This is a genomic window from Sphingomonas albertensis, assembly GCF_014358075.1.
Classification (GTDB): Bacteria; Pseudomonadota; Alphaproteobacteria; order Sphingomonadales; family Sphingomonadaceae; genus Sphingomonas; species Sphingomonas albertensis.
This window is the reverse complement of the sequence record NZ_JACONT010000030.1, coordinates 1-55111: the sequence shown is the minus strand read 5'-3', so window position 1 is coordinate 55111 and position 55111 is coordinate 1. Positions and strand designations below refer to the sequence as shown.

Here is a 55111-nt window from a genome sequence, read left to right as displayed (position 1 = left end):
GCCGCTGATGTGTCTGCCGATCCCCAACCAGCCGACCCACCCCCAACCCCTCCCTTTCAGGGAGGGGAGCAGGTTGTGATCCGCCTGACCTCTACCGATCCGGACGACCTCACCCTGCGCCAGGCGCGCGCGCTGGCGAGTGCCGACCGGGTCTATCACCGCCCCGACGTTCCCGCCGCGATCCTCGACCGTGCGCGCGCCGATGCCGCGCGGTTGTGCGAGCCGATGCCGAGCGATCCCGGCACCGGCCTGTCGGTCGATGTCGAGATGGCCCTGTGAGCGAGATGGTCCTGTGAGCGGGTTCGGCTTTCGCGTCACCGACGGCAAGGCCGCGCGGATCGACGTGAAGGAAGCGCTCGGCTGCACCGCGGACCTCGTCTGGGTGCATCTGTCGACGACCGCCGAGCACGCGCAGACGTGGCTCCGCGACGAGGCCAAGCTGCTCGACTATGTGGTCGACGCGCTGACTGCGACCGAAACGCGACCGCGCTGCGAAGCGGTCGGCGACGGTGCGTTCGTCAACTTGCGGGGGCGTTCGCACGAGGAACTCGACACCTCCGACATGCTCGCCTCGGTGCGGATCTGGGCGGTGAAGGGCTGGGTATTCTCGGTCACGCGGAAGCCGTTGATCGCGGTCGCCGAGGTCGAAAAGATGGTCGAACGCGGCGAGGTGCGCGATCCGGGGGACCTGATCGCCGCATTCGCGACCGCGATCACCGCCGATCTCGACCCTGACGTCGCGTCGCTTGGCGACCAGCTCGACGATTGCGAGGAACAGCTCGACGCCAACCGCGTGTTCGAACTGCGGCGCGCGGTCAGCAAGGTGCGGGTGGCGGCGATCGGCTACAAACGCTTCCTCAGCCCGCAACGTGCGGCGTTGGAGAAACTGGCGGCGTTACCCGGCGACTGGCTGGCGGATGACGACCGGCTGCATCTGGCGGCAGCGGCGGACCGTGCCGCGCGGATGGCGGAGGAACTCGAATCGATCCGCGAACGCGCCGCGCTGATCCACGAGACGCTGACCGACCTGCGCGCCGAACAGATCGACAACCGCTCGCTGATCATCTCGGTGGCGGCGCTGGTGTTCCTGCCGCTGACGTTTCTCACCGGGCTGTACGGCATGAACGTGAAGGGGCTGCCCTATGCCGAGGAGCCCTGGGCGTTCGACGCGATTGCCGGCGCCTGTGCGGTGATCGCGGCGGGCGTCGTGCTGTACTTTGCCGGACGCCACTGGTTCCGGCGGTAAAGGTCAGGCGGCGCTGGCGGTCCGCCAAGCCTGCGCGATCTCGTCGAGCATGTCCGCGGAATCGCTGAACGGCTTCGGATCATGGCCGAGCGAGGCGTTGATGACGGTTTTCCGCGCGCCGCCGTACAGGCGGGCGAGCGTCTCCGAGACCTGGCCGCCTTTTTCGAAGTCCAGACCGGCTTCGAGTGCGAACAGGATCGCGGTGGCGCGCGTGATCCGGTCGCTCTTCACGGAGAATTTGCGGTTCTCGCAGGCCCAGGCGGCGGCGCGCAGGGCAGCGACGAGTTCCTTGTAGAGCAGTTGGACGAGGGCAGGGCCATCCGCGGTGGCGGTACGGCCGACCGCGTCAATCTGGCGATAGGTCGCGAACGGATCGCGTGCGAGGGTACTGGCGTAGGTCACGAGCTCTTGTTCCAGGCTGCGATCTGGTTGGTGAGAAACGCCTGGGTCGATTTGTACGCGGACACGCGCGAGTTCATGCTCGCATATTGCTGCGTCAGGCGCGTGGTGAGCTGGGCGGACTGGTCGGTGACCTTGTCCTGCTGCTTGGCGAGGTCGGCTTCGGCGGCCGTATACCGCGCGGTCGACGCGCCGAGGCCGGTCAACGTGTTCGTCGCGCTGTTGGTGAGCGCGCTGAGCGTGCCGGACAGGCCGAGGACGTTGGTGGAGGACGGCGCGAACATCGATTCGATCGTGTCGGGATAGGCGGCGAGCTGCCGGTCGAGCAGCGTGGTATCGACGCGCAGCGTACCATCGGTGTTGGTCGCGACGCCGATCTCGGACAGGCTGCGCGGAATGCCCGCGGTCGCGCCGCCGACCAGCGGCTTCGACACCAGCGCCTTCAGCGAGCGGAGCAAGGCCGTCGCGGCCGGGTCGGCGCGGAGGTTGCCGGTGATCGGATCGGTCTGTTCGGTGATCGTCTTCAGCACCTCGTTGAAGGTCGTGACGACATCGTTGACCGCCTGGGTCAGCGCGTCGGTCGGCGTGCTGCTGGCGAGCGTGACGGGGACCGTGGACACCGCGTTGAGCTGCAGTTTGACGCCATCGACAAGGTCGCTGACCGTGTTGCTCGGTCGCTCGACTTCGATGCCGTCTACGGTGAGCAGCGCGTTCTGCGCAGTCGACACGAGGCTGGTCTGCGTCGCATCGCCGCCGATGTCGACCGCGCCGCTGGCACCGTCACCCTTCAAGGTGAACGCCTGTGCGGTGCCGGTGCCGCCCTTGACCGACAGATAGGCGCCGCCACTGGCGTCGGTGACGACGGAGGCGGTGACCCCGCTCTTCGACGCGTTGATGCCGGCGGCGATCGCGTCGATGCTGCCATCGCCGATATCGATCGCAATGCCTGCCCCGCCACCGATCGTCAGGGTCAGCGCGCCGGTCTCGAGCGAGGCGGCACGATCTGCGGCAAGGACCGCAGTCGTGGTGCGCGCGACCTGGGCGGTCGCCAGGCGCGTGACGGTGACGCTGGCCGACAGGTTCGACAGTTTTGCACCCGACAGCGCGGTCGCGGACAGGATGGTGCTGTTGGAACTGCTGGGCTGCGACTGCAGGCTGCCGCTCTTCACCAGATTGGCGAGCGCCGTGGAGAAGCCGGTCATCGTGCTCTTGAGCGTACTGACGCCCGAGATCTGCGCGGTGAGGGTGTCGGATTTCGCCTTCAGCGCGGCCGTGCGTGCCGCGAACTGCGCTTCGACCAGCGACGTGACCAAGGTGCCGGTGTCGACGCCCGAGCCCGCGTTCAGCCCGTTGAGCAGCGCTTGCGTTGCGGTGTTGACCGCACTTTGCGGGGTGGCCGCGGGTGTCGGCGTGGCCGTCGTGCTCGTCGTCGATGTTACCATGGCGAAATCCCTGCACGTGCGCGCTCGTCAGTAAGAACGGCCGGGCGGCCGCGATGTTTAGGCCTGTTTGATGCCATTTTCGTCGAATCGAGCGTCCTTCGGCACGGTGACGAACGGCTGGATCGGGGCCGCCGCGCCACCTGCGGCAACGTTCAGCCCGAAGACGAAGGCCAGCACCGTCGCGATCGCCATGTACAGGTCGTCGCGGACTTCCTGCCCCTCCTTGCTGGTGTAATAGACCGCGCGGGCGAGCATCGGATATTCGAGTACGGGCACGCGACCCTCAGCAGCCAGTTCGCGGATCGCCAGTGCGGTCGCGCCGCGCCCCTTGGCGACCACCACCGGCACCTGGTCCTTGCCGCGATCGTAGCGCAGCGCGACGGCGAAGTGCGTCGGGTTGGTCAGCACGACATGCGCCTCCGCGACCGATTTGCGCAGGCCGCCGCTCGCCATCGCGCGCATCTTGGCGCGCATCTGGCCCTTCGCCTCACCATTGCCCTCGGTCGACTTGTGCTCGTCCTTCACCTCCTGTTTCGACATCCGCATCTTGCCGAGCCGGCGGATGATCTGGATCGGCAGATCGATGCCCGCGATCGCGCACAGCCCGAACGCCATTGCGATCAGGATCGCCTTGAACGTGCCGCCGAGCGTCGACAGCGCCTGGTTCAGATCGGCGGACGAGGCGAGGCCCATCGTCGTGTGCGCGGCGTTCCACAGCATCCAGCCGCCGATCGTGCCGAGCAGGATGACCTTCAGCAGCGACTTGCCGAGCTCGATCCAGCCGTTCGATCCGAAGATGCGCTTCAACCCGGCGGCGGGATCGACGCGGCTGTATTTGGGCGCCATCAGCTTGCCGTTGAAGCCGAGCGCGCCGAGCCCGGCCTGACTCAGGATCGCGGCGGCGATGGTGACGACGAACAGGCTGATCAGCGACGGCGCGAGCTTGCCGCCGGCTTCCATCAGCGGTCGCCACGGCGAGAAATCCTCGACATCGGCGTGGGTGAATTGGAAGCTCGATGCCATCACCTGCTTGCAGGCGGTGATGAGGTGCGGGCCGGCGTAGATCAGCCAGCCGACACCCGCGACCATGCTCAGCGCGGTGGCGAAGTCGCGCGAGCGGAGGATGTCGCCTTTGTCGACCGCATCCTTCTTGCGCTTGGCGGTTGGGGATTCGGTTTTTTCACCGCTGTCCTCAGACATCAGCCGAGCACCAGGTTTTCGGTGGCGGACAGGCCTTCGCGGACGATGACGAGCATGTAGTCGCCCATCGTTGGGAACGCGATCGCCAGCGTGACGACGCCGACCGCGAGGCTGGCGGGGAGGCCGACCGCGAACAGGTTGAGCGCGGGCGCGGCGCGGCTCAGCATGCCGACGACGATGTTGAGGCACAGCAGCAGGAACCCGACCGGGAGTGCGAGCAGCAGGCCGGCGAGAAACGCATAGCCGCCGAAGAACGCGATCGCCTTCAGCCGCTCGATCCCGATCCACGCGGCGCCGGGCGGGAGCACGTCGTAGCTCCGGACGATCAGGTCGATCAGGATCAGGTGGCCGTCGACCGACAGGAACAGCAGCGTCAGCATGATCGAGAAGAACTGGCCGAGCGCGGGGCTCGATTTGCCGTTCTGCGGGTCGATCGAGGAGGCGAAGCCGAGCCCCATCGCGCCGCCGATGACTTCCGCCGCGATCATCGGCGCGGCGAACGAAATCTGCAGCACGAAGCCTAGCGCGAGGCCGACCAGCGCTTCGGCGGCGGCGGATAGGATGGTGGAGACGGCGAAAATCTGTTGCGGCGGGACGATCGGGTGCGCCGCGAGCACGAGGAACCCGATCGCGCCCGACAGTGTGACGCGCACGGTGACCGGGACCGAGACGTTGCCGAACACCGGCGCGGCGATGAACGTCGCACCGATCCGGATCATCACGAAGATCAGCGCCCAGAGCTGGGGCTCGATGCTGAGCCCAAAACCCAACATCTCAGTTGCCGTTCGTGCCGAGTAGGGACCGAGCGAAGTCGAGGGCCCGTATCGAGGTACCTGCCCCTCGATACGCCTTCTCGACGAGCTCGAAGTCTACTCGGGACGAACGGAAATTTTGGCTCATTTAACAAGATCCGGGATGCGCTCGAAGATCCCGATCGTGAAATCGCTCAACAAGCCCAGGATCAGGCTGCCGAAGATCAGGATCGACACCGCGACCACCACCAGCTTCGGCACGAACGACAGCGTCTGTTCGTTGATCGACGTCGCCGCCTGGATCATCCCGAGGATCAGCCCCGCGAGCAGCGCCGGGATCAGGATCGGCGCGCTGGCGAGCGCCAGCACCCACATCGTCTGGTTGGCGACGGTCAGGAAATATTGCGCGTCCATGCTCTCAGGTCGCGAACGAGTTGGCGAGGCTGCCCATCGTCAGCGCCCAGCCGTCGACCAGTACGAACAGCAGCAGCTTGAATGGCAGAGAGATGATCGTCGGGCTGAGCATCGCCATGCCGAGCGACATCAGCACGGTCGCGACGACCAGGTCGATGACGATGAACGGCAGGAAGATCAGGAAGCCGATCTGGAATGCGGTCTTCAGTTCGCTCGTGACGAACGCGGGGAGCAGCACCGAGAAGGGGATGTCGAGCGACGAGGCATAGGGGCCCGACTTCGCGATCTGCGCGAACATCGTGACGTCCTTCACGCGGGTCTGCTTCACCATGAACGCGTGCAGCGGGACGCCAGCGGTGGTGATCATCTGCGTGCCGGCGAGCTGCCCGGCGGCATAGGGCTGGATCGCGGTCGTGTTGATCTGGCTGATCGTCGGCGCCATGATGAAGAAGGACAGGAACAGCGACAGGCCGAGCAGCACCTGGTTCGGCGGCGTCTGCTGCAGCCCGAGCGCCTGGCGCAGGATCGCGAGCACGATGATGATCCGCGTGAAGCTGGTCATCATCAGCAGGATCCCCGGCAGGATCGTCAGCAGCCCCATGATGATGAGGACTTGCAGCGACAGCGACAGCGAGCCGCTCTGGCCGGTGTTGCCCGCAGCCTGGCCGCCAAGCTGTCCGAGCGCGCGATCGACCGCGTCGCCGACGGCCGGGTTGGTCGGGGCGGGGACGGCTTGTGCGAAGGCCGGCATCGCGAGGAAGAGGGCAAGCAAGAGGGCTAGGCCGATCCACACCAAGCTGTTTCCTCGCGAACGCGGGGATCCAGGGTTATGGAGGGCAACGGTCTTGGCTCCTGGATTCCCGCGTTCGCGGGAAAACGGGGAGCGCTTCGGCGCGGAAAACAGGGCAGGGCCCGAGCCTTTGCGCGTCACCTTTGGGCGAGCGACCGCGCTCATGCGTCGACCTTGTCGATCAGGTGCACGCCGCCACGGCCGACCGACACGAGCAGCCGGCGACCCTCGAAATCGATCACCGCGAGGCGCAGGCCCGGCGAGATCATCATCGTTTCCTTGACGCCGATCAGCCGCGTCGAGGGCTTGCCTGGGATCCGGCTCTCGAACTTGCGCCACAGATACAGGCAGCCGAACATCAGGCCGCACACCAGTGGCAGCAGGATGACGAGCTTGAGGATATAGGTCCAGAGCATCGTCGATCAGCCGCGCTTGTCGGGCGACACGAGCTCGGTCATCCGCACGCCGAAGCGCTCGCCGACCGTCACCACTTCGCCGCGTCCGATCAAGGTGCCGTTGACGAACACGTCGAGCAACTCGTTGGCCTGGCGATCGAGTTCGATCACGCTGGATTCACCCAGCGCGAGCAGCTCGCGCAGCGTCAGGCTGGTCGAGCCGATCTCGACGGTCAACTTGACGTCGACATCCTGGAGCAGCCGGAAATTGGCGGCGACGGCAGCATCTACGGGGAAGCCTCCGGTCATGTCGTTCATGCTGCAAATCCTTCGTCGAAACTGGTAATCGAGGTGAGCTGGATGGCGGCGAAGCCATTGGACGTGCCGACCGTGCCGCAGCCGAGCCGGTTGTTGCCGACCATCACCGGCACGTCGCCCGAGATGGTGATCGGGATCACGTCGCCCGGCTTCAGGTCCATCAGCATGGTCAGCTTGACGACCGGCTCGGCGAGCACCGAGCGGATCGGGAAACGGACGTTCATCGCCGCGCGCGTCAGCTCGGTGCGCCACGCCGGATCGGGCTCGGCCGACTTGCCGACGACCTTGGCGGTCAGCGACGGCGCATGCGGCTTCAGCGCGGACACGGGGTAGACGAGATCGAGGAACACTGGCTTTGCCGCCCCTGCGGCGATCCCGAAGCGCGTGACGATCATCGCATCCTCGCCGTCGAGATCGGCGATCATCGCGGGGTTCACCTCGACGCGCGTCGGCAGGAAGTCGAACCGCGCCATCGGCTCCCACGCGGTCTTCAGCGGCGCGGCGATCATCTGGCCTATCCGCGCGACCATCGCCTCGGCGGCGGGTGAGAATTCGGTCGGCAACGTGTGCGGCGCGGCGCCGGTGCCGCCGAAGAACATGTCGAGCATCTCGAGCACGAACTTGCCGTCCATGATGCAAAGCGCCTGCGCCATCCCCGGCGTCATGATCAACGGCAGCCACGCGGTCAGCGCATCGCTGCGTTCCGCGCGGTAATCGGTGAAGCGCTGGACCACCAAAGGCTCGGCCCAGCAGCGGACCTCCTGGCGCAGCAACGGCTCGAACACGCCGCGCAAACCGCGTGCGAACCGCGCCGACAGATGCTGCAGCGAATGCAGGTCGCCGAACGGATTGAGCTTGGCCCCGCCGAGCACGCCCTGATGCAGCACGCCGTCCTTGGGCGCGCCGGAGCGATCCCGGTCGCGTCGCTCGCGCGTCTTTGCTGAGGCCTCGTTAACCATGCCTCACTGAACAACGAAACTGGTAAAGTAAACGTTACCGATGCCGCCGAAGCCTTCCTTCTGCTTGAGCGTATCGTTGATCGCTTTGGCCAGTCTGACCTGCAACTGACGCTTGCCGTCGCTGCTCATCACCTGCTCTTCGGTGGTGTCGCCGAGCGCCATCAGGATCGCCGAGCGGACCGCGATGTCGTTGGTCTTGAGGTTGGTGATGACGGTGTCGTCGTACGGCGTGGCGACCGCGATCCCGACCTGGACGAAGTGCGGCGAGTCCTGGAGATTCGAGGTGAATTCCTTCTCCATCGGGTAATAGGTCGACGCGTATTTGTCGCCGCCCTCTCCTGCGGGGGGCTTCATGCCGTGGTTTTCGGGCGCGGCTTCATCGCCGCCGCCATGACCGCCGCCTTCATCGCCGCCCTCGCCGGCATGCTTCTGCTCGCTCTTGGGGACGAGCTTGGGCTTGCCGTCGTCGACCGCCGCGTGACCGCCTCCGAGCAACCCGGCGTTACTGGCATAGACGCCCGCGCCGACGCCGCCACCGACCAGGACCAGCAGCGCACCGCCGCCGATCAGGATCGTCTTCATCTTGCCCTTTTTCTTGGGCGCTGCGTCCGCAGTATCTTTCTTGTCGGCCATATCGGGGTCCTTCGGTTCAAGCGATTCGGGTGTCTTCGGTGAGCGGTGCGTCCACCGCCGGCGAAGCCGTGGTGCGAGTCGGGGCTTGCGGCGTCGCTGGCGGGCGGTGCTGGCTGTTGTTCGCCGCGCCGTCGCCTGGCGTGCCCTGGCCAAGCGATCCCTGGCCAAGCGATCCTTGGCCGAGCGATCCCTGGGCAAGCTTCAGCCCACGCGCTTCGGCCAGTTCGACCAGCCGTGGCTGGGCATCCTGCAACAGGGTGCGGGTTGCGCTCTGCTCGGCATGGAAATGGACGCGGACGGTGTCGCCGTCCTTTCTCATCGATACGTCGATCGCACCGAGCGCGTCGGGGATCAGGCGGATCCGCGTGTCGCCGGCGTCGGCGGCATCGCGGAGGATCTCGATCCGTTCGATCATCGCGTGCGGCCAGCGATCCTGGCGCATGTCGAGCGGCGCCTGCTGCGTCTCGGCCGTTCGGATCGCCGGTGCCGATACGGGCGCGCTGGTTACCAGCGAGGATATGGTCGGGTCCGCCTTGTCGCGATCGTCGCGCGCCCTGGTCGCGGCCTGGATCGCAGCGCCGAACACCTGGCTTGCCGACGCGACAATACCCGGCTGCGGCTGGATCGCGTCGGGTAGGGCCATGGCGAGTGCGACGGGCGCGGTGGCGTCGGTCGAGCCCCAGCGCGTCATGGCGTTGTTCGCGTCGATGCCGGTCGATACGGGCGATGCGTCGGTGATCTCGGGCAACGCCGGAGTATCGACTCTTCCTGTGGATGCCGGGCCCGTGAGGGAAGGCAAGACCGATGTCGGTACAATGGGCGCCCCCGGTTCCGCGGGTGGGGCGACGATCGGTGGAAGGGTCGCGAGGGCGATTGGCAGGCTTTGCGCGGAACTGGAAGCAAGCGTCGCGTTGCTTGTGACGGCCGACGAAGGGCGTCTATCGGCAGCGGCTGCCGGAGGCGGTATGGGTGCGGGTGCGGTCGTCTCTTCCGTCTGCGGTGCTGCGGCCTGCGCTTGCTGGCCAGCCTTGCCCGTCTTGCGGGAGGGCGTGGCGTCGGCGAACTTGCTGACAGACGATGGAAGTCCTGGCGATAGTGGAGCCGTCGCAGTGCCGTCATCCGTACGCGCCGTCTCGGCGACATCGACGGCGATCGCGACGACCGGCAAGGGGAGAACCGCCGGTTGCGGCGCGAGCATCATGTCTGCGGCGATGGTTGGGCTTGCCGGCATCGGGGCCTCGGCGGGCTGCTCCGTGACTTCGTCCGCGGCCGGGCCATCCTTGGGGCGGGGATCGCGGCGTATCCCAGCGAACGCCGTCGGTCGGGCGATACGTACGACCGGGGCGGGGATCGCGACCGGCTCGGCTTTGCCGTCGGGCGGCGCGGTTTCGACCATTTTGGGCGTCAGGGTGCTTGCCGGAAGCAGTGACGGCTTCGCAATCGCCAGTGTCTGCGCGGGGTGTGGTGCGAGCATGGGCTGCCATTCCACCGCTTGGTCAGTGGCGGGCGTCACGATCGGCAAGACGTTGCCGGTTACGGCGGCGTCCTGCAGGATGACGGCATCGGGAGCGATGCCCGGAAGGGGGACGAGCGCCGTCGGCGCCGACGGTGCAGGCGGCAGGCCGGGAAACGCACCCTCGTCGGGCGCATCGTTTGCCTGTGCAAAGGAATCGGCGAAATCGACCACCGTGCGCCCGTTCTGCACGGCCGGCGATCGTGTCTGCGCGGGGAGAACGGGAGAAAGGACGGCGGTCTGGATCATGCAGAATACTCGTTCGGGCGATCGGCACGCGGCCGCATTGCCCTCCCTCAGCAAGGATCGTGCCGAACCTTCCGGAACGCCGGCGCTTCCTCCATCGCGCGGATCGCCTTGAGCACGGCGTCGGCGTCGGCGCGCGCGAGCAGCTTCTCGACCGCGCTTTGATCGCGCTTGGCGGCGTGGGTTGCCTCGGCGGCGCGTTCGACGCGATTTTCGGCCGCCTGCACGCGTTCGACCGCGGCATTGGCGGATTGTTGCAGGCGGTCGCGGTAATGTGCCGACGCGCCCAGCGAGACCGCGGCGCGCGTTTCGTGGATCGGCGCGACGGCTTCGGCGAGCAGTGCGATGCGGCCGGAAAGCGCCTGTTCGCTGGCGAACTTGTCGTGCGCGCGGGCTTCGTCGGCGCGGGTCAGCCCGAGCTGAAGCGTGCGGACGCGGTGGATGCGCGCCAGCGTCTTGCTACGGGCCTCCGCCATCTCAGCCGCCGAACACGCCGGTCAGTTCGGCGACCGCATCGTTCAACGAGACGGTCTCGTCGGCGTCCTGGCGGATATATTCCATGACCGCCGGGTGGCAGGCGATGGCGGCGTCGATCGCCGGATCGGCACCGTGGCGATAGGCGCCCATCAGCACGAGGTCGCGGTTTTCCTCGTACGTGGCGAGGTGGCGGCGGAGCGTCCGCGCGGCCTTGGCATGGGGGGCGTCGACGATGTCGGTCATCACGCGGCTGACCGACGGGCCGATGTCGATCGCGGGGTAGACGCCGCGCTCGGCGAGATGGCGGTTGAGGACGATGTGGCCGTCGAGGATCGAGCGCGCCGAGTCCACCACCGGATCGTTGCCGTCGTCGCCGTCCGCCAGCACCGTGTAGATCGCGGTGATCGAGCCGCCGGTGTGGACGTCGACGCCGGCGCGTTCGATCAGGTTCGGCAGCATCGCGATGGCGGACGGCGGATAGCCGCGCGCGGACGCGGGTTCGCCGAGCGCCAGGCCGATCTCGCGACCGGCATGCGCGACGCGGGTCAGCGAATCCATGATCAGGAGGACCTTCTTGCCCTCGTCGCGGAAGGACTCGGCGATCGCGTGCGCCCGGAGTGCGCCGCGGATGCGGAGGACGGGGGAGTGGTTGGCGGGGACGGCGACGACGACCGAGCGTTTGCGCGCTTCGCCGGCAACCTTGGTTTCGAGGAAGTCGGCGACTTCGCGGCTGCGCTCGCCGATCAGGCCGATGACGATCACGTCGGCCTGGGCCGCGCGGACGATCATGCCGAGCAGCACCGACTTGCCGACGCCCGACCCGGCCATGATGCCGACGCGCTGGCCCTGGCCGATCGTCAGCAGGCCGTTGATCGCGCGCACGCCGACGTCGAGCGGTTCGAGCACGCGGCCACGGTCGAGCGGCGACTGGAGCTTGCCGGCCAGCGGCCAGCGCCCGGCACCACGGATCGGACCGAGCCCGTCGATCGGCTTGCCGGCGCCGTCGACCACGCGACCGAGCAGCGCGGCACCGACTTCGGCCTCGCCCGGAGGGCCGATCGGCTTGACCGGCGCGCGCGGTAGGAGCGCGGCGGGGCCACCGAGGTTCATCATCAACGTGCGGCCGTTGCGGAAGCCGATTACCTCGGCCTCGACGCTCGCCGCGCCTTCGCCGACCTGGCAGACGGTGCCGACCGGAAGGGTCAGGCCGACCGCTTCCATGAGGAGGCCGTCGAACGAGGCGAGACGGCCCGAGACCTTTGGCTTGGCGACGAAATCGGCGTTGGAGAGGGTTTCGAGATAGTCGGCGGTAAAGCGGTTCAGCATTTGGGCACCGGCACCCGGTCGATCGCCTGCGCAAGTTGATCGAGCCAGAGTTCGGGGCCGTCCTCGACGATGGTCGATGCGCTTTCGAGTACGAAGCTGCCGCGCGCGACGCCCGGATCGCCCGCGGCGAAGATCGTTTTCGGCAAGCGGCCTTCGAGCAATGCGACATCGTCGGGATGAACGCGCAGCAGCGCGGATTCGGCGGAGTCCGACAGGAGTTCGGCGGCGGTCTCGATCCGGCCGGCAAGGACGTCGGGCGCGATCCCGACTTCGCCAACCAGTTTCGAAACCAGGAACAGCACGGTCTGGCGGAGTTGGGCGGCGATCCGTTCGCGGTCGATCCGGTCGCCGCCCAGCGCGGTGGCGAGATCGCCGAGCAACGCGGTGTCGCGCGCTCCAGCGTCCCGCGCGGCAGCAGCCGCAGCGGCGAGGCCCTCGGCATAACCGGCGGCATGCGCGTCGGCGAGCGGATCGATGAACGAGGATTCGCTCACCGGATCGAGCGGATCCCAGCCCGCGGTCGGGTTCACGTCCTTGTCCGCCGGGCTGAAGTGTTTCGGCGCACTCGGCTCCGTGATGGGTTGCGAGGTGAAGCTCGGCGACGAAAAGTTGCTTGTCGGACGCGGTGCGGCACGCTCGCGGATATCCGCCGCGGCGAAGCCGGACGGCGGCGCGAACGCACTCGCCAGGATGTGCGCCGTCGTCGTGTGGCGCGACGCGAAGCCCGCGGTGAAGCCGTTAGACATAATCGTCTTCGCCCCCGCCCATCTGGATCGTGCCGTCCTTCGCCAGCCCGCGCGCGATCGCGATCATCGCCTTTTGCGCTTCGAGCACTTCGGCGAGCTTCATCGGCCCGCGTGCCTCCATCTCGTCGCGGATGCCGTCGGCGGCGCGCGCCGACATGCAGCCGAGGAAACGGTTGCGGATCGTCTCGTCGACGCCCTTCAGCGACTTGGTCAGGATCTCGCTGTCGACGTTGCGGATCAGCGTGCCCAGATTCTTGTCGTCGAGTTCGAGCAGGTTGTCGAAGACGAACATCGCCTCCTCGATCGCTTTTGCGACATCGCGGTCGATCTTGAACAGCTTCGGCATCACCCGCTGTTCGGTCGCTTTGCGCGCACCGGACAGAATCTTCGCCGCCTCGCGTGTGCCACCCAGCGTGACGCCAGCGCCGGTCGACCCTGTGCTGGTGCGGTTGGCGAGCAGCGTGCGCAGCGTATCGACGGCTTCGGGCGTGATCGGCCCGAGCCGCGCGATGCGGTGGAGGATGTCGGGCTGGACCGCGTCGGGCAGCAGTTCGAGGACCTGGCCGCCGACCGACGCATCGAGATTGGCGATCAGTACGGCGGCGATCTGCGGATGCTCCTTCTCGATCATCGCCGCGATCTCGGGCGCGTCGAGCCAGTCGAGCAGTTCGAGTTCGCATGCCGCCTCGGCCGGCGTGATCCGCGCGAGTACGCTCTCGGCCTTTTCACGACCCAAAGCGCGGTTCATCACCGCCTCGATCTTGGGGCGCGGGTCGAAGCCGATCGCGGTCCGCTCGCGGGCGCGGTCGACGAAATCGTCCAGCACGTCCTCGACTTCTTGCTCCGACACGTCGGCGACCTTGAACATCGCCGCACCGAGCTGGCGTACCTCTTCGGGTTCGAGCTTCTGGAGGATGGCCGCGGCCTCCTCCTCGCCGACCAGCATCATCAGCACCGCGGCGCGCTCGACGCCGGTGTAGGTGCGAAGTGCGACCTCGCTCACTTCGCGTCCGCCTTGATCATGTCGCGCACCGCCAGTGCCGCGCGCGTCGGATTGTCGCGCGTGAAGCCGCGGACCGCGCCGATCCGGTCGTCATAGCCGCGCGTGTTCTCGAGCTGGTCGAGGCTGACGGGGGGCGCGACCCCAATCCCGGCGGGCGCGCCGTCGCCATCGACCTCGCCGATCGGCTGGCCGAAGGCGGGACGCGTGGTGGCGTCCTCGCGCTTCTTCATCAGCGCCTTGGCGATCGGGCGGACGCCGAGCAGCAGCACCAGCAGCGCGATCACGATCGCGGTGCCGTTGCGGGCGAGCACCGGCAGCCAGGCATTGTCGTACCAGGCAGGACCGGTAGCGGCATCGGTGGCGCCGGCGAACTTGCGGCTGATGACCGTCACGTTGTCGTTGCGCGCCTGGTCGAAGCCGACCGCGCTCTTCACGAGATCGCTGATCTGGTTGATTTCCATCGCGGTGCGGCGACCCTTTTCGGGATCGCGCAGGAGCACGGCGACCGAGAGGCGCTTGACCCCACCCGGCGTCGCGCGCGTTACCGACACTTCGCGGCCGAGGTCGTAGGCGCGCTGATACTGGTCGGACTGCTTCATCGCATCGGGCGCAGCGCCACCGGCGACCGGCTGCGCGGGGGCGCCTGGATTGCCCGTCGCGGGCTGTGGCGTCGACAGCGTGCTCGCGGCCGGCGGCGTATTGCTCAGCGCACCAGGAATGCCGCCTGGAGCAGCGCCCGCGCCGTCCCTCTGATTGCCGGTCCAGTTACCCGTCTCGGCACGCAGGACGCCCTGCTTCTCATAGCTTTCGCGCGTCGCCTGGCTCTCGTCGAGATTGACGTCGGCCTGGACCTCGGCGGTAAAATTGCCTGCACCGACCAGTGGCGTAAGCAGCGCGATCAGCTGCGTGCGATACTTGTCCTCGATACGGCGCTGGATATCGATCCGCGCGTCGCTCGCGGCGCCCGCGCCGTCGTTGCCGCCGGCCTTGGTGAGCAGCGCGCCCATCTGGTCGACGATCGTCACGGCCTCGGGCTTCATGCCCGGCACCGATGATGCGACGAGATTGATGATTGAGCTTACCTGCGCATCGCTGAGCGAACGCCCGCCTTGAAGTTTGAGGATCACCGACGCCGACGGCGCAGCGTTGTCGCGGACGAACACCGACGCTTCCGGCATGGCGAGATGAACGCGCGCCTCGGCGACCGCATCGATCTCCTCGATCGACTTCGCCATCTCGGACTCGCGTGCCTGGCGGAGGCGTTCGCCTTCGACCGCGCGCGAAACGCCCATCGGCAACTGATCGAGGATCGCGTAACCGCCGGGCGCCGCCTTCGGCAGGCCCTGGCCCGCCAGCAGCATTTTGGCGCGGCTGTAATCGTCTTCGCCGACGGTCAGCGCGCCGGTGCCTTCGTCGATATGGCTCTTGATGTTCGCTGTGGTTAGCGCGGACGTCACCGCGGCCTTGTCCGAATCCGGCAGGCCGCTGAACAGCGTCTTCTGCGGCGGCGTCGACAGGCTCATCCACGCAAGCGCGGCGGCGGCGATCAGGCCGACCATCAGCGCCATCGGCAGCGAGCGGCGAACGGCGGGCTGCGCGAACACGCCCTTGATCTGCTGGAGGGGATTGGCGAACCGTTCGGTTGCACCAGACGAAGCGGGGATGAGTGCGGTGCTCATGTTAGACCGGCATGCTCATGATATCCTTGTAGGCGGACAGCAGCTTGTTGCGGACCTGCAACGTGGCTTCGAACCCGACTGACGCCTGCTGGCGGGCGAGCATCACTTTCGCGATGTCGACCGTCTCGCCGCGCTCATAGCTTTCGCTGAGCTTGGCAGCCTGGGTCTGGCCGTCGTTCACGCTCTTCAGCGCGGTTTCCATCGTGTCGGCAAAGCTGGTCGGCTTGACCGTCTCTGTCGGCGCGACGTTCCCGGCGGCACCAGCGCGCGAAAGCGCCTGGTTGCGTTCGAGGATCTGCGAGCGCAGTGCCATGACTCGGTCGACGCTCATCGCGCCGCCTCCGATTCCGGACACGCCGCTCATGCCGAGGCGGCCCAGTTATGGACGCTGCCGATATCGTCGCCCTGCTCGCGTGCCTTGGCGAGGCGATAGCGCAGCGTGCGTTCGGAAATGCCGAGGCGCTTGGCGGTCTCGATGCGGCTGCCGTTGCAGGCCTTCAGCGTCTCGCGGATCGCCGCGAATTCGCTCATCTGGACGATGTTGCCCAAGGTCTCGGGCTCGGCCGGCGTTGCGACTGGTGCGATCGGCGTCACCGAAGCGGTGCGCTGAAAGGTCATCGTCACCGGGCGGTCGAACACGATGTGGTTCGCCTCGATCGTATCGCCGCCGCAGAACAGCAGCGCGCGCTGGATCACGTTCTCCAGCTCGCGGACGTTGCCGGGCCAATCGTGCAGCATCAGCTGTTCGATCGCCGCATGGCTCGGCCAGGGAATGACGTTGCGGTTGCCGGCGTGACGCAGGATCAGCGTCGCGGCGAGCGCGGGGATATCCTGCGGGCGCTCGGCCAGCGACTTGGTCGCGAGCGGGAACACCGCGAGGCGGTAATAGAGATCGGCGCGGAAACGGCCGGCGGCGACTTCGGCGTGGAGATCGCGGTTGGCGCAGGCGATGACGCGGACGTCGATCGGCTGCGGCACCGACGCGCCGAGCGGCACGACCTCGCGCTCCTGCAACACGCGGAGGAGCTTCGCCTGCAGTTGCAGTGGCATCTCGGCGATTTCGTCCAGCAAAATCGTGCCGCCGTTTGCCGCGCGGAAGAACCCGTCGCCGCCCGACGATGCACCGGTGAACGCACCTTTCTGGTGCCCGAACAGCAGCGCCTCGAGCATCGACTCTGGGAGCGCGGCGCAGTTGATCGCGATGAACGGCTTGTCTTTCCGCGCGGAGCCATTGTGGATGGCACGCGCGAGCACTTCCTTGCCGGTGCCGGTCGGACCGTTGATCAGCACGGTGATGTCGGCGGCGGCGACGCGCTCCGCGAGGGCGAGCAGCGCGAGTGATTCCGGGTCCGCGGCGGTCGGCATTTCCGGGCCGCCGATCAGCGCACGGGCGAAGCCGTTGCCGACCGCAGTGTCCTCGGCCGCGAAGCTGATCCGCGCCGGCGCACCGTCACGCGACGGGGTCACTTCGCGACCTTCGCAGCCGATCACGACGGTGCGGGCAGGGGCGATGATGCCCTCGCCGTCAGCGACCAGAAACAGGTCGTTCGCACCCGGCTGGGCGGTCTCGAACGAGCCTACGCCGAACCCCTGCGCACGAAGCGACGAGACGAGCGCATATTTCCGCGAAGTTACTGCGGCTGACGGAAAAATCGAACGCATGGTGTTCCCCCTGGACGATTCGAGAAGTGCACCCAGGTTGGTAAACTTGTGGTTAAACGCTGCCGTTCGCCGGCAAATTTTGTCCGGGCGCGTCCGCGCGGACACACGCGGTGCGCTTGCCCGTGCACGACCGCGCGACGCCCCTGTGCAAGGCCGCGTGCGAGCCCGTACGCGAGGGGCAATTTTTTCTCTTAAGTCGGCGCGGAGGCGGCCGTTACTCATCTCGACGGCACGGGGTTTTCGCCATGGGGGCGGCGCGGATCGTCGGAACATTTACGGAGATTTCGCTATGACTGTCATTGGTACCAACGTCTCGGCCATGCGCGCGGCCAACGCTTCAAACGCAGCCAGCAACGCTCTCGCGACCTCGATGGAGCGCCTGTCGACCGGTAAGAGCATCAACTCGGCCAAGGACAACGCAGCAGGGCTTGCCATCGCATCGTCGATGACTTCGCAGATTCGTGGCATGAACCAGGGCATTCGCAACGCCAACGACGGCATCTCGATGGCCCAGACAGCAGAAGGCGCACTCGAAGAGGTGACGAACAACCTTCAGCGCATGCGCGAACTTGAAGTTCAGAAGGGCAACGGCACGTATTCTGTCAGCGACCAAGCCAACATTAAGCTAGAGCAGGATTCGTTGGCCAAGCAGATCACGAACGTCCTCACCAACACTGAATTTAACGGCGTGAAACTGTTTTCAGGTACTGCGCCGGTCGCCCCAGCAACTACTACGACAGCGAAGAAAATCGATATCCAGGCTGGCGCGAATGCGAGCGACGTCATCGAGTTGGATCTCGGAACTAGCCTTGCCGAAGCTGCGACGGGCACAGGATCCAGTCTTACTGGCGGCGTCGGCAGCGTTGTAATTGCAACGACTGTTGCAGGCCCCCCCGCGACGACCACGATCGCAGCGGGTGGCGACCTCAGCGATTATGATGATGCAATCTCGCTCGTATCCAACCGTCGTGCATCGCTCGGCGCGGCGCAGAACCAGCTTCAGTCGGCGGTCAACAACCTGACCTCGAACTCGACCAACCTGTCGGACGCCAAGAGCCGTATCGAGGACACCGATTTCTCCGCCGAAACGACCGCGCTCGCCAAGGCGCAGATCCTGAGCCAGGCATCGACCGCGATGCTCAGCCAGGCGAACCAGAGCCAGCAGAGCGTCCTGAAGCTGCTTCAGTAATCCGGACCGGCACCGGCACCGCCCCCCCAAAGGGTGTCGGTGCCGATCGGACCCGCCTTGCTTCCCAGAAGCTGAGGGCGGAGAAAACCTCGGTGGCGCAAGCTACCGGGGTTTTTGCGTGTCTGGCTGCAGGTCCATTGCGCCAACCTCGGCAACCAAGCGCGTTATCAAAACGAAAACGAGGATATGATCAGGATGCCGGTCTGCATTTCCTCTTTATAGCGCACGTTGGTTTCGCCTGGAGGCAGGGGTAAGTCAGCGACGATGCCGTCGCCGAGCACGCGCGTGTTCGGATCCACTACCGCACCGATGCCGAGATTGAAGCTCTCGTCCCCCGTGCCGCGGCGGAAGCCCACCATCACGCCGATGCCGACCGATTCGATGATGTCCTTCGTTCCCGGCTGGAGCGCAATGAACGGGCCGACGCCCCAGGTCTCCTGCTCGGGCGGGTTACCAGGCGTGAAGAAGTAATGCGATTCGAGCATGATCCGGGCTCGGCCGTTATCCTCGTCGTTGACGCGAACGATCCCGTTGACGATCGACGCGTCGCTCACTCGGTCGCGATCGCCGTTGGCGAGCGTGAACGAGATTCCGACGCCGAATTTCAGGCCGGCGAAGTCGTTGGTTGTTCCAGGAGTTCGGTCATCGTCGTCATCCTTCGAGCCGGTGGTCAGCTTTTCGTCAGCAGGTTCCGACCTTGCCGGATCGCTACGCGTGGATGTGCGGGATCGGTCTTGGGAATCGGCAGTGCCGGATCGCGCCATCGCCATAGCTGGCGCGAGGGCTAGGATCGCAGCGCCTGCTAAAGCATAGTTCCTGTACGACATGGATGCCCCCCCCGAATGGTTCGGTGAGCATGATGTTACCTGCACAGGCGGACGTATACAGAAGGTGGCTCCGTATCGGAGCCAACACTTCCTTCCGCGGCTCAGGCGAACTCAGATTTGCCGGGCGAGGACCTTCTTCAACTTTGCGTGCGCCGACGCCTTGATCTGGCAGACGCGGGCCGAACCGACGCCGAAGACTTCGCCGATCTCTTCGAGATTGAGTTCCTCGACGTAATAGAGCTGGATAACTTGCGCCTCGCGTTCGGGGAGTGCGGTGATCGCCTTGATCAAGGCCTCGCGCATGTCGCTGTCGGCGAGCTGCTCGAACGCGTCGGGCGTGTCGTCGGCGAACCAGGGCAGGTCGTCCGCATACATCTCGTCGATCGAGTCGAAGCGGAGCGAGTCGGCGGTGACGTAGTCGGTGCGGAGTTTTTCGATCGTCACGCCGATATGCTCTGCGATCATGTCTTCTCCGGGAGCCTTGCCCGTGCGGGCGGTGAGCGTCGAGATCGCCTCGGCATATTGACGTCGACGCCGCATTGCGCCGCGCGTCGACGTGGCCTGGCGGCGGAGTTCGTCGATCATGCTGCCGCGCAGGCGGGTGATGAGGTAGGTCTTGAACGGCATGCCGCGTTCGTCGAAATTCGCGGCGGCCTCGACCAGCGCGACCAGGCCGACCTGGATCAGATCCTCGACCTCGACGCTGCTGCTCATGCTGCCATGGACGTGCCACGCGATCCGGCGGACCAGCGGCAGGTGCTGTTTGACGAGCTGGTCCGCGTCGCCGCCGGGGCGTTGGTGCGGGCGGTAGGTGAGCGGCTGGCCTGAGAAGGGCTGCGCATCGGCGAACGCGCCGCGCATCGGGAGCGCGGTCATGCCGCCAGCGCCTGCTGCGAGGCACCGATGACCGCAACGACTTCGACGGCCTTTTCTTCAGGCACCTCGAAGAACGACATCACCGGCGTATCGGGCAGGCATGTCCGCACCAGCTTGCGGATGGCGATGCGGATGGTCGGCTGGACGACCAGCGCGAACGGTTTGGCCTCGGCGATCAGCGGTTCGGCGGCGCGTTGCAGCGCCTCGACGATGCGGCGGCCGAGATCGGGTTCGATGACGTGGCGGCGCGATTGATCGGCGCGCATCGCCTGGCCGAGCAGACCTTCCAATTGACCCTCCAACGTCATGACGCGCAGCGGTTCGCGCACGCCGCACAGTTTCTGGATGATGAGCGCGCCGAGCTCGGGACGGATCGTCTCGATGATCTCCTCGGCGTCCTGCGTGCGCTGCGCCGCGACCGCGATCGCGCCGGCGATGCGACGGAATTCCTTGAGCGGGACGTTCTCCGCGAGCAGGCCCTTGAGGACTTGCGTCAAGGTCGTGATCGGCAGCGGCGCGAGCGCGGCGACCAGTTGCGCGGCGCGCTCCTTGAGGCCGTCGAGCAGCGCCTGCACTTCGTCCTGGCCGAGCAGCTCGGACGCGTTCTGGCCGAGCAGGTGATTGAGGTGCGTCGCCATCACGGTGCCGGGATCGACCACGAGATAGCCCGCACCGGTCGCGGCATCGGCGTCGCCCGCATCGACCCAGGTCGCGTCGAGCCCGAAGGTAGGATCTTTGACCTTCTTGCCGAACAGATCGCCGAACGCCTGGCCGGTGTCGAGCGCGAGCATCTCGTCGGGCGACACGGTGTCTTCGCCGACGACGACGCCGTTGACGAGGATGCGGTAGACGTACGGCGCGAGGTTGATGTCGTCGCGAACGCGAACCTGCGGCACGACGAAGCCGAGTTCCTTCGAAAGCTGGCGGCGGACCCCGGTGATCCGGCTCATCAGCGGCGACCCGCGACGCTCGTCGGCGAGCGGCACCAGGCCGTAGCCGATGTCGAGATTGACCTGCATGCCGTCGGTGACTTCCTCCCAGCCGATCTTCGACTGGTCGATCGTCTCGACGGGGACGACGACGACGGGGGCGGGGCGCAGTTCGATCTGGCGCAGCTTCCACGCGGCGAACCCGGCGATCGCTGCCGCTGGGAGTATCACCATGTGCGGCATGCCGGGTAGGATGCCGAGCAGCGCGAGGATTACGGCGACCGGCGTCCAGGTGCGGGGCGACCCGAACTGGCCGCCGATCTGGCCGGCGAGATCCTTGTCGGAGGTGACGCGCGTGACGATCGAGGCGGCGGCGATCGACAGCATCAGCGACGGCAGCTGCGCGACGAGTGCGTCGCCGATCGCGAGCAGGATGTAGTTGTGCGCGGCATCCGCGATCGTCATGCCGTGGCTGACGGGGCCGAGGATCAGGCCGCCGATGATGTTGGCGGCGAGGATCAGCATCGCCGCGACCGCATCGCCCTTCACGAACTTCGACGAGCCGTCCATCGAGCCGTAGAAATCGGCTTCGGTCGAGACTTCGACGCGGCGCGCCTTGGCTTCGTCGGGGGTGATGAGGCCCGCGTTCAGGTCGGCGTCGATCGCCATCTGCTTGCCGGGCAGCGCGTCGAGCGTGAAGCGCGCGCTGACTTCGGAGACGCGGCCGGCGCCCTTGGTGACGACGATCATGTTGATGATCATCAGGATCGCGAAGACGAAGATGCCGACGACGTAATCGCCGCCGATCAGGAACGTGCCGAACGCCTCGATGACGTGGCCCGCCGCGCTCTCGCCCTCGTGGCCGTGGACCAGCACGATGCGGGTCGAGGCGACGTTGAGGCCGAGACGAAACAGCGTGGCGAACAGCAGGACGGTTGGGAATGCGGAGAAATCGAGCGGCTTTTGTGCGTTCAAGGCGACCATCAGCACCGCGAGGCTGATCGCGATGTTCGCCACGAAGAAGATATCGAGCATGAACGCCGGGATCGGCACGACCATGACGAGCACGAGCAGCAGGATCGCGAGCGGCAGTACGGACGCGCGCGCGTTGGAGAGGATGCGGTTCATCGCTTAGCCGCCCAACCGTGCGAGCATCATGTAGGCGAGGCGGGCGGTGTCGGGCGTCGGGCGCAGGATGCTGGCGGCGGTCTGCGTCGTCCGACCGGTGAACTTGCCCATCGCAGTCGTGGCCCAGGCGAGCGCGTCGTCTGCGCTTTCGTTGCTGCCGGTGATGACCGTGCTGCCGTCCATGTCGAGCGCCTGCGACGCGAAGTTGGTGGGCGTTGCGGTGGCGCTTGCCCCTGCGGCGGCGCCACCAAGCTTGTCAGCGAACCGGTCGTAGATCGCCGAGAGCGTGCGCGGCTGGTTGTTCGAATCGTAAAAGACGTTGTGGTTCGCGCGTGCGGCGGCGGGGAACAGCGCGGCGCCGCTCGCCTGCGGGTTGGCCTGCATCGTCTTGAGGAACTTGGTCGCGCCGCCGAGACCCATGAAATGCGCCATATACAGGTCGGTGCCCGACGCCGGGCGGTTCAGCGTGCCTTCGAGCGAAGCTTTGTTGTCGGAGGCGTATTCGGCCGCCATCAGCGAGGCGGCGTTGGGATCGTTGCGCAGCGCGAGGATCGCCGCCTTGGTGCCGGCGTCGCCGACCGAGAGTCGGCCGCTCGACGACTGGCCGATGCTGTTCGCGGCCCACGCCATGCCGTGCTCGGCGCCGTGCTTCTTGACGACGGAGAGCCAGCTCTGTTCGATGAACTGATAGAGGCCCGATGCGCTCGACGTGCCGGCCTTGGCATTGGCGTTCAGCCCGCTCTCAAGCTTCGCCTGGCCAAGCAGATAGTCGAAATCCACGCCCGTCTTGCTGCTCGCAAGCGCGATCGCGGACTGGATCCGGCCGGTAGTGATAGGATTGACGGTCATGCCCGTGTGCGGTGCCCCTGGTTCAGGGGATACTCAGCAAGGGGCGTGCCAGTTTTAGTATTTGACCGCTACGATCGTTCGATCGGCGACGGTCTCCCCTCCCTGGAAGGGAGGGGCGCAGAAGTCAGGCGTACGCCGCCCTAAGTCCCGGCCGGTACCCGGCAACGGCGCCGTCGCCGGTCAGGGTTTGCAGGCGGCGGCGGACATTTGCCGCCATCAAATTGGTGTAGATCCGGCAGGTCTCGTTGAGCCGGTTGGCCTCGTCGGCCAGCTCGCGGATCTCGGTGCCCGCCGGCCCGGTGCCGAGCGTCGCGATCTGTTCGATCCCGGCGAGCTTGTCCGCCGTCGCGCGCTCCAGGCTGGCGACGTCGTTCGATTTCAGCGCGGCGATCTCTGCGTGGAGCGCGTCGATCACGCGGATCAGGGCATCACGCCTTGTCATTCGAAGTCCAGTCCAGGCGGAACGCCATCAGCCGATCGGCGATGGTCGCGGGGAGGATCGGGAAATTGCCGCTGGCGATCGCCTTCTTGATCTCGGCGACGCGTGACGCATTGACCGGCGGGGCGGATGCCATCGACTTGGCCAGCGCCAGCGAGTCCGAGCGCACCGAGGCCTGCGCTTGCGGCTGTACCGAGGTCTGTACCGGGGTCTGTACGGCCGTCGTCGGCGTCGCGGCGGCGACGCGCACGACGGAACGATCTCCTGCTACTGACGGCTTCGCACCGATCGAGTCCACCATGTCCGCATCCTTTGGTTTGCGATGACAACAGGAGGAACGGCCGCATGGTGAAAAGCTTTAGCGAAATTAATCTGTCTGCCGAATTTAGTTCGACCAGACTTTAGTTCGACCAACCGGGCAGCGTCGCACGGCCCGCCTCGACGGCGATCGCCTGGACCGGCGTGCGCGTCGCGTCGACCTTGACCATGAAGCGGCCGCCAGGGGCTGCGTCGCCCATCGCGACGCCCTCGCGGCTGATCGAGAAGCCCTCGGTGCCGGCCTCGATCACGATAGGATCGCCGCGCTTGATGACCGGTGCGACCTTGGCGGCGGGGACGAACGGCGCGGCGATCGCGGCGGGTGCGCTTGCCGGCCGGATGACCGGCACGAAGATCCGCCACGCCGGGCCGGCGCACGAGACTACGACGGCATCATGCTGCTCGGTGCGCCACGACAGCGACACCGTCGGACAGGTCGCGAGGCGCAGTCGCGCGTCGACCGGCGTGCGCGCGCCACCCTCGGCGCCGGTTGGGCGGCCGGTAAAGGCGGCGACCGAGCGATCGAGCGCGGCGGTATCTTGGAAGCTGGCGGCGACGAGCAGGAGCGGGAGGATCATGGCTTTGTCCTAAGCGGTTCGCCGACAAAGGCGACGGAGACGATGGCGGCGCGGCGGCCGGGTTTGGTGGCGGTGACGATCGCAACCCGCGCCGGTGCGACCGCCGCGAGCGCGGCGGCGACGGTGCGCGCACGGTCGGCGGCGAGGATCGCGGCGCTGCCGGTGACGCGGTCGATATCGGCGGGCGTGCCGTCGGTCGAGCCGGTGACGGTGAGCATCACGCGGGGATCACGCGCGGCCTCGCGCGCCCAGGCTACCAGCGCGCCGGGCGTGGTCGGCAGGATCGCCGAGCCGGGCGCGAAATCGAGGATGCCGGCGGCGGCGACGGGCATCGGCGCGGGCTCTACGTCGTTCGCGCCGAAGCCTTCGCGGATTCCCTTGGCGAGGTCTTTTCCGCCGATATGTTGGGTCGCCTGCAGGAGCACGAGAAAGCCGACCAGCAACAGCGCGAGGTCGGCGAGCGTGATCAGCCAGAGCGGCTTGCCGGTCGGGACGTCGGGGTATTCGCTGGCGTTCATGCGACGGTGGCCAGGCTTGGAGCGGGATGGGGCGCGACATACCCGCGCGGCGTCTCGCGTTCGGCAAGCGCCACGAGCGGCGCTTCGATACGCGCACGCTCGAACGCCTCGTTGCGGCCTTGCGCGCGCAGGCGGTTGGCGATCGGCATGAACAGCAGGTTGGCGAACAGCGCGCCGTACAGCGTGGCGAGCAGCGCCACCGCCATTGCGCCACCGATCGCGCCGGGATCGCTCATCGTCGCGAACATCTGCGCGAGGCCGATCAGCGTGCCGACCATGCCCATCGCGGGGGCGACCTCCGCCGCGCCGGCCCAGACGTCGGCGGCGGCGACGTGGCGCTCTATGCGGGCGCGCCGGCGGTGCTGGACGAGCGTCGCGACGTCGGTTGCCGAGGCGCCGTCGACGATCGCGGCGATGCCCGCGGCGACGTCCCTGTCGGTGATGACCGAGCGATCGAGCGCCATCACGCCATGACGCTTGGCGATGCGTGCCAGCGCGGTGATCTGCTGGAGCAACGGGTCGGCATCGAACCGGCCGCGGGCGAGCGTCGTCACCGCAGCGAGCGCGGAGCCGAGATCGCCGAAGGGGGTGCGGAGGACGACCGCCAGCACCGTGCCGCCACCGACGATGGCGAGTGCTGCAGGGTCGAGGAGTTGGGCGAGCGTGATCATGTGCGTGGGGTGATGCAAGGGGTGTGCCGGATTGTGTGGGCGCCGCCGAAGTCTCGTGCCCTCCGTCATGCCGGGGCCCTGATCTTCTGTTCCCCTCCCTGGTGAAGGGAGGGGCTAGGGGTGGGTGGGTTTGTTGGCATCCGGTGCGCTTGCCAAGCGGCCCCCCCCCCCCCCCCCGCCCCCCCCCCCCGCGCGGGGGGGGGGGGGGGGCGCGCCCCCCCCCCCCCCCCCCCCCCCCCCGGGGGGGGGCGGGGGGGGGGGCGGTTTCCGCGTTACCCGAACTGGAGTGACTTGAGCGGGCCGACCCACCCCCAACCCCTCCCTTCTAGGGAGGGGCGCAGAAGTTGGTCAGCCCTTCGCCAACGGCGTTCCGCTCGCCGCGCACACATACGTCGCCAGTTCCTCACGCAGCGGCAGCCCCTTGATCGGCCGCAGCGGGCCGTCATGCGCGATGTTGGTCTCGACCAATGCGCGGTTGGGGCCGACGCCCAGCACGTGGAACAGGCGGTTGGCGCAATCGGTTTCGGTCCGCGCATAGGCGATCTTGCCCGCATGCTCCTGCCGCAGGATCGCGATGATCGTGCCGCCGACGGCTTTCCGCTCGCGCAACAGGAAATGGCGTGAGGTCGGGTCTGACGGGGTCGGGATCAGCCGCCCCTTGACGGTCAGTTGCTCGGGTTTGGGCACCGCCACGTCGGTTTCGGCAAGGTTGCGCAACGATACGCCGTTTTCGGTCATCATATCGGTATTGGTCGTTACAGGCTGTTCGCCAGAACACGCGGCCAACAGCGTTGCGCCGGCAAGTGCCAGCGCCAAGGTCTTCGAAATCATGCATCTAGCTCCCGGTCGATGTCGAAACGAAACGACCGGTCCGGCTATTTCGATCCCTGCCGCGCGATGTTGCTCGTTCGGGTAGGTAGGTGACGGTGTTTTAGCGGGTTTTTTTGTCGACGCTCCGGTCAGCGCCGCGGCCCGGGCGGGTCGCGATGTTCGCCGGCGCGACGGGCTCGCAAATGCGGCGGGTCGGCTGGCAGGCGATGCCGACCGTCGAGCATCCCTTGACGCTCCCCTCGGTCGGGCACGCGCGGCATTGCTGCCTGGTCTCGGTGCAAGTCGGCGACGCGTATACCAGCGCCAAGCTCAGCAGGATCATTCGCACATCCCCGTCACGAGTATTGTCATGCGTATCGCCGCGTTTGAACCTATCAAATCAGGGCGCGACGATCACGCAGGACACGCGAGCGGCCGAGCAGGCGCGCGTCGCGTCCGCCTTCGATGCGAACCCGCCGGCCTGGAGCCGCGTCACGTTGCCCGCCTTCGTATAGAAGGGCTGCAAACCACGAAGCCTGCCGCGCACCGTGTTCCACTGCGTCTCGGCATTGCCCTGATCGCGGAATGCGCCGAGCTGCACCCGCCACTTTCCGGTCGCCTTAACGGGCGCGGGCTTCGGCGCGGGCTTTGCCACGACCGCCTTTACCGGCGTCGGCTTGGACGCAGGCTCGCGCGTCGGCGCGGGAACGCGGACAGGGGGCGAACTCGGCGGCAGGCGCGTCGGCCGCGGCGTCTCTGCCACCCGCGATGCCGGCACGTCGACCCGCGCGCCGGTGCCACCGACGGTCGAGCGCGACGGCGCGGCGGGCGTCGCCTGCAACGCATATTGCTGCGCCAACGCGGTGCCCTTCTCGCGGTCGGTGGGCGAGATATACTGGTCCATCTGCGCCAGCGTCTGCGAGGCGGACTGCAGCCCGGACGCGGACGCGCGCGTCATCAGCGCATAGGCGCGGGGGAAATCGCGCGGTATGCCGTCGCCGTTGAACAGCATGGTCCCCAGCACGAGCTGAGTCCGCGGTTCGCCTCGCGCCGCCGATTTTTCGAGCCACGGCAGTGCATCGGTCTTCTTGCCCGCCTGGAACAGGGCGAGGCCGTAATTGTCGCCCGCCTGGAGATGCCCCTGGAGCGCCGCCTTTCGGAACCAGCTCTCGGCAAGACCGGGATCGAGCGGTACGCCGCGGCCGAGCTTGTACGCCTGTGCAAGGTTGAACTGGGCATCGGCATCGCCGGCGATCGCGAGCGGTCGCCACTCGCCGACGGCACGCGCGTAATCGCCCTTGCCCCAGGCGTCGACGCCGGCCTTCACGTCGGCATAGGCGGGGACGGCGGCGAGCACGCCGCTCAGTGCAATCGCACCCACCAGAAGCTTACGCCCAACCGTCATCGTTCTACCTCATATCGTCTCGTCGCCACCATGCCGCCGATCGTCGCGCAAGGCAAAGGGCGCGCGGATGCTTTCCGGCCAATTCAGTATTTTCCAGCCGATATCGTTCGATCCGCACCCATTATGACGCCGCGTTAACCGCTTCTTAGACGTCCACATGGCACGCCATCCGCGATTACCGGGGGTCGGGGACTTATGCGCGTTCTAGCGTTCGCATCGCAGAAGGGAGGATCGGGGAAGACGACCTTGACGGGTCATCTCGCCGTCCAGGCGGAGCGTGCGGGTCACGGTCCCGTGGTGCTGATCGACATCGATCCGCAGGGCTCGTTGTCCGACTGGTGGAACGAACGCACCGCCGAGGAGCCGGCCTTCGCGCAGACCACCGTGTCGCGCCTCGCCGCCGATCTCGAAATCCTCCGCCAGCAGGGCTTCAAGCTGGCGATGATCGATACCCCGCCCGCGATCACGATGGCGATCCAGAGCGTGATCCAGGTCGCCGAACTGATCGTGGTCCCGACCCGGCCGAGCCCGCACGATCTGCGTGCGGTCGGCGCCACCGTCGACATGTGCGCACGCGCCGGCAAGCCGCTGATCTTCGTCGTCAACGCCGCGACGCCCAAAGCGCGGATCACCGCCGACGCGACGCTGGCGCTGTCGCAGCACGGCACGGTCGCGCCGGTCATCGTCCACCAGCGTACCGACTTCGCCGTCTCGATGATCGACGGACGAACGGTCATGGAGCTCGACCCCAGGAGCAAGTCGACCGCCGAGATCGAGGCGCTGTGGACCTATGTCTGCGACCGGCTCGAGAAGAATTTCCGCCGCACCGTGTTCAGCGTGCCGACCGCGGTCGGCCAGCGTCCCGCCGCTGGGGGCTTCGGCCGCCGGGTCATCGGCTGACGCCATGGCACGGCCCGGATCACTCCCGTCGCTCACGTCCTCGCTGCTGGCCCGCAAGGGCACAGCGCGCCCGGCGATGCGCCAGCAGGATCTCGACGCTCCGGCAGCAGACGTGGTCGACGATCTCGGCTGGAACGACATGGGCGGTCCGCAGCCCCAGGTGCTGGTCGAGCGGGAAGCGCTGAAGGTCGAGATCGAACGGCCGGTCGCACCCGTCTCGAAGGCGACCGTGGCGCGGATCGGGCGCGAGACGTCGGCCAAAACTCGGGGGGCCAAAACCGGGGGGGCAAAGGCCGCCTTCACGCTTCGGCTCGATACCGACCGGCATCTCCGGCTGCGGCTGGCGAGTGCCGTCACCGGCCGTTCGTCACAGCAGCTCGTCACGCAGGCGCTCGACGCCTTTCTGCACACGGTACCGGAGGTGGATGCGCTCGTCGCGCAGCTGCCGCCGGCTACGTCAAAACGTTGAAACAGGGATTATCCCGATGAACACGCGCGCACTTCTCCTCGGCGGCATCTCCGCCCTCCTGCTCGGCGGTACGATGGTCGGCTGCGCGGCCAATGGCGGTGGCATGGCCTCTGCGAGCGACCGCAGCGCTGCGTTGGCGGCCAAGGGCGCCGCGACCAACGCGGGCAAGGCGCAGACCGCGCTCGCCCGGCACGAAGGGCCGGTGGCGATCGGCTATGCGGAGGGCGCAGTCGCGCTGATGCCGCAGTCGGCGGAATACCGCATGCTGCTCGGCCAGAGCTATCTGCAGGGCGGGCGCTTCACGTCGGCCTCGCGCGCGTTCGCGGATACGCTCCAGCTTTCGCCGACCAACGGCAAGGCGGCGCTGAACCTCGCGCTGGCGCAGGTCGCGACGGGCGACTGGCAAGCGGGCCGGCAGACGCTGGCGGCTCACGCGGCGATCATCCCGGCGCCCGATCGTGGGCTGGCCCTGTCGCTGGCGGGGGATACGGCGGGCGGGATCGCGCTGCTGACCGAGGTCGCGCGGTCGCCCGAGACGAATGCGAAGGTCCGACAGAATCTGGCGCTGAGTTTCGCGCTGGCGGGCCGCTGGCAGGAGGCGCGCGTAGTCGCCGCGGCGGACATGGCGCCGGCCGATGTCGACGCACGGCTTGCGCAATGGGCGCTGTTCGCACAGCCGGCGACCGCGTCGGACCAGGTGGCGAGCCTGCTCGGCGTGCGGGCAGTGGCGGACGCCGGCCAGCCGGTCGCGCTGGCGCTGAACGCTCCGGCACCGGTGGTGCCGGTGGTGCCGGGTGTGCCCGAGCAAGCCTTGGCGGCGGTGGAGCCGGTCGCTCCGCAGACCGACGCCGTACCGGTCGAGGTCGCCTCGGCGCCGGCTGCTGGGTTCTCGAAGGTGTCGTTCGGACCGCGGCATGAGGTCGTCCAGTCGCTGCCGACGATGATGCTTCGCCCGGAAAATGGTCCGATCAAGGTTGCGTCCAACCCCGCGTCGACCGGACACGGCATGGCGACCGCCGCGTATGAGGCGAAGGCACCGGCGACCGGCAGCTGGTATGTCCAGCTCGGCGCGTTCGAGAGCGCGGGCGTGGCCAGGGACGCCTGGGGCCGCGCCTCGCGCCGGTTTGCGATGCTGGCTGGGCATTCGCCGAACGGTATGACGTTCAAGGCGAACGGCGAGGACTTTTATCGCCTCTCGGTCGGCGGATTCAGCCGATCGGCGGCGGACACGATGTGTCGCCAGTATCGTGCCAAGGGCGGCACCTGCTTCGTCCGCCAAGGTGCGGGCGACGCGATGGCGCAGTGGTTGCGCAAGCCTGGGATGCAGATGGCGTCGCGGTAAACGGGAGGGCTCGGTAAGAGGGTTGGGTTGCCTCAAGAGCTACAACCACCCCGGCGGAGGCCGGGGCCCAAGTGGGGAACGTCTCTAACTAAGAACTAAGCGCTGCCATCCGTTACACTGGCCTTGCCAATTGGGCCCCGGCCTTCGCCGGGGTGGTGTTGGTGGGGTGTCGCCCGCGCCTCACCGAACCTCGCGGCCACCCTTCCACAACCGCAACACGCGCCCCTGGACCGGCAAGCCATCGAACGGCGTATTCCCCGCCTCGGCCAGAAACTCTTCCCCGACGATCTGCCACGGCGCCTGCTGATCGAACAGCATCAGGTCGGCCGGCTTGCCTGCCTCCAGTGTGCCCGTATCGAGCCCCAAAACCCGCGCCGGGTTCCGCGCCAGCAGCGCGAACAGGCGTTCGAGCGTCAGCAACTCGTCGCGCACCAGCATCAGCGCGAGCGGCAGCAACGTCTCCGCACCGGCCATCCCGCTGCTCGAATCGGTGAACGGCAGTCGCTTCTCCTCCGGCCCGCGCGGCTCGTGTCCCGAACACAGCACGTCGATCGTCCCGTCGGCGATAGCGTCGAGCGCCGCCCGTCGATCGCCCTCGGCACGAAGCGGCGGGGACAGCAGCGCGAACGACCGGAAATCGCTGACCGCGATCTCCGACAGATGCAGATGCGCCGGCGTGATCCCGCAGGTGACCGCGAAGCCGCGACGCTTGGCCGCGCGGATCAGGTCGAAGCCCGCCGCGGTCGTCACCTGGCGGATATGGAGACGCGCGCCGGTATCCTCTGCGAGCATTATGTCGCGCGCGATGGCCAGTGCTTCGGCAACCGCAGGCGAGGCGGGCAGGCCGAGCCGCGTCGCCGTCTCCCCCTCGGTCGCGACGGCACCGGCGGTCAGCCCGCCATCCTCGGCATGCGCGACGACCGTCACGTCCAGGTCGCGCGCATAGGCGAGCACGCGCCGCATCACCCCGCTATCGGCGATCCAGTGTTTGCCCGTCCCGACCGCCTTCGCCCCCGCCGACACGCAGATCGCCATCTCGGCGAGGTCGTGGCCTTCGAGCCCACGCGTGGCGGCAGCGATCGGATGGATCCAGAGGTCGGGCTTGCCGATCAGCGCGGCGCGCTGGACGATGCCGGGGTCGTCGAGCACCGGCGACTGGTCGGGCATGAGACCGATCCGGACGATCCCGCCGGCGCGGAACGCGGCACGGTCGACCTTCGCGATGCCGAGATCGACGATCCCCGGCGCGACGGTCTTGCCGGCGCAGTCGACGACCTCCGCATCGGAGGGAATATCGACGATGCCGGTCGCGACGATCACGCCGTCTCGGATCAGCACATTGCCCTTGGTCACGCCGCCGACCGGGCAGGCGAGCGTCGCGTTCGTCAGTGCGAGAATCATGCCCAACCCTCCACGCCGCGCGCTCTTCGGGTCAGCACGTCGAGGCAGGCCATCCGGACGGCGACCCCCATCTCGACCTGCTCGGTGATCGCCGAGCGCGCGTGATCCGCCACCGCCGAGTCGATCTCGACGCCGCGATTCATCGGGCCGGGGTGCATCACCAGCGCGTCGGGCGCAGCCTTCGCCAACCGGTCGAGCGTCAGCCCGTAGCGCAGCCGATATTCGCGCGTCGACGGCACATAGGCACCGTCCATCCGCTCGTTCTGGAGCCGGAGCATCATCACCACGTCGGCGCCCTCCAAGGCCTTGTCGAAATCGGAAAAGGCGGTGACGCCCATCCGCTCGATCATCGGCGGCATCAGCGTCGACGGCGCGCAGACGCGAACCTCCGCGGCGAGCGCGGTCAGCGCGAGGATGTTCGATCGCGCGACCCGGCTGTGGAGGAGGTCGCCGCAGATCACGACGCGCTGGCCGGCGATCGAGCCTTTGCGCCGCCGGATGGTCAGCGCGTCGAGTAGCGCCTGCGTCGGATGCTCGTGCCGGCCGTCGCCCGCGTTCAATACCGGACAATCGACCTTGTCCGCGATCAGCCGCACCGCACCCGACGACATATGCCGGATGACGATCACGTCCGCGCGCATCGCGTTCAGCGTCATCGCGGTGTCGATCAGCGTCTCGCCCTTCTTAACGCTCGACTGCGCGGCGTGCATGTTGACGACGTCCGCGCCCAGTCGCTTGCCCGCGATCTCGAACGACAACAGCGTCCGCGTCGAGTTCTCGAAGAACGCGTTGATCTGGGTGAGGCCGGCCAAGCGTTTGTCGGGCGTCGCATGCGTCCGGTTCGCGCCGACCCACGTCTCCGCCTCGTCGAGCAGGAACGCGATCTCGTGCGGCTGGAGCCCGTCGATACCGGTGAGATGCCGGTGCGGGAAGACGGCGCCGCCTTCGATGAGGGCGGCGGGGCGGTGATCTGAGGTTCGCATTAAAGCCGCGGGATAGTGGCCGCGGGGGCAGGGGGCAAGGCTCGGATGGGCGCGCGCGTGATCCGGTACAGTGCGCCGCGGTTGCCCGACCATATCCGGTGGAGGCCGCGATCGTTCGGCCAGTCCGCGCGCGGCGTGTCGATCAGCCACACGAAGTCGAACGCCGCCCTCGGCATCGTCGCGAGGGCGCGGGGGAGATCGTACCGCGGGTCGTACCGGCATCCGGCGGGGAACAGCGTCTGGCTGCCGGCATAGACGAAGCCGGTGGCGTCGGGTCGGTGCACCGTCAGTTGCGACGACGGCATGTTCCACACGCCGTTGGCGAACGCGTCGCGGCGGACGATCGCCATCAGTCCGAGATGATCCATCCGGTGACTGCTCCATGCCGATTCGCACGGGAGCGTGACGAGAACGAACACGCGGCTACCACGCGGGATATGGTCGAGCGCGGCGAGCTGTTCCCGTTGCAGCATCGCGGTGCGCGCCCAGCCGATCGTCTGGACCGCCAGCCGCAGCCCGAGAAACGCCAGCGCGGCGATGGCGAGCAGATTGAGGTTACGTTGCGCCATGCTGGTCGGCGACAGCGACAGGATCGCCAGCGCCAGCGCGCAGGGCAGCACGCGCATGTCGGCGAGCGCGGACCCCATGATCATGCCGGGCAAGAGAAGGAACGCCGCGAACACCGCCGCCGCCGCGCAGGCGAGGCGTGGCTCCATGCGGAAACCCAGCCCGCGCAGGCCGAACACGACGAGCGCGTAGAGCAGCACGGCGCTGGCGATATCGAACACGGCGTTCTGATCGCGCAGCACGGCGAGGACGAAGAACAGCTTCAGCGATCCGTCGAACCAGTGCGATATGCCGATCGTCGACGATCCGCCCGGCTGGAGCAGCAGGAGCGCGAGCGGTGCGGCAAGCGGCAGGCAGGCGATGACCGCGCGCCAATAGGGGGCGCCATCGCGTCGCGCGGTCGCGAGTTCGATCGCGAACAGGACGAGGCCGAGCAGCCCCCAGCCGGCGAGATGCGTGATCCAGATCACCAGGCCGATCGGCACGAAGAGCGCGGCGCGTACGATACCGCGATCCGGCCGCAACCCCAGCTGCAACCACAGCGCGATCGCGGGGAACACCAGCGCGAGCGACAGGCTGTAATTGAGGAAGCCGTAGTGGAACGGCATCCCGAACACGAGCGGCAGCGCGAACGGTGCGGTCGGCGGGAGGCGGCCATGCGCCGCGCGTGCGACGAGCAGCATGCCGCCGACGGTCAGCACCGCGGTCGCGATCATGGTGATCTTGGTGACGAGGACGATGCCGAACGCGGGCCCGAACACGGCCGCGATCAGGTCGACGCCCAGATTGCCCGAGAGCTGCCAGTGCGTCGCGAACCACTGGTGCAGATAGGGCGACGTGCCGATCCGTGCGACGATCGTGTAGCGCGCCAGATGGCCGAAGATGTCGGTCAGCGGCGGGATCGCCGGCCACAGCAGCGGGACCGCGAGCAGCAGGCTGACCAGCGCGCTATAGCGGCGCGTGGCCCACCATGGCTTCGGCCTGTCCTGGTCGGTCGCGTGCGGCATGAGCGGCCCATCGCATGCCATCCGGCAAGGGACGGTTAACGGCGTGCTAGATCTGCGCGGTCACCAGCGCGTCGATCGCGCCCTGGAGGATGTAGGCGGCGGCCATCTTGTCGACGAGCTCGGCGCGTTTGGCGCGACTCGCGTCCTGTTCGATCAGCGTGCGCGTGACGGCGACGGTCGACCAGCGTTCGTCCTGGAGCAGGATTGGGAAACCCATATCCTTGAGGTTCTGTGCGAACGCCCGCGTCGATTGCGACCGCGGGCTTTCGCTGCCGTCGAGGTTGATCGGGAGGCCGATGACGAGGCCGACGACCGCCTGCGCCTTGATGATGTCGGCGAGCGCGGCCTTGTCCTTCTGGAATTTCGTGCGGCGGATCAGGAGGGCGGGGCTCGCGAACGACCAGCCGGCGTCGCACAGCGCAGTGCCGATCGTCTTGGTGCCGACATCGAGCCCGATCAGCCGGCCGCCATTGGGGAGCGCGTCGCGGAATTGCGCGGCGGAGAGCGTGATCATTGGAAAGCCTTCAGGCGGCGGTTGGCGTCGGCGCGGATGTTCGCCCAGAACAGGCTGTAGTCGTAGACGTGGTAGTTGTTGCCGGGCAGCACGTACGGCCCAAGGTTCGGACCCTCGCCGATCAGCAGGAAGCCGCGCTCGGCGCAGCGCGCGGGGACGCTGCCGACCGCCATGGTCGCGGTCTTGAGGTCGGCGGACGGGACGAGCGTGCCGAGGTTGGCAATTGCGGGCGCAGCGGCGTCGGCGGTGCCGGTTAGCGGGTTGGTGCAGACGATCGGCGTGCCCTTGCGCGGCTGGCCGTTGAAGCCGGTGGTCTGGTCATAGGTGTCGACGATCAGCGATGGGTCGGCGGGTTCGGCAAAGCTTTCCCACGACAGGATGCAGCCGGTCTGGTCGTCTGTGCGACATTCGGCGAGCCCCATGCGCGGCAGATCGGTGACCCGCGAGACGGGCCAGCCGACGACGTACGCTGCGACGATCCGCGCCTTCAGTTTCGGATCGGTCGCAATGCGATCGCGGAGCAGGCGAGTCAGATGGAGCGCCCCCTGGCTGTGGCCGGCGAGGATGATCGGGCGGGTCGGGCCGGCTTCCTTGAGGAACCGGTCGAACGCAGCGGAGACGTCGCCATACGCCAGTGCCAGCGCGCGTTCGCTGTCGGCCTCGCTGGTGAGGAATGCGCCGAACGTCGCCTGGCGATAGCGCGGTGCCCAGATGTCGCCGGCCTCGTTGAACGCGCTTGCCTGGCCGCGCAGGAACAGTTCGGCGCGCGCGTTGGTCTCGGGATCGTCGATCGGCGCGTTCCAGTGGTCGCGATTGATGTACGAGGTCGGATGGATGAAGAAGATCGCCGCACCCGTGCCGCGTTCGCCGGGCGTGTAGCCGGGCGGCGTCCAGAGCGCGGGATTGCCGGGTGTGTCGGGACGCGCGAGCCACATGATTTTCCGCGCGTAGATGTTGCGCGGAGCTTCGCGTTGCGCCTGGAACGTCTCGCTCGGGACCATGACCGCGCGCATCAACTGCGTGCCGAACAGGCGATAGGCGAGCAGGGCGGCGATCGCGAGAACGATCATCGCGGCGACGAAATAGAGAAACTTGCGGGCCAAGCGGGACCTTCCGTGCAGGCGATCCGGCTCCCGTGCCGCAAGCTGGGGCTGGTTGCAATCGGTGGCAGTCTACGGCGGATCGACATTCTGCGCGCGCGCATCGGTTGTCGCCGTCGCAACTCTTCTCCCCTCCCTGGAAGGGGGGGGCTGGGGGTGGGTAGATCCGCTTGAGCCACCACCATCTGAACGTGGGGAACCCGACCCACCCCCGACCCCCCCCTTCCAGGGAGGGGAGAACAGCTGCGAACGCCTCTATTTCAATCGTCAGCCTGAAGCACCCACGCCAAAGATGTTGCGCGCCCGCCGCGCCGGGTGCTAGCCGCAGCCCATGTCCGTAGATACTGCAACCGTGAAGCGGATCGCGAGCCTTGCGCGCATCGCGATTACCGACGAGGACGCCGCCCGCATGGCGCCGGAACTCGGAAACATCCTTGGCTGGATCGAGATGCTCGAAGAGGTCGACACGACCGGTATCGAGCCGATGACCGCCGTCATCCCCAACACGCTGCGGCTGCGCGACGACGTCGTCAACGCCGACCCGCTGACCGGCGGCGGTATCCGCGAGCAGGTCCTCGCCAACGCGCCCGTGGCCGAACACGGGTTCTTCGCCGTGCCGAAGGTGATCGAATAATGACCGACCTCACAGATCTCGGCATCGCAGGCATCCGCGACGGCGTCCGCGATGGCAGCTTCAAGGCGCGCGAAGTCGCCGACGCGTTCATCGTAAAGGTGAGCCAGGCCAAGGCGTTGAACGCGTTTCTTGTCGAGACGCCCGAACACGCGATCGCCGCCGCCACGGCCGCCGATACCGCGCGCGAAGCCGGCGAGACGCTCAAGCCGCTAGCCGGCGTGCCGATCGGCATGAAGGACCTGTTCTGCACCAAGGGCGTCACGACGACCGCGGCGAGCCACATCCTCGAAGGCTTCACGCCGACCTATGAGTCGACCGTCTCGCAGAATCTGTGGGATGCGGGCGCGGGTATGCTCGGCAAGCTGAACATGGACCAGTTCGCGATGGGCTCGTCGAACGAGACATCCGCGTTCGGCAACGTGATCTCGCCGTGGAAGCGGAACGGCGGCGGCAACGCCTCGCTCGCCCCCGGCGGCTCGTCGGGCGGTTCGTCGTCGGCGGTTGCCGCGCGGCTCTGCCCCGGCGCGACCGGCACCGACACCGGCGGCTCGATCCGCCAGCCCGCCGCCTTCACCGGCATCTCGGGCATCAAGCCGACCTATGGCCGCTGCTCGCGCTGGGGAACGATCGCGTTCGCCTCGTCGCTCGACCAGGCCGGACCGATGGCGCGCGACGTCAAGGATTGCGCGATCCTGCTCGAGGCGATGGCCGGGTTCGACGCCAAGGACGGCACCTCGTTGCAGCTCGACGTGCCGAAATGGGAAGCGGTATTATCCGCCAATCTCAACGGCCTGCGCGTCGGCATTCCCAAGGAATATCGCGTCGACGGTATGCCCGAGGAGATCGAGGCGCTCTGGCAGCAGGGCATCGATTGGCTGAAGGATGCCGGCGCGACGATCGTCGAAGTCTCACTCCCGCACACCAAATACGCGCTGCCGGCATACTACATCATCGCACCCGCCGAAGCGTCGTCGAACCTCGCGCGCTATGACGGCGTGCGCTACGGGATCCGCGACCTGCCGACCGGCGCCGGCTTGCAGGACATGTACGCCGCGACCCGCGCCGACGGCTTCGGCCCCGAGGTGAAGCGCCGTATCATGATCGGCACATACGTGCTGTCGGCCGGCTTCTACGACGCCTATTATACGCAGGCGCAGAAGGTCCGGACGCTGATCGCGCGCGATTTCGAACGGGCTTGGGAGACGTGCGACGTGCTGCTGACGCCGACCGCACCCTCGGCAGCGTTCGGCCTCGGCGAGAAGGTTGATCCGATCTCGATGTATATGAACGACGTCTTCACTGTGCCGTCTTCGCTCGCAGGGCTACCGGCGATGTCGGTGCCGGGTGGCCTCGACAAGCAGGGGCTGCCGCTCGGGCTTCAGATCATCGGCAAGCCGCTCGACGAGCAAGGCGTGCTGAACGCAGGGCTCGCGATCGAACAGCGAGCGGGATTTACCGCGCGACCAGAGGCTTGGTGGTAACATGAGCGACTATCGGATCCAGGGCGAAACCGGCGAGTGGGAGGTCGTGGTCGGCCTTGAGGTGCACGCGCAGGTGACGTCGAACGCCAAGCTCTTCTCGGGCGCGGCGACAGCGTTCGGTGCGGAGCCCAACACGCAGGTGAGCCTGGTCGACGCGGCGATGCCGGGGATGCTGCCGGTGCCGAACCGCGAGTGCATCCGTCAGGCGGTCCGCACCGGCATGGCGATCGAGGCGCAGATCAACAAATGGTCGCGGTTCGATCGGAAGAATTACTTCTACGCCGATCTGCCGCAGGGCTATCAGATCAGCCAGCTCTATCATCCGATCGTCGGCGAAGGCGCGATCGACATCAGCCTCGACGAGAAGAACCCCGATGCTGCGGGCAAGCGAATCGGCGTCGAGCGCATCCATGTCGAGCAGGATGCGGGCAAGCTGATGCACGACCAGCATCCGACCCAGTCCTACGTCGACCTCAACCGGTCGGGCGTCGCGCTGATGGAGATCGTGTCGAAGCCCGATCTGGCATCGCCAGCGGAAACAGGGGCTTACCTGCGCAAGTTGCGATCGATCCTGCGCTATGTCGGCTCGTGCGACGGTAACATGGAAGAGGGCTCGATGCGTGCCGACGTCAACGTCAGCGTGCGGAAGGTCGGCGACGAGTTGGGCACGCGGACCGAGACGAAGAACGTCAATTCGGTGCGCTTCGTGATGGCGGTGGTCGAGCAGGAGGCCAGGCGCCAGGTCGAGGTGCTCGAGGCCGGTGGCAAGATCGTCCAGGAAACGCGGCTCTACGATCCCGACCGCAACGAGACGCGCTCGATGCGGTCGAAGGAAGACGCGCATGATTATCGTTACTTCCCCGATCCCGATCTGTTGCCGCTGGTTCTCGACGACGCGTTCCTCGCCGAGTGCCGCGCGTCGTTGCCGGAACTGCCGGACGCAAAGCGCGCGCGCTACGAGGCGCTCGGGATCGCGCCCTATCAGGCGACCGTTCTGACCGCCGAGGTCGAGGCGGCGCGGTGGTTCGATGCGTTGCTCGACGCGGGTGCGAAGCCGGCGGCGGCGGCGAACTGGACGACGTCGGAGCTGTTCGGGGCATTGAACCGGACCGGCAGGGACATCGAGAACTCGCCGGTTTCGCCCGCTCAGGCGGCGGAGTTGCTAGGGCTGATCGCGGACGGCACGTTGTCGGGCAGCCTCGCCAAGCAGGTGTTCGAGGTGATGCTCGAGACTGGCGACGGCGCGGCGAAGGTGGTCGAGGATCGCGGGTTGAAGCAGACCAGCGATACCGGGGCGATCGAGGCTGTGATCGCCGAGGTCATGGCGGCGAATGCGGACAAGGTTGCCGATTATCGTGGCGGCAAGGACAAGCTGTTCGGGTTCTTCGTGGGTCAGACGATGAAGGCGATGGGGGGGAAGGCCAACCCCGCGGTGGTGAACGAGGTGCTGAAAACGGCGCTTGGGGACTCGGTGGCTCCTTAAGCCGGCGACATCCTTGCTCTCTCCCGCCCCTACCGGTCTCCCGGCTTTGTCCGTTCTCCCGCGAAGGCGGGAGTCCAGGGTAATGAAGCGTAGCGCTGCATGATTCCTGGGCCCCCGCGTTCGCGAGGGAAAAGAAGGAGGGCATCTCCCCAATCGCCACCACCCCGGCGATAGCCGGGGCCCAATTGGGGACGTTGTCAACGGAGGGCATCGCCTCGTTACTGCGGACGTTCCAATTGGGCCCCGGCCTTCGCCGGGGTGGCAGTTGAATGAGGTGGGGTCGGATTGAAAGCGAGGGCGAGGGCTGCGCAGTGGCAGCCTTACGCTTCCACCTTCTGCGGATGATGCGGCACCAGGATCAGCGTGTTCTCCTCCACGCGCCACGACGCCAGCCGCGACAGGAAGTTCATCCCCAGCACGTTGGTATCCCCGAACGCCGGCGACACCACGACCTGCAAGTCGCGCGCGACGATCGCGCCCAGTTTCAACTCCGAGATGTTGCCGGTTTTCGCAGCGATAGACCCATTGGCAGTCTGCAACACGATCGGCACTACACCGACCCGCGCCTCGATCCCCGCCGCGTCCGCCGTCTTCTCCGAAATCGCCGTGATCGTCGCGCCGCTGTCGATCAGCAACCGCTGGCTCACCCCGTCGATCGTCGCCCGCGCCCAGAAATGCCCGTCCGGTGACATGCGGATGCGGACCTCGCCGCCAACTACCTGCTGGTCCTCGATCTTCAGAAACCGCGCGATCTTGCCGACATACGGATCGAACTGGCGCCGCTGGTCGATCGCGACGAACAGCAAACCGACGAGCACGAGCGTCATGGCGATATTCACGAGCGTCCGCACGATCGGAATGCGCTGCGCGACGACGAGCACAAAGACGGCGATGCCGAGTGCGACATAAAGCGTGTGCGGTTGGCTGGGGTTGGGCAGCGTGAAGATCGACGGGTCCTGAAATAGAGGTAAACGCAGTATCTTAGCGTAGTCGCGGCAACCTGTATCGGTGCTGACCGGCGTTCGGCCGAACGGAGCTCGAAAAAGGACCGATCCGAAACCGGCCGGATTGCCGTCCCCACGGATTGCGCGTGTCCGTCGAACGCGCTTCACTGTGACCCGGGGGCGGCAGATGGCGATCAGATGGACAATGATGGTCGCGATCCTGACGCTCGTCATTGGTCAGGCGTCGCCCGCACCGAGCCAGTCCAGCGGCGAGCGCCGGCTTGCGGCGATGACGCCGGCGCAATTTCAGGCCCGAGCGACGCTTCGTGACGACGCTCTGGACACGGTCGCGACGATCGCCACCGCGAACGGATTCGTCGAGCGAAGGCCGCTGGTGGGGACCGCGCTCGACGACGTTTTTCTTCGAGCTTTCATCGACAAGACGACGGGGCGGGCCACGTATCAGGCCTATGTCAGGATACGGTATCGCGACTATGGTTGGGCGAACTGGAATACAGCCAATTATGCAACGCCTGCCGGGCCGCGTACGATAGCAACGCAACGGATCGCGCGCGTCAGGGCATCATGCCCGAGGGGCTACGCATGCTTGCGATCTGAGACCATCGGCTTTGCGATCGGCGCGCCCCTGTTGAGGGCCAACGCCAAACTGTACGTCGGCGATGGAACGACGTCATGGTCATTCAAGATCTTGGCGCAAAACGGCGGCGAACGGTCGTTCCTGCTCTCGGCGGCGGAAATAGCCGGCCTGTTGATGGCGGTCGACGCCTATCGCACCGACCGCCATTTGCCGTCCTCTTAACGATTATTGCGCGTCGTCGTCCTGGTTCTTGACGACCCCACCGGTGCCGCCGACGCCGTCCGGCAGACCAGTGTCCGTGAACGTCTCGGGCTCGTCGCCGCCTTCGCCGCGCTCGACCGCGTCGGAGCGTGACTCCACCGCCTGTTCGATATCGCTGCGGGGATCCTCGTCACGATCCTCGGGCAGCGTTTCGGGGTTCGTGCCGGAATGCGGTCCGGCCATGCTCACAACTCGGGCTGCACGGGTGCCGGGTCGTTCGACGGCGTGCCCGGAGCAGGCACGTCGATATCCGGTGCGGGCGGGTTGAACTCGGGCGGCGGGGCAGTCGGCTCGACGGGCGGCGTCGGGGTCGGGAATTCTGCCGGGGGTTGGGTAGCCATGATGTCTCTCCTTCTAAATGCTCAACGCCCGTAATCAGCGGGAGTTGCCTATGTGCTTGCCCCCGCATGCATCGTTGGTATAGACGCGCCCGCTACGGCGATGTCCTGTGCGGGCGTGGCGGAACTGGTAGACGCGCTTGGTTTAGGTCCAAGTATCGCAAGATGTGGGGGTTCGAGTCCCTTCGCCCGCACCAGCCCGCCGCGCAGGCGAGGCGACCGCCCGACGAATTATCCCGAATGCTCTTATAACAAAGGCCGGACATGCAGACTGTCGAGACGTTGAACGAGGGCCTCAAGCGCGCCTTTACGCTCACCATCACCGCGAAGGATATCGATGCCAAGGTCGATGTCGAGCTCAAGCGCCTCGCGCCGCAGATGAAGATGCCGGGCTTCCGTCCGGGCAAGGTGCCGGCGAACCTCATCCGCAAGATGCACGGCCCGGCGCTGACCCAGGACGCGCTGAACGCGGCGATCCAGGAGGGCGTCCAGACGCTCGTCGCCGAGAAGCAGCTTCGCCCGGCGATGCAGCCTTCGGTCGAGCTCGAAGACGGCTATGACATCGGCAAGGACGCCGTGGTCAAGGTCGAGATGGAGGTCCTCCCGCAGGTTCCCGCACCCGCGATCGACGGCATCAAGCTCGAGCGCCTGACCGTGCCCGTCGCCGACGACGCGGTCACCGAGCAGCTCCAGAAGTTCGCCGACCAGCAGAAGAAGTGGGACGACGCAGCCGACGGTTACGTCGCGGCGATGGGCGATCTCGTCACTGTCGATTTCGTCGGCAAGACCGCCGACGGCGTCGCGTTCGAGGGCGGCACCGGCACCGACATGGGCGTCGAGCTGGGCGCGGGTCGTCTCATCCCGGGCTTCGAGGATCAGCTCGTCGGCGTGAAGACCGGCGACGACAAGGTCCTGAACGTGACCTTCCCCGAGGAGTATCAGGAGAAGTCGCTCGCGGGTCAGCCGGCGACGTTCGACATCACCGTCAAGTCGGTGAAGACCGCGGGCGAGAGCAAGATCGACGAGGATCTGGCGAAGTCGCTGGGTCTCGAGAGCCTCGAGCAGCTCACGGGTTTGCTCAAGGGTCAGATCGAGCAGGAGCATAACGGTCTCACGCGCACGCACATGAAGCGCAAGCTGCTCGACCAGCTCGCCGAGGGTCACGACTTTGAAGTGCCGCCGTCGATGGTCGAGGCCGAGTTCAATCAGATCTGGTCGCAGCTCCAGCACGAAGCCACGCACGAGGCCGATCCCGAGGCTGCGATGGCCGAGATGGAAGGCGAGCGCGACGATTACCGCAAGATCGCCGAGCGTCGCGTGCGCCTGGGCCTGCTCCTGTCCGAGATCGGCCAGGCGAACGGCGTCGAGGTTTCGAACCAGGAAATGCAGCGTCTGCTGGCACAGGCTGCGCAGCAGTATCCCGCCGAGCAGCGCCAGCAGTTCATGCAGTACGTCCAGCAGGAGCCGATGGCGGCCGCCCAGCTGCGCGCGCCGCTGTACGAGGACAAGGTCGTCGACTTCCTGTTCGAGAAGGCCGAGATCACCGACCGCGAAGCTACGCGCGAGGAGCTTGAGGCGGCGATCGAGAGCGAAGACGGGTTCGCCAGCGGCACGCACACGCACGATCACGACAACCACAAGCCGAAGAAGAAGGCAGCCGCCAAGAAGAAGGCGGCACCTGCCGACGACGCCGCTGCTTCGGATCAGGCCGTGACGGAAGAGGTGCCTGCTTCGGACGCCGCGGAAGACGCCAAGCCCGCCAAGAAGGCACCTGCCAAGAAGAAGGCTGCTCCTGTTGAAGCAGAGACGGCCGTGACGGAATCGTCGCCGGTCGCTGCCGAGAACGCAGAGGGCACCGAAGCGGCCGACGCACCGGCGAAGAAGCCGGCCGCGAAGAAGCCAGCTGCCAAGAAGGCGGCGACCAAGACCGAGGCGTAACACCTTCCCGTCCCCCCGGACCTGGTTCGGGGTGACGGGTCGCACTGTATGACCCGTAAAAGGGGCACTTCCTCGGCGGAGGCCGGGGTCCAGTTAGAAAGGTAGCTGTAACGAGCCGCAACGCTCCGTTATGGGCCTTTCCCAACTGGGCTCCGGCCTTCGCCGGGGAAGTGCGTTTTGGGATGGTGCGTTGACTGACGTTTCGACCGCTGCTCGATCTCCGATGTCGTCTTTCAACTTCGTAGGGCAGGGCATGACCGAACCGAGAATCGCCGTCCTGCTCCCGTGCTACAACGAGGAAGCCGCGATCGCGCAGACGATCGCAGGGTTCCGCGCCGCGCTGCCGGGCGCCACCATCTACGTCTACGACAACAACAGCGCAGACCGCACCACCGAGGTTGCGCGCGCCGCCGGTGCCGTGGTCAGAACCGAGCGCATCCAGGGCAAGGGCGCGGTCGTCCGCCGCATGTTCGCCGACATCGACGCCGACATCTACGTCATGGCCGACGGGGACGCGACCTACGACGCCGCTTCCGCCCCGAATCTGGTAAAGCGGGTCCTCGACGAACAGCTCGACATGGTCGTCGGCTCACGCATCAGCCAGGTCCAGGAATCCTATCGTCGCGGCCACCGCTTCGGCAACGCGCTACTCACCGGCATGCTCGCCCGCCTGTTCGGCCGCAGCTTCACCGACATCCTCTCGGGCTACCGCGTGTTCTCACGCCGGTTCGTGAAGAGCTTCCCGTCGCTGTCCGCCGGGTTCGAGATCGAGACCGAGATCAGCGTCCACGCGCTGGAACTCAAGATGCCGATCGGCGAGGTCGAGACGCCCTATTATGCGCGCCCCGAAGGCTCCGAATCGAAGCTCAGCACCTATGGAGACGGCTGGCGTATCCTCCGCACGATCATGACGCTCTACCGCATCGAACGGCCGCTCTGGTTCTTCGGCGCGATCGGCAGCGTGTTCGGACTGCTCGCGCTGATCCTCGGCATCCCGCTGGTGTTGACCTATATCGAGATCCACCAGGTCCCGCGCTTCCCGACCGCGATCCTGATCACCGGGCTGGGCATCTTCGCAGCGCTCAACGTCTTCACGGGGTTGATCCTCGATACGGTAGTAAGAGGCCGCCGCGAAGTCCGCCGCCTCGCGTACCTAGCCTACCCCGCACCGGGCATCTGACTCCCTCGCCCCACCGGGGAGAGGGAAGGAGGAGCCACTCGGCGACGGGAGGGTGAGGGGAGGTTGGCGGATCCCAACCGCCCCTCACCCTCCCACCTGCAAGCGCGTGCGGGCCCTTCCCTTTCCCCGGAGGGGCGAGGGGAAGCTGTCCTCGCGGCAAGGTGCGAAGGGCTTGAACTCCCCTCCCGGACCGCCGATGTTAGCGGTTCACTGGGGCATAAGAGAGATTTCCATGCACAATCCGTTCGAGACCGGCGATTTCGCGAGCCCGTTGGCCAGCGCCGGGCTCGGCCTGCAGCAGACGCAAGCAGGCCTGGTTCCCATCGTCATCGAGCAGTCGAACCGCGGCGAGCGTTCGTTCGACATCTTCTCGCGCCTGCTCCGCGAGCGCATCATCTTCGTGACCGGCGGCGTCGAGGACGGCATGGCCTCGCTGATCACCGCACAGCTGCTCTTCCTCGAGTCCGAGAACCCGAAGAAAGACATCTTCATGTACATCAACTCGCCGGGCGGTGTCGTCACGGCGGGCATGGCGATCCACGACACGATGCGGTACATCCGTCCGCGCGTCGGCACCGTCTGCATCGGCCAGGCCGCGTCGATGGGCAGCTTCCTGCTCGCGAGCGGCGAGCCCGGCATGCGCGTCGCGATGACCAATGCACGGATCATGATCCATCAGCCATCGGGTGGTGCACAGGGCATGGCCAGCGACATCGAGATCCAGGCCCGCGAGATCCTGCGCATCCGCAAGCGCATGAATGAGCTGTATTCGCAGTATACCGGCCAGCCGATCGAAGAGATCGAGCGCCGGATGGACCGCGATACGTTCCTCGAAGCGAACGAGGCGAAGGATTTCGGTCTGATCGACGAGGTGTTCGACAAGCGTCCGGCGGTATCCGAGGATGCCCCGAAGCCTGCCTGATACCCGCTTGAACGAGACGGGCATGGGGTGAATCGTAAACCCCGCCGGTTTATTTGATTGTAGGAACTCCGGGGTGCGTTACGGTAGCGGCCCCGGAAACGGCACGTGCACCGACATGCGCGAGAGGTGATTGAATGACGAAGCTGAGCGGTGGCGACTCGAAGAGCACCCTCTATTGCTCGTTCTGCGGGAAGTCGCAGCACGAGGTCCGCAAGTTGATCGCCGGGCCGACGGTCTTCATCTGCGACGAGTGCGTCGAGCTATGCAACGACATCATCCGTGAGGAGACGAAGTCCGCGCTGGTGTCCAAGAAGGACGGCGGCGTGCCGACTCCGCAGGAGATCTGCGACGTCCTCGACGATTACGTGATCGGCCAGAAGCGCGCCAAGCGCGTCCTGTCGGTTGCGGTGCACAATCACTACAAGCGGCTCAACCACGGCGCCAAGGGTGCCGATGTCGAGCTGTCCAAGTCGAACATCCTGCTCGTCGGGCCGACCGGTTGCGGCAAGACTCTGCTCGCGCAGACGCTTGCCCGCATCCTCGACGTGCCGTTCACGATGGCCGATGCGACGACGCTGACCGAGGCGGGTTATGTCGGCGAGGACGTCGAGAACATCATCCTCAAGCTGCTTCAGGCGTCCGACTACAACGTCGAGCGGGCGCAGCGCGGGATCGTCTACATCGACGAGATCGACAAGATTTCGCGCAAGGCCGAGAACCCCTCGATCACGCGCGACGTGTCGGGCGAGGGCGTGCAGCAGGCGTTGCTCAAGTTGATGGAAGGCACCACCGCATCGGTGCCGCCGCAGGGTGGCCGTAAGCATCCGCAGCAGGAATTCCTGCAGGTGGATACGACCAACATCTTGTTCATCTGCGGCGGTGCGTTCTCCGGTCTTGAGAAGATCATCGGCGATCGCCTCCAGGGCAAGTCGATCGGTTTCGGTGCGTATGTCGCCGGGCCGGACGAGCGCAAGACCGGCGAGACGTTGAAGTCGGTCGAGCCGGAGGATCTGTTGAAGTTCGGGCTTATCCCCGAGTTCGTTGGTCGCTTGCCGGTGATCGCGACGCTTGAGGATCTCGATGTCGACGCGCTGGTGAAGATCCTGAAGGAGCCGAAGAACGCGCTGGTCAAGCAGTACCAGAAGCTGTTCGAGATGGAGGACGTCGCGCTCGGTTTCACCGACGACGCGCTGGTCTCGGTCGCCAAAAAGGGCATCGAACGCAAGACCGGCGCGCGCGGGCTTCGCTCGATCCTGGAGAGCATCCTGCTCGATACGATGTTCGACCTGCCCGGCATGGACGGCGTCGACGAGGTGATGATCGACAAGGACGTGATCGAAGGCCGCAAGGAACCGATCCGCGTCTATGCCGAGAAGAAGAAGACCGGCGATGCTGCTTAAAGCGGAACTGGTTTGAGATACGGGAGAGGGCGTCGAGCGATCGGCGCCCTTTTTTTGTTTGGGGCAGAGCGCGGGCTGCTCTTCTGACTGTTCCCCCGCGAAGGCGGGGGTCCAGGGTACCAGGCCGTAGCGGTCGTGACTCCTGGACCCCCGCTTTCGCGGGGGAACGACAGGATGTGACCTGACCCAGAGAGAACGGGCGATATGCCCCGTCTTCACCCACTACACCATTGGCGTTCCTTCTATCTTAGGGGACATTGTAGGGTTCCCGGCGACGAGGTCGGGGCCCGCGTGCGGCCGGCGCCGCCACTACGGTCCTCAGGTCAAAAGCCGAGCCCGCTCCAAGTCCTTTGGACGTCCGAACAGCCTGAGCATCTCGGCTAATTCCGCCCGGTCAGGCACGTAAGCGACGCGTCCGTCCAACGGGAGAGATACGCGCGTCCGAGGCAGCACCTCCGTCCACTCTGCGCCTTTCGCAACATGAAACCCCGCCATGATCTCGACGACCAAAGGCGGCATCTCCCACCGCGCGAACAGCGTCGACCGGAAGAGCGCGCTCGCGCCATCCTCGATGGGCACGACCCCGAGCTGGTCCATCGCCCGCTGGGCATCTGCCACGCTCATGAGCACATCGACATCGCCGACCTCGATCGGTACCACCCCGTGAAGCGCCACCGCCGCGCTGGAAATGATCCACCACGGGTCTCGAGCATCCCGCATCGCATCGACGGTCATGACGAGCGTTTCGCGGAGATCGGAAGCCAGCATCGGTGCAACCTACCCGATCCTGACCGCCCCGCAATCGCCCCGACTCGGACCCTTATCGGCCCTCGCGCATTCGTTATCCAAGTGGAACGAGGGAGCATGCATGACGATCGAAGTGGCCGACCGACCGAACGAACACGTTGTGGAGACGATGCCGGACCGGCTGGCACTGCCGATCTGGACGCTGATCGCGCCGGGCCTGGGGCTACTCGCCGTCCTTGTCGGCCTTGCCAAGATGGGCACGCTCGGCACCGCCGCCGCCGTGATCGTGCTGATCGGTAGCGTGCTAGCCGCGGTCCACCACGCCGAAGTGATCGCGCACAAGGTCGGTGAGCCATTCGGGACGCTCGTCCTCGCGATCGCGGTCACCGTGATCGAGGTTTCGCTGATCGTCTCGCTGATGCTCTCCAACGCCAGCGACGCTACCACGCTCGCGCGCGACACGGTGTTCGCGGCGATCATGATCATCCTCAACTTCATCATCGGCATCTGCCTGCTCGCGGGGGCGGTGCGGCATCATGAGCAGCGCTTCACGCTGAAGGGCATGACCGCGGCGCTCGGCGTGCTCGCGGCGATGGCGGCGCTGTCGCTGATCCTGCCGAACTATACGTCGTCGACACAGGGCCCGACCTACGCGTCGTCGCAGTTGATCTTCGTCGCAGTCGTATCGCTGATCCTCTACGGCACCTTCGTGCTGGTGCAGACGGTACGCCACCGCGATTATTTTCTGCCGTCGACCGACGACAAGGACGATCACGCCGCGCCGCCATCGGGTCGCGCGACGGGCATCGCCTTCGCCGCGCTGCTGGTGGCGTTGGTGTCGGTGGTGCTGCTTGCGAAAACGCTGTCGCCAACGATCGAGGCCGCGGTGCTCGGTGCCGGCCTGCCGCTGACCGTGGTCGGCGTGGTGATCGCCGCGCTGGTGCTCGCACCCGAGAGCCTGGCCGCGTACAAGTCGGCGCGGCGCAACCGGTTGCAGACCAGCCTCAACCTCGCGCTCGGCTCCGCGCTGGCGACGATCGGTCTGACGATCCCGAGCGTCGCGATCGTGTCGCTGGTGCTCGACCTGCCACTCGCGCTTGGCATCGACGCGAAGAGCATGACGCTGTTGGCGCTGTCGCTGTTCGTCGCGACGCTGTCACTCGGCACCGGGCGGACGACGGTGTTGCAGGGCGTCGTCCACCTCGTGATTTTCGCCGCCTATCTGTTCACGACGGTGGTGCCTTAAGCTCAGGGACCTTGCGTAGACAGGTAGGCGATGACGTCGGCGCGGTCCTTTGGATCGGGGAGGCCCGCGAACGCCATCGTCGTGCCGGGCACCATCTTGCGCGGGTTGGTGAGCCAGGCATCCATGCGCTTGGCGTCCCAGTTGCCGCCGAGTGCTTTCAGCCCGGCGGTGTAGGAGAAGCGGGGGCGTCGCTCACCGATCGGATTGCCCATGACCGCGTAGAGGTTCGGACCGTCGGTATCGCCCGCGTATTGCCCGATCGTGTGGCAGGCGGTGCAGCGACGAAAGACGCGTTCGCCGTTGGCGATCTGGCTGGTCGTGCCGGCGTCGGGGCTCGGACCGCAGCCTGCGAGCGCCAGTGCCAGCAGGGGCCACTGCGGCAGGGTCATCGCTTTTGGCGTGCAGCCAAGGCGAGACCGGCGGGGATCTGCACGACGGCGTAGAGGCGACGGCGGCCGGGCCGGTCGACGAAGGGCTTCACAAGTTTCTCGGTCCCGAGCGCATCGTCCTTCCAGAGATCGACGTGGCGGCGGGGTTGGAGGAGCCCCATCAACCCGTCGCCGACCATGAAGATCGCCGCCATCTCCGCCGCGCGCGACCCCCAAGGTCCGTACTCCTGCGAACGCAGGAGCCCAGGGTCACGTAGGGCGACATCTGTGATTCCTGGGGCCTCGCTTTCGCGAGGGAACGGTGGAGAGGTCACTGGGGCTTGGCCTTCGCAGCTTGCGCGGCCTTCCAGGCGGCGACGTCTTCCAGTGCGACACTCCGACGCAGGACCAGCGCATCCGGATCGATCACGACATGCGCGCCCGCCGGGACCGACAAGCTCGCATTCCCGCCAGTCATCGGCAAAGTCCGCGTCTTCCCATCGATCTGCACCTGCACCGGCAGTGGGAACGGGCCGTTGCCCGGCACTTTCCAAGCCAAACCCAGCGTATTTCCCGTCCGCGTCTCCACTAGCTCGGGCAGCGCCGCCTGCCGGAGATACACGTCGAAGAACCACGCATAGTCCTTCCCCGTCACTTTCCGGACGAGCGCCTCATATTCCTTCGTCGACCCGAACCGAGGCGCGAAATTGCCCGGCTTCGGATCCGCGCGTCCATATACCGCCAGCCGCGTGACGTCGAAGAACGCCTTGTCGCCGATCAGCGCCCGCAGCGTGTGGAGCATCCACGAGCCCTTATAGTAGATGTCCTGCCCTGCGCCGCCCTCGTCGAGTTCGTACACCTCCTCCTCGGTGGTGACGCGCTGCTGCGTGATCGGCTTGAGGTTCATGATCGAGGTGCGTTCGCCCTGCATCATCGCCGCATAGCGCGCGCGCCCCTCGCGCCACTGGCCGTAGAGCGGCTGCATGTACGTGCCATAGCCCTCGTGCAGCCAGTAATCGTCCCAGTTGGCGGCGGTCAGCTGGTTGCCGAACCACTCATGCGCGAACTCGTGCTGGAACAGCCAGTCGAACCCCTCGGGCGCCTTCGCGTATTCGTTGCCGTACGCGTTGATCGTCTGGTGCTCCATGCCCTTGTGCGGCGTCTCGACCACGCCGAGCTTCTCGTCGCCGAACGGGTAGGGGCCGATCATGCTCTCGAAGAAATCGAGCGTCGGCGCGAATTCGGCGAACAGCTTTTCCGCCTGCGCCTTCTCGCCCGGCAGATACCAGTAATACATCGGGATGCTGTTGCCGAAGCGGCTCTTGTACGCGCCGCTGATCTCCTCATACGGCCCGACGTTCAGCGCGATCCCGTAGGTGTTGGGATGTTTGGCACGCCAGTTCCACGTCGTCCGGCCGTCCGCCAGCGTATCGACACCGAGCAGCACGCCGTTGGAGGGCGCCTTCAGCCCCTTCGGCACGGTGATGTGCAGCGTCACCAGCGCGGGCTCGCCGGTCGGGAAATCGAGGCACGGCCAGAACAGGTCGCAGCCATAGCCCTCCGCGGTCGTCGCGAACCAGGTGCGGCCGTCGGGCGTCTTCGACCAGACCATGCCGTCGTCCCACGGCGCCTTCACCGCGACGTGCGGCGTGCCACCATAGGTGATCTCCGCGGTGACCTTGCCGCCCGCCGCGACCGGCTTGGGCAGCGTGATCGTCAACCGCCCCTCGAGATTGCTCCACGCCGAGGGCGCGAGCGGTACGCCGTCGATCCCTATCGCGCTGACCGGCAGATTGCGGTCGAGGTCGATCGGCAGGCGGGCGAGGGGGGCCTTCGCGGTGAAGACCAAAGTCGCCACGCCGTTCAGGCTCTCCGTCTCGGGCAGCACTTCGAACGCGAGGTCGGCGCTGTCGAACCGGAGCGCGGTCTGCTCGGGCGTAAGCACTCCGCCGGACCGCTGCGTCTGCGCGGTGATCGCCGGTTCGCCCTTCTTCGGGAGCGGTGCAGCGGCGAGAAGCGCGGTGGCGCTGGCGGCGAGGAGGAGACGGGAGATCATACCGCGTTCTCGCGCCTGGGAGGCCCGCATACAAGTGCGATCCGGCCTCTTCGGTTCTCCTGCGAATGCAGGAGCCCAGGATCACAATTACCGCAGCTTGCTACCCTGGACTCCTGCGTTCGCAGGAGAGCGGTTGGGCTGGGGTGCCGTGCGAAAACCCGTAACAACCGCCAACCAATTGATGGACGCTTCATCCTCACCATATAAGCTACAGATTATGCCCCCATGCAGGCACCCACCGGAGCGTTCATGACCCAGTACCCCGTCCTTCCCCTTCGCGACATCGTCGTGTTCCCGCACATGATCGTGCCGCTGTTCGTCGGCCGCGATAAGTCCGTTGCCGCGCTCGAGGCGGCGATGGCGGCGGACAAGGAGATTTATCTCGTAGCGCAGGTGGATCCCGCCGAAGACGATCCGTCGCGCGACGACCTGTATTCGATGGGCGTCACCGCGACCGTCTTGCAGTTGCTGAAGCTCCCGGACGGAACCGTCCGCGTGCTCGTCGAGGGCAAGCAGCGCGCAACGCTGGAGACGCTGGACGAGTCGGGCGAGTTCCTGACCGCAACGGTTGAGACGGTCGCCGATGCCGAAGTCGAGGGCCCCGAGGTCACCGCATTGATGCGCTCGGTCGTCGATCAGTTCGAAAACTACGCCAAGCTCAATCGTAAGCTGTCGTCCGAGACGTCGGTTCAGTTGTCTGAGATCGTTGAGGCGGCAAAACTGTCTGATGCGGTAATCGCCAACGTGCAGATTAAGGTGGCCGAGAAGCAGGCCCTGCTGATGCAGACCGACCCTGTGAAGCGCCTAGAAATGGCGATGGTCGCGATGGAAGGCGAGTTGGGCGTCCTGCAGGTCGAGAAGAAGATCAAGAGCCGCGTCAAGCGCCAGATGGAGAAGACGCAGCGCGAATACTATCTGAATGAGCAGTTGAAGGCGATCCAGCGCGAACTCGGCAACGAGGACGGCGAGGGCGAAGGCGACGAGATCGCCGAGCTGACGCAGAAGATCGCGACGCTCAAGATGAGCAAGGAGGCGCGCGGCAAGGCGACGTCGGAGCTCAAGAAGCTCAAGACGATGGCGCCGATGAGCGCCGAGGCAACCGTGGTGCGCAATTATCTCGACGTGCTGCTCGGGCTCCCCTGGGGCAAGAAGTCGAAGATCAAGAAGGATATCGCCGCCGCGCAGGTGACGCTGGACGAGGATCATTACGCGCTCGAGAAGGTCAAGGACCGGATCGTCGAGTATCTTGCCGTGCAGGCGCGCACCAACAAGCTCAAGGGGCCGATCCTGTGCCTCGTCGGCCCTCCGGGTGTCGGCAAGACCTCGCTCGGCAAGTCGATTGCCAAGGCGACCGGGCGCGAGTTCATCCGCCAGTCGCTCGGCGGCGTGCGCGACGAAGCCGAGATCCGCGGGCATCGTCGTACCTATATCGGCTCGCTGCCGGGCAAGATCGTGACGAACCTCAAAAAGGCCGGCACGTCGAACCCGCTGTTCCTGCTCGACGAGATCGACAAGCTCGGCCAGGATTTCCGCGGCGATCCGGCATCGGCGCTGCTCGAGGTGCTCGATCCGGAGCAGAACGGCAAGTTCCAGGATCATTATCTGGAGGTCGATATCGACCTGTCGGACGTAATGTTCGTCTGCACGGCCAACTCGCTCAACCTGCCGCAGGCGCTGCTCGACCGCATGGAGATCATCCGTCTGGAGGGCTATACCGAGGACGAGAAGGTCGAGATCGCCGAGCGCCATCTGGTCGAGAAGCAGATCGAGGCGCACGGCCTGAAGCCGGGTGAGTTCACGCTGACGCAGGAGGGGCTTCGTACGCTCATCCAGCAATACACGCGAGAGGCCGGCGTGCGTACGCTGGAGCGCGAGATCGCCAAGCTGTGCCGCAAGGCGCTGCGCCAGATTCTCGAGAACAAGACGACCAGCGTCACGATCACGCCCGAGAACATCGGCGAGTATGCCGGTGTGCAGAAGTACCGCCACGGGCTCGGCGAGACCGAGAACCAGATCGGTGCGGTCACCGGGCTCGCCTGGACCGAAGTCGGCGGCGAGCTTCTGACGATCGAGAGCGTGACGGTTGCGGGCAAGGGGCAGGCCAAGCTCACCGGCAAACTCGGCGACGTGATGAAGGAGTCGATCGAGACCGCGTTCAGCTTCGTCAAGGCGCGCGCGCCGAGCTACGGGATCAAGCCGAGCCTGTTCGCGCGGAAGGATATTCACATCCATCTGCCCGAGGGTGCCGTGCCGAAGGACGGTCCGTCGGCGGGTATCGGCATGGTCACGTCGATCGTCTCGACGCTGACCGGCGTCCCGATCCGGCGCGAGGTGGCGATGACCGGCGAGGTGACGCTACGCGGCCGCGTGCTGCCGATCGGTGGCCTCAAGGAGAAGCTGCTCGCGGCGCTGCGGGGCGGGATCGAGACGGTGCTGATCCCGGCCGAGAACGAGAAGGACCTCGTGGAGATTCCGGCGAACATCAAGGCGGGGCTGAAGATCATCCCCGTCAAGCATGTCGACGAGGTGCTCCGTCTGGCGCTCACCGAGCCGCTCGAAGCGATCGAGTGGACCGATGCCGACGAGCTGGCGGCCCTGCCACCGGCACCGATTGCGCCGGTCGGGGGTGGCCTTCACCACTGATCCATGTTTGGATCGTAAGCGATAACGCGGCGGTTTCGTTTGACAGCAGACGGAGCCGCCGCATTATTGCGCGCTGAGTGCGGCTGCGAGTCCATCGCAGGCGATTCGAGTTTTTCCGGGGGACTATATGAACAAGCAGGAGCTGATCGCTACGGTTGCGGATACGTCTGGGCTCGTAAAGGCCGACGCAACCAAGGCGGTCGAGGCGGTGTTCGACGCGATCGAGGCATCGTTGAAGAAGGGCGACGAAGTTCGCCTGGTCGGTTTCGGCACGTTCTCGATCTCGAAGCGCAAGGCGTCGACCGGCCGCAATCCCCGCACCGGCGAGCCGATGACGATCAAGGCCTCGACCCAACCCAAGTTCAAAGCCGGCAAGGGCCTGAAGGACGCAGTCAACTAACAAGCCCTCAATCCTCCCCGGCAGGGGGAGGTGGCACCGAAGGCGTCGGAGGGGGAGGACACGGAACCTACGTGATCACTTACCGCCCCCTTCGACTTGCAAGCGCCAGCCACCTCCCCCTGGCGGGGGAGGATCGAAAGGCTAGCCACTTAAGGGCTGGACAGGCAGGCGCGCCCTGCCTAAAGGCCCGCTTCCGAACGAGTTTCGGGCGCGTAGCTCAGCGGTAGAGCACACCCTTCACACGGGTGGGGTCACAGGTTCAATCCCTGTCGCGCCCACCAGATTTACGCCGGTTCCTTCGCACGAAGGGGCCGGCGTTTCTGTTTCTGGCCATGGCGTCACCCTTCGTCCTTTGCTCCGAGGAAGGCGCTCCTTCTTCCCCCCTCCCTGAAAGGGAGGGGCTGGGGGTGGGTCGGCTTCCGTATCGGCGGACGGTTGCGGCACAAGCGGGC

At 66.6% G+C, this 55111-nt stretch carries 58 protein-coding genes, 2 tRNA genes and 1 pseudogene; 19 read left to right on the top strand and 42 right to left on the bottom strand.

The features are described 5' to 3' along the window. Together H8S47_RS13625 and H8S47_RS13620 are read left to right on the top strand one after the other, a co-directional pair. A pseudogene (locus H8S47_RS13625) lies at window positions 1-279 on the top strand (siroheme synthase); the annotation flags it as partial. Window positions 280-292: 13 nt separating this feature from the next. Beyond that, complete coding sequence (locus H8S47_RS13620; RefSeq protein ID WP_187504383.1) at window positions 293-1246, top strand: CorA family divalent cation transporter; 954 nt, start codon at window positions 293-295, stop codon at window positions 1244-1246. Between the two features lie 3 nt (window positions 1247-1249). Here H8S47_RS13620 and H8S47_RS13615 read toward each other — a convergent pair whose 3' ends face one another. The 18 genes from H8S47_RS13615 to H8S47_RS13530 form a co-directional block, all read right to left on the bottom strand. Next, window positions 1250-1648 (bottom strand): flagellar export chaperone FliS, encoded by a 399-nt coding sequence (locus H8S47_RS13615; protein ID WP_187504382.1) that lies wholly within the window; start codon window positions 1646-1648, stop codon window positions 1250-1252. Continuing rightward, window positions 1645-3087, bottom strand: coding sequence for a flagellar filament capping protein FliD (gene fliD / locus H8S47_RS13610; RefSeq protein WP_187504381.1), 1443 nt, complete (start codon window positions 3085-3087; stop codon window positions 1645-1647). Before fliD ends, H8S47_RS13615 begins: the two co-directional genes overlap by 4 nt. 57 nt (window positions 3088-3144) lie before the next feature. Further along, on the bottom strand, window positions 3145-4287 hold the full coding sequence (gene flhB / locus H8S47_RS13605) for a flagellar type III secretion system protein FlhB (RefSeq protein WP_187504380.1): 1143 nt from the start codon (window positions 4285-4287) through the stop codon (window positions 3145-3147). Next, window positions 4287-5060, bottom strand: a complete 774-nt coding sequence (gene fliR, locus H8S47_RS13600; protein WP_187504379.1) for a flagellar biosynthetic protein FliR — start codon at window positions 5058-5060, stop codon at window positions 4287-4289. The genes flhB and fliR overlap by 1 nt, the downstream gene beginning before the upstream one ends. A gap of 123 nt (window positions 5061-5183) precedes the next feature. Next, the gene (gene fliQ / locus H8S47_RS13595; protein WP_055874447.1) at window positions 5184-5453 is read right to left on the bottom strand and encodes a flagellar biosynthesis protein FliQ; all 270 of its coding nucleotides are present in this window, start codon (window positions 5451-5453) and stop codon (window positions 5184-5186) included. Between the two features lie 4 nt (window positions 5454-5457). Beyond that, window positions 5458-6249, bottom strand: coding sequence for a flagellar type III secretion system pore protein FliP (gene fliP / locus H8S47_RS13590; RefSeq protein WP_398456247.1), 792 nt, complete (start codon window positions 6247-6249; stop codon window positions 5458-5460). 155 nt (window positions 6250-6404) lie between these two features. Further along, window positions 6405-6659 (bottom strand): flagellar biosynthetic protein FliO, encoded by a 255-nt coding sequence (locus H8S47_RS13585; RefSeq protein WP_056054129.1) that lies wholly within the window; start codon window positions 6657-6659, stop codon window positions 6405-6407. A gap of 6 nt (window positions 6660-6665) precedes the next feature. Next, complete coding sequence (gene fliN / locus H8S47_RS13580; protein ID WP_056054132.1) at window positions 6666-6956, bottom strand: flagellar motor switch protein FliN; 291 nt, start codon at window positions 6954-6956, stop codon at window positions 6666-6668. Next, window positions 6953-7915, bottom strand: a complete 963-nt coding sequence (locus tag H8S47_RS13575) for a flagellar motor switch protein FliM (protein ID WP_060526203.1) — start codon at window positions 7913-7915, stop codon at window positions 6953-6955. The genes fliN and H8S47_RS13575 overlap by 4 nt, the downstream gene beginning before the upstream one ends. 3 nt (window positions 7916-7918) lie before the next feature. Continuing rightward, on the bottom strand, window positions 7919-8548 hold the full coding sequence (locus H8S47_RS13570; protein ID WP_187504377.1) for a flagellar basal body-associated FliL family protein: 630 nt from the start codon (window positions 8546-8548) through the stop codon (window positions 7919-7921). A 16-nt stretch (window positions 8549-8564) separates the two neighbouring features. Continuing rightward, window positions 8565-10310, bottom strand: coding sequence for a flagellar hook-length control protein FliK (locus tag H8S47_RS13565; protein ID WP_187504376.1), 1746 nt, complete (start codon window positions 10308-10310; stop codon window positions 8565-8567). A 47-nt stretch (window positions 10311-10357) separates the two neighbouring features. Next, entirely contained in the window at window positions 10358-10783 is a 426-nt protein-coding gene (locus tag H8S47_RS13560; protein ID WP_187504375.1) for a hypothetical protein, read from the bottom strand. Window position 10784: 1 nt separating this feature from the next. Then, entirely contained in the window at window positions 10785-12110 is a 1326-nt protein-coding gene (locus H8S47_RS13555; protein WP_187504374.1) for a FliI/YscN family ATPase, read from the bottom strand. Beyond that, window positions 12104-12856: a FliH/SctL family protein gene (locus H8S47_RS13550; RefSeq protein ID WP_187504373.1), complete on the bottom strand. Its 753-nt coding sequence runs from the start codon at window positions 12854-12856 to the stop codon at window positions 12104-12106. Before H8S47_RS13550 ends, H8S47_RS13555 begins: the two co-directional genes overlap by 7 nt. Further along, window positions 12849-13859 carry a flagellar motor switch protein FliG gene (gene fliG, locus H8S47_RS13545; RefSeq protein ID WP_187504372.1) on the bottom strand — a complete coding sequence of 337 codons (1011 nt, stop codon included), beginning with the start codon at window positions 13857-13859 and terminating at the stop codon, window positions 12849-12851. The genes H8S47_RS13550 and fliG overlap by 8 nt, the downstream gene beginning before the upstream one ends. Next, window positions 13856-15538, bottom strand: coding sequence for a flagellar basal-body MS-ring/collar protein FliF (gene fliF, locus H8S47_RS13540; protein WP_187504371.1), 1683 nt, complete (start codon window positions 15536-15538; stop codon window positions 13856-13858). The genes fliG and fliF overlap by 4 nt, the downstream gene beginning before the upstream one ends. A gap of 1 nt (window position 15539) precedes the next feature. After that, window positions 15540-15902, bottom strand: coding sequence for a flagellar hook-basal body complex protein FliE (fliE, locus tag H8S47_RS13535; RefSeq protein ID WP_187504370.1), 363 nt, complete (start codon window positions 15900-15902; stop codon window positions 15540-15542). After that, entirely contained in the window at window positions 15899-17200 is a 1302-nt protein-coding gene (locus H8S47_RS13530) for a sigma-54 interaction domain-containing protein (protein WP_187504369.1), read from the bottom strand. The genes fliE and H8S47_RS13530 overlap by 4 nt, the downstream gene beginning before the upstream one ends. A 289-nt stretch (window positions 17201-17489) precedes the next feature. On the opposite strand from H8S47_RS13530, the gene H8S47_RS13525 reads away from it, so the two are divergent. Beyond that, window positions 17490-18389, top strand: coding sequence for a flagellin N-terminal helical domain-containing protein (locus H8S47_RS13525; protein WP_187504368.1), 900 nt, complete (start codon window positions 17490-17492; stop codon window positions 18387-18389). 167 nt (window positions 18390-18556) lie between these two features. On the opposite strand, the gene H8S47_RS13520 is transcribed toward H8S47_RS13525, so the two are convergent. From H8S47_RS13520 to H8S47_RS13465, 12 genes are all read right to left on the bottom strand, one after another. Next, window positions 18557-19159: a hypothetical protein gene (locus H8S47_RS13520; RefSeq protein WP_187504367.1), complete on the bottom strand. Its 603-nt coding sequence runs from the start codon at window positions 19157-19159 to the stop codon at window positions 18557-18559. 168 nt (window positions 19160-19327) lie between these two features. Beyond that, window positions 19328-20092 (bottom strand): FliA/WhiG family RNA polymerase sigma factor, encoded by a 765-nt coding sequence (locus H8S47_RS13515; RefSeq protein ID WP_187504366.1) that lies wholly within the window; start codon window positions 20090-20092, stop codon window positions 19328-19330. Next, complete coding sequence (gene flhA, locus H8S47_RS13510; protein WP_187504365.1) at window positions 20089-22149, bottom strand: flagellar biosynthesis protein FlhA; 2061 nt, start codon at window positions 22147-22149, stop codon at window positions 20089-20091. Before flhA ends, H8S47_RS13515 begins: the two co-directional genes overlap by 4 nt. A 3-nt stretch (window positions 22150-22152) precedes the next feature. After that, window positions 22153-22998, bottom strand: coding sequence for a lytic transglycosylase domain-containing protein (locus H8S47_RS13505; RefSeq protein ID WP_187504364.1), 846 nt, complete (start codon window positions 22996-22998; stop codon window positions 22153-22155). Window positions 22999-23122: 124 nt separating this feature from the next. Beyond that, window positions 23123-23440, bottom strand: a complete 318-nt coding sequence (locus tag H8S47_RS13500; RefSeq protein WP_187504363.1) for a flagellar protein FlgN — start codon at window positions 23438-23440, stop codon at window positions 23123-23125. Next, the gene (gene flgM, locus H8S47_RS13495) at window positions 23427-23738 is read right to left on the bottom strand and encodes a flagellar biosynthesis anti-sigma factor FlgM (protein WP_187504362.1); all 312 of its coding nucleotides are present in this window, start codon (window positions 23736-23738) and stop codon (window positions 23427-23429) included. Before flgM ends, H8S47_RS13500 begins: the two co-directional genes overlap by 14 nt. Window positions 23739-23838: 100 nt before the next feature. After that, the gene (locus H8S47_RS13490) at window positions 23839-24333 is read right to left on the bottom strand and encodes a flagella basal body P-ring formation protein FlgA (protein ID WP_187504361.1); all 495 of its coding nucleotides are present in this window, start codon (window positions 24331-24333) and stop codon (window positions 23839-23841) included. Further along, on the bottom strand, window positions 24330-24851 hold the full coding sequence (locus H8S47_RS13485; protein ID WP_187504360.1) for a hypothetical protein: 522 nt from the start codon (window positions 24849-24851) through the stop codon (window positions 24330-24332). Before H8S47_RS13485 ends, H8S47_RS13490 begins: the two co-directional genes overlap by 4 nt. After that, complete coding sequence (locus tag H8S47_RS13480; RefSeq protein ID WP_187504359.1) at window positions 24848-25522, bottom strand: motility protein A; 675 nt, start codon at window positions 25520-25522, stop codon at window positions 24848-24850. Before H8S47_RS13480 ends, H8S47_RS13485 begins: the two co-directional genes overlap by 4 nt. A gap of 348 nt (window positions 25523-25870) precedes the next feature. Next, the gene (locus H8S47_RS13475) at window positions 25871-26353 is read right to left on the bottom strand and encodes a hypothetical protein (RefSeq protein WP_187504358.1); all 483 of its coding nucleotides are present in this window, start codon (window positions 26351-26353) and stop codon (window positions 25871-25873) included. A 100-nt stretch (window positions 26354-26453) separates the two neighbouring features. Beyond that, the gene (locus H8S47_RS13470; RefSeq protein WP_187504357.1) at window positions 26454-26675 is read right to left on the bottom strand and encodes a hypothetical protein; all 222 of its coding nucleotides are present in this window, start codon (window positions 26673-26675) and stop codon (window positions 26454-26456) included. 57 nt (window positions 26676-26732) lie between these two features. Then, window positions 26733-27737, bottom strand: coding sequence for an SPOR domain-containing protein (locus tag H8S47_RS13465; protein WP_187504356.1), 1005 nt, complete (start codon window positions 27735-27737; stop codon window positions 26733-26735). A 195-nt stretch (window positions 27738-27932) separates the two neighbouring features. Between H8S47_RS13465 and H8S47_RS13460 the strand changes: the two genes are divergently transcribed. From H8S47_RS13460 to H8S47_RS13450, 3 genes are read left to right on the top strand one after another with little or no spacing between them, the layout of a single operon-like run. Next, window positions 27933-28637 (top strand): ParA family protein, encoded by a 705-nt coding sequence (locus H8S47_RS13460; RefSeq protein ID WP_128453054.1) that lies wholly within the window; start codon window positions 27933-27935, stop codon window positions 28635-28637. A gap of 4 nt (window positions 28638-28641) precedes the next feature. Then, complete coding sequence (locus H8S47_RS13455) at window positions 28642-29106, top strand: hypothetical protein (protein WP_187504355.1); 465 nt, start codon at window positions 28642-28644, stop codon at window positions 29104-29106. 16 nt (window positions 29107-29122) lie between these two features. Continuing rightward, entirely contained in the window at window positions 29123-30448 is a 1326-nt protein-coding gene (locus tag H8S47_RS13450) for an SPOR domain-containing protein (protein WP_187504354.1), read from the top strand. A 180-nt stretch (window positions 30449-30628) separates the two neighbouring features. Here H8S47_RS13450 and H8S47_RS13445 read toward each other — a convergent pair whose 3' ends face one another. The 5 genes from H8S47_RS13445 to H8S47_RS13425 are packed head-to-tail and all read right to left on the bottom strand — an operon-like array spanning window position 30629 to window position 36023. Beyond that, on the bottom strand, window positions 30629-31849 hold the full coding sequence (locus H8S47_RS13445) for a dihydroorotase (RefSeq protein WP_187504353.1): 1221 nt from the start codon (window positions 31847-31849) through the stop codon (window positions 30629-30631). Next, window positions 31846-32832, bottom strand: coding sequence for an aspartate carbamoyltransferase catalytic subunit (locus H8S47_RS13440; RefSeq protein ID WP_187504352.1), 987 nt, complete (start codon window positions 32830-32832; stop codon window positions 31846-31848). The genes H8S47_RS13445 and H8S47_RS13440 overlap by 4 nt, the downstream gene beginning before the upstream one ends. Continuing rightward, window positions 32832-34406 (bottom strand): hypothetical protein, encoded by a 1575-nt coding sequence (locus H8S47_RS13435; RefSeq protein WP_187504351.1) that lies wholly within the window; start codon window positions 34404-34406, stop codon window positions 32832-32834. Before H8S47_RS13435 ends, H8S47_RS13440 begins: the two co-directional genes overlap by 1 nt. Before the next feature lie 46 nt (window positions 34407-34452). Beyond that, window positions 34453-34920, bottom strand: a complete 468-nt coding sequence (ruvX, locus tag H8S47_RS13430) for a Holliday junction resolvase RuvX (RefSeq protein ID WP_187504350.1) — start codon at window positions 34918-34920, stop codon at window positions 34453-34455. After that, the gene (locus H8S47_RS13425; RefSeq protein WP_187504349.1) at window positions 34917-36023 is read right to left on the bottom strand and encodes a DUF3089 domain-containing protein; all 1107 of its coding nucleotides are present in this window, start codon (window positions 36021-36023) and stop codon (window positions 34917-34919) included. Before H8S47_RS13425 ends, ruvX begins: the two co-directional genes overlap by 4 nt. A 328-nt stretch (window positions 36024-36351) precedes the next feature. Here H8S47_RS13425 and gatC point away from each other — a divergent pair, with 328 nt between their 5' ends. From gatC to gatB, 3 genes are read left to right on the top strand one after another with little or no spacing between them, the layout of a single operon-like run. Further along, window positions 36352-36654 carry an Asp-tRNA(Asn)/Glu-tRNA(Gln) amidotransferase subunit GatC gene (gene gatC, locus H8S47_RS13420; protein ID WP_056048145.1) on the top strand — a complete coding sequence of 101 codons (303 nt, stop codon included), beginning with the start codon at window positions 36352-36354 and terminating at the stop codon, window positions 36652-36654. Beyond that, on the top strand, window positions 36654-38135 hold the full coding sequence (gene gatA, locus H8S47_RS13415) for an Asp-tRNA(Asn)/Glu-tRNA(Gln) amidotransferase subunit GatA (protein ID WP_187504348.1): 1482 nt from the start codon (window positions 36654-36656) through the stop codon (window positions 38133-38135). The genes gatC and gatA overlap by 1 nt, the downstream gene beginning before the upstream one ends. 1 nt (window position 38136) lies before the next feature. Next, a complete protein-coding gene (gene gatB, locus H8S47_RS13410; RefSeq protein WP_187504347.1) occupies window positions 38137-39618 on the top strand; it encodes an Asp-tRNA(Asn)/Glu-tRNA(Gln) amidotransferase subunit GatB in 1482 nt (493 codons plus the stop codon). Between the two features lie 320 nt (window positions 39619-39938). On the opposite strand, the gene H8S47_RS18900 is transcribed toward gatB, so the two are convergent. Next, complete coding sequence (locus tag H8S47_RS18900; RefSeq protein WP_328805545.1) at window positions 39939-40499, bottom strand: retropepsin-like aspartic protease family protein; 561 nt, start codon at window positions 40497-40499, stop codon at window positions 39939-39941. A gap of 268 nt (window positions 40500-40767) precedes the next feature. Here H8S47_RS18900 and H8S47_RS13400 point away from each other — a divergent pair, with 268 nt between their 5' ends. Beyond that, window positions 40768-41382 carry a hypothetical protein gene (locus H8S47_RS13400; protein ID WP_187504345.1) on the top strand — a complete coding sequence of 205 codons (615 nt, stop codon included), beginning with the start codon at window positions 40768-40770 and terminating at the stop codon, window positions 41380-41382. A 3-nt stretch (window positions 41383-41385) separates the two neighbouring features. Here the strand turns inward: H8S47_RS13400 and H8S47_RS13395 are convergent, their stop codons facing one another. After that, on the bottom strand, window positions 41386-41604 hold the full coding sequence (locus H8S47_RS13395) for a hypothetical protein (protein ID WP_187504344.1): 219 nt from the start codon (window positions 41602-41604) through the stop codon (window positions 41386-41388). 2 nt (window positions 41605-41606) lie between these two features. Continuing rightward, window positions 41607-41762, bottom strand: a complete 156-nt coding sequence (locus H8S47_RS13390) for a hypothetical protein (protein WP_187504343.1) — start codon at window positions 41760-41762, stop codon at window positions 41607-41609. Window positions 41763-41871: 109 nt separating this feature from the next. On the opposite strand from H8S47_RS13390, the gene H8S47_RS13385 reads away from it, so the two are divergent. The 5 genes from H8S47_RS13385 to clpX all read left to right on the top strand — a co-directional run bounded on the left by H8S47_RS13385 (window position 41872) and on the right by clpX (window position 47199). Beyond that, window positions 41872-41956, top strand: a tRNA-Leu gene (locus tag H8S47_RS13385). Between the two features lie 67 nt (window positions 41957-42023). Next, the gene (tig, locus tag H8S47_RS13380; RefSeq protein WP_187504342.1) at window positions 42024-43697 is read left to right on the top strand and encodes a trigger factor; all 1674 of its coding nucleotides are present in this window, start codon (window positions 42024-42026) and stop codon (window positions 43695-43697) included. Between the two features lie 253 nt (window positions 43698-43950). Further along, entirely contained in the window at window positions 43951-44877 is a 927-nt protein-coding gene (locus H8S47_RS13375; protein ID WP_187504341.1) for a glycosyltransferase family 2 protein, read from the top strand. Between the two features lie 232 nt (window positions 44878-45109). Next, window positions 45110-45799 (top strand): ATP-dependent Clp protease proteolytic subunit, encoded by a 690-nt coding sequence (locus tag H8S47_RS13370; RefSeq protein ID WP_056048165.1) that lies wholly within the window; start codon window positions 45110-45112, stop codon window positions 45797-45799. A gap of 134 nt (window positions 45800-45933) precedes the next feature. Continuing rightward, on the top strand, window positions 45934-47199 hold the full coding sequence (gene clpX / locus H8S47_RS13365) for an ATP-dependent Clp protease ATP-binding subunit ClpX (protein WP_056048170.1): 1266 nt from the start codon (window positions 45934-45936) through the stop codon (window positions 47197-47199). 318 nt (window positions 47200-47517) lie between these two features. Here clpX and H8S47_RS13360 read toward each other — a convergent pair whose 3' ends face one another. Beyond that, window positions 47518-47934: a hypothetical protein gene (locus H8S47_RS13360; RefSeq protein WP_187504340.1), complete on the bottom strand. Its 417-nt coding sequence runs from the start codon at window positions 47932-47934 to the stop codon at window positions 47518-47520. Between the two features lie 133 nt (window positions 47935-48067). On the opposite strand from H8S47_RS13360, the gene H8S47_RS13355 reads away from it, so the two are divergent. Then, window positions 48068-49192 carry a calcium:cation antiporter gene (locus H8S47_RS13355; RefSeq protein ID WP_214655081.1) on the top strand — a complete coding sequence of 375 codons (1125 nt, stop codon included), beginning with the start codon at window positions 48068-48070 and terminating at the stop codon, window positions 49190-49192. Window positions 49193-49194: 2 nt separating this feature from the next. Here the strand turns inward: H8S47_RS13355 and H8S47_RS13350 are convergent, their stop codons facing one another. The 3 genes from H8S47_RS13350 to H8S47_RS13340 all read right to left on the bottom strand — a co-directional run bounded on the left by H8S47_RS13350 (window position 49195) and on the right by H8S47_RS13340 (window position 51616). Further along, window positions 49195-49581 carry a c-type cytochrome gene (locus tag H8S47_RS13350; RefSeq protein WP_187504339.1) on the bottom strand — a complete coding sequence of 129 codons (387 nt, stop codon included), beginning with the start codon at window positions 49579-49581 and terminating at the stop codon, window positions 49195-49197. Continuing rightward, window positions 49578-49775 carry a hypothetical protein gene (locus H8S47_RS13345; RefSeq protein ID WP_187504338.1) on the bottom strand — a complete coding sequence of 66 codons (198 nt, stop codon included), beginning with the start codon at window positions 49773-49775 and terminating at the stop codon, window positions 49578-49580. Before H8S47_RS13345 ends, H8S47_RS13350 begins: the two co-directional genes overlap by 4 nt. Before the next feature lie 116 nt (window positions 49776-49891). After that, window positions 49892-51616, bottom strand: coding sequence for a M1 family metallopeptidase (locus H8S47_RS13340; RefSeq protein ID WP_187504337.1), 1725 nt, complete (start codon window positions 51614-51616; stop codon window positions 49892-49894). Between the two features lie 249 nt (window positions 51617-51865). Here H8S47_RS13340 and lon point away from each other — a divergent pair, with 249 nt between their 5' ends. The 3 genes from lon (at window position 51866) to H8S47_RS13325 (ending at window position 54940) form a co-directional block, all read left to right on the top strand. Beyond that, complete coding sequence (gene lon, locus H8S47_RS13335; protein WP_187504336.1) at window positions 51866-54259, top strand: endopeptidase La; 2394 nt, start codon at window positions 51866-51868, stop codon at window positions 54257-54259. A 103-nt stretch (window positions 54260-54362) separates the two neighbouring features. Then, the gene (locus H8S47_RS13330) at window positions 54363-54659 is read left to right on the top strand and encodes an HU family DNA-binding protein (RefSeq protein WP_328805547.1); all 297 of its coding nucleotides are present in this window, start codon (window positions 54363-54365) and stop codon (window positions 54657-54659) included. 206 nt (window positions 54660-54865) lie between these two features. Next, window positions 54866-54940: transfer RNA gene (locus H8S47_RS13325), tRNA-Val, on the top strand. Window positions 54941-55111 lie beyond the last annotated feature (171 nt).

Excerpts from the sequence above, each read along its gene's own strand:
- H8S47_RS13440 (WP_187504352.1), bottom strand. The coding sequence starts at position 32,832 with ATGCGAACCTCAGATCACCGCCCCGCCGCCCTCATCGAAGGCGGCGCC.
- H8S47_RS13585 (WP_056054129.1), bottom strand. The coding sequence starts at position 6,659 with ATGCTCTGGACCTATATCCTCAAGCTCGTCATCCTGCTGCCACTGGTG.
- H8S47_RS13445 (WP_187504353.1), bottom strand. The coding sequence starts at position 31,849 with ATGATTCTCGCACTGACGAACGCGACGCTCGCCTGCCCGGTCGGCGGC.
- H8S47_RS13350 (WP_187504339.1), bottom strand. The coding sequence starts at position 49,581 with ATGACCCTGCCGCAGTGGCCCCTGCTGGCACTGGCGCTCGCAGGCTGC.
- H8S47_RS13390 (WP_187504343.1), bottom strand. The coding sequence starts at position 41,762 with ATGGCTACCCAACCCCCGGCAGAATTCCCGACCCCGACGCCGCCCGTC.
- fliD (WP_187504381.1), bottom strand. The coding sequence starts at position 3,087 with ATGGTAACATCGACGACGAGCACGACGGCCACGCCGACACCCGCGGCC.
- H8S47_RS13435 (WP_187504351.1), bottom strand. The coding sequence starts at position 34,406 with ATGCCGCACGCGACCGACCAGGACAGGCCGAAGCCATGGTGGGCCACG.
- H8S47_RS13560 (WP_187504375.1), bottom strand. The coding sequence starts at position 10,783 with ATGGCGGAGGCCCGTAGCAAGACGCTGGCGCGCATCCACCGCGTCCGC.
- ruvX (WP_187504350.1), bottom strand. The coding sequence starts at position 34,920 with ATGATCACGCTCTCCGCCGCGCAATTCCGCGACGCGCTCCCCAATGGC.
- fliF (WP_187504371.1), bottom strand. The coding sequence starts at position 15,538 with ATGAGCACCGCACTCATCCCCGCTTCGTCTGGTGCAACCGAACGGTTC.
- H8S47_RS13340 (WP_187504337.1), bottom strand. The coding sequence starts at position 51,616 with ATGATCTCCCGTCTCCTCCTCGCCGCCAGCGCCACCGCGCTTCTCGCC.
- H8S47_RS13370 (WP_056048165.1), top strand. The coding sequence starts at position 45,110 with ATGCACAATCCGTTCGAGACCGGCGATTTCGCGAGCCCGTTGGCCAGC.
- fliE (WP_187504370.1), bottom strand. The coding sequence starts at position 15,902 with ATGAGCGGCGTGTCCGGAATCGGAGGCGGCGCGATGAGCGTCGACCGA.
- fliQ (WP_055874447.1), bottom strand. The coding sequence starts at position 5,453 with ATGGACGCGCAATATTTCCTGACCGTCGCCAACCAGACGATGTGGGTG.
- H8S47_RS13530 (WP_187504369.1), bottom strand. The coding sequence starts at position 17,200 with ATGCGTTCGATTTTTCCGTCAGCCGCAGTAACTTCGCGGAAATATGCG.
- H8S47_RS13345 (WP_187504338.1), bottom strand. The coding sequence starts at position 49,775 with ATGGCGGCGATCTTCATGGTCGGCGACGGGTTGATGGGGCTCCTCCAA.
- H8S47_RS13570 (WP_187504377.1), bottom strand. The coding sequence starts at position 8,548 with ATGGCCGACAAGAAAGATACTGCGGACGCAGCGCCCAAGAAAAAGGGC.
- flhA (WP_187504365.1), bottom strand. The coding sequence starts at position 22,149 with ATGAACCGCATCCTCTCCAACGCGCGCGCGTCCGTACTGCCGCTCGCG.
- H8S47_RS13460 (WP_128453054.1), top strand. The coding sequence starts at position 27,933 with ATGCGCGTTCTAGCGTTCGCATCGCAGAAGGGAGGATCGGGGAAGACG.
- H8S47_RS13520 (WP_187504367.1), bottom strand. The coding sequence starts at position 19,159 with ATGGCGATGGCGCGATCCGGCACTGCCGATTCCCAAGACCGATCCCGC.
- tig (WP_187504342.1), top strand. The coding sequence starts at position 42,024 with ATGCAGACTGTCGAGACGTTGAACGAGGGCCTCAAGCGCGCCTTTACG.
- H8S47_RS13555 (WP_187504374.1), bottom strand. The coding sequence starts at position 12,110 with ATGCTGAACCGCTTTACCGCCGACTATCTCGAAACCCTCTCCAACGCC.
- H8S47_RS13450 (WP_187504354.1), top strand. The coding sequence starts at position 29,123 with ATGAACACGCGCGCACTTCTCCTCGGCGGCATCTCCGCCCTCCTGCTC.
- H8S47_RS13485 (WP_187504360.1), bottom strand. The coding sequence starts at position 24,851 with ATGAACGCCAGCGAATACCCCGACGTCCCGACCGGCAAGCCGCTCTGG.
- H8S47_RS13360 (WP_187504340.1), bottom strand. The coding sequence starts at position 47,934 with ATGACCGTCGATGCGATGCGGGATGCTCGAGACCCGTGGTGGATCATT.
- H8S47_RS13565 (WP_187504376.1), bottom strand. The coding sequence starts at position 10,310 with ATGATCCAGACCGCCGTCCTTTCTCCCGTTCTCCCCGCGCAGACACGA.
- H8S47_RS13500 (WP_187504363.1), bottom strand. The coding sequence starts at position 23,440 with ATGACAAGGCGTGATGCCCTGATCCGCGTGATCGACGCGCTCCACGCA.
- flhB (WP_187504380.1), bottom strand. The coding sequence starts at position 4,287 with ATGTCTGAGGACAGCGGTGAAAAAACCGAATCCCCAACCGCCAAGCGC.
- H8S47_RS13395 (WP_187504344.1), bottom strand. The coding sequence starts at position 41,604 with ATGGCCGGACCGCATTCCGGCACGAACCCCGAAACGCTGCCCGAGGAT.
- H8S47_RS13550 (WP_187504373.1), bottom strand. The coding sequence starts at position 12,856 with ATGTCTAACGGCTTCACCGCGGGCTTCGCGTCGCGCCACACGACGACG.
- H8S47_RS13525 (WP_187504368.1), top strand. The coding sequence starts at position 17,490 with ATGACTGTCATTGGTACCAACGTCTCGGCCATGCGCGCGGCCAACGCT.
- H8S47_RS13575 (WP_060526203.1), bottom strand. The coding sequence starts at position 7,915 with ATGGTTAACGAGGCCTCAGCAAAGACGCGCGAGCGACGCGACCGGGAT.
- H8S47_RS13455 (WP_187504355.1), top strand. The coding sequence starts at position 28,642 with ATGGCACGGCCCGGATCACTCCCGTCGCTCACGTCCTCGCTGCTGGCC.
- clpX (WP_056048170.1), top strand. The coding sequence starts at position 45,934 with ATGACGAAGCTGAGCGGTGGCGACTCGAAGAGCACCCTCTATTGCTCG.
- gatA (WP_187504348.1), top strand. The coding sequence starts at position 36,654 with ATGACCGACCTCACAGATCTCGGCATCGCAGGCATCCGCGACGGCGTC.
- H8S47_RS13375 (WP_187504341.1), top strand. The coding sequence starts at position 43,951 with ATGACCGAACCGAGAATCGCCGTCCTGCTCCCGTGCTACAACGAGGAA.
- H8S47_RS13480 (WP_187504359.1), bottom strand. The coding sequence starts at position 25,522 with ATGATCACGCTCGCCCAACTCCTCGACCCTGCAGCACTCGCCATCGTC.
- H8S47_RS13465 (WP_187504356.1), bottom strand. The coding sequence starts at position 27,737 with ATGACGGTTGGGCGTAAGCTTCTGGTGGGTGCGATTGCACTGAGCGGC.
- H8S47_RS13505 (WP_187504364.1), bottom strand. The coding sequence starts at position 22,998 with ATGACCGTCAATCCTATCACTACCGGCCGGATCCAGTCCGCGATCGCG.
- gatB (WP_187504347.1), top strand. The coding sequence starts at position 38,137 with ATGAGCGACTATCGGATCCAGGGCGAAACCGGCGAGTGGGAGGTCGTG.
- H8S47_RS13475 (WP_187504358.1), bottom strand. The coding sequence starts at position 26,353 with ATGATTTCGAAGACCTTGGCGCTGGCACTTGCCGGCGCAACGCTGTTG.
- H8S47_RS13515 (WP_187504366.1), bottom strand. The coding sequence starts at position 20,092 with ATGACCGCGCTCCCGATGCGCGGCGCGTTCGCCGATGCGCAGCCCTTC.
- fliR (WP_187504379.1), bottom strand. The coding sequence starts at position 5,060 with ATGTTGGGTTTTGGGCTCAGCATCGAGCCCCAGCTCTGGGCGCTGATC.
- H8S47_RS13470 (WP_187504357.1), bottom strand. The coding sequence starts at position 26,675 with ATGATCCTGCTGAGCTTGGCGCTGGTATACGCGTCGCCGACTTGCACC.
- H8S47_RS13355 (WP_214655081.1), top strand. The coding sequence starts at position 48,068 with ATGACGATCGAAGTGGCCGACCGACCGAACGAACACGTTGTGGAGACG.
- lon (WP_187504336.1), top strand. The coding sequence starts at position 51,866 with ATGACCCAGTACCCCGTCCTTCCCCTTCGCGACATCGTCGTGTTCCCG.
- H8S47_RS13490 (WP_187504361.1), bottom strand. The coding sequence starts at position 24,333 with ATGATCCTCCCGCTCCTGCTCGTCGCCGCCAGCTTCCAAGATACCGCC.
- H8S47_RS13400 (WP_187504345.1), top strand. The coding sequence starts at position 40,768 with ATGATGGTCGCGATCCTGACGCTCGTCATTGGTCAGGCGTCGCCCGCA.
- fliN (WP_056054132.1), bottom strand. The coding sequence starts at position 6,956 with ATGAACGACATGACCGGAGGCTTCCCCGTAGATGCTGCCGTCGCCGCC.
- gatC (WP_056048145.1), top strand. The coding sequence starts at position 36,352 with ATGTCCGTAGATACTGCAACCGTGAAGCGGATCGCGAGCCTTGCGCGC.
- flgM (WP_187504362.1), bottom strand. The coding sequence starts at position 23,738 with ATGGTGGACTCGATCGGTGCGAAGCCGTCAGTAGCAGGAGATCGTTCC.